The following is a 57671-nucleotide window of genomic DNA, read 5'->3' as shown; positions in this document are numbered from 1 at the left end:
CGATCAGGTTCATGCTGGCCAAAAAACAATCTATCGTAACGCCATTGCTGAGTTTTAACCTGGGCCTGGAAGCAGGTCAGATCCTGGTAGTGACGATCATTTTGCTGATAAATTATCTTCTTGTAACAAAAGGAGGTATGTCGAGAAGGTGGTGGGTGATCATATTGTCCGGCATAGCATTCTGCATAGCTATGGATATGTGCTGGAAAAGATGGCCTTTGTAGAAAACAACGATTATTTGATATCTTTAAGCAATAAACAGTTCAAGCATGAAAATAAGATTGTCACTCCTGGCATTGGTATTGCCTTTATGCGCCATCCAGGCACAGGATATCAGGAATAATCCAACGAGCAATCACGGCAACAAATTCGAGCAGCTCGGCACCATTCTTCCTACCCCCAACGAATACCGTACTGCAAGCGGGGCGCCGGGCCCAAAGTATTGGCAACAGCGCTGCGATTATGATATCACAGCGGAGCTGGATGAACCCAACCGCAAACTGACGGGAAAGGAAACCATCACTTATTACAACAATTCTCCCGACAACCTCAGTTACCTGTGGCTGCAGCTCGACGAAAACCAGCACAGTCTTAAGAATAATTCCGGTTATCAATCCGGCAGCACACTCAACCTCAACTTGACGGTGCAGGATATTGATAATGGTAAAAAAGATATTTACGGAGATAACATCACCAAAGTGACCAACGCTACCGGCGCTGATTTGAAATATACCATCAACAAAACGATGATGCGTGTGGAACTTCCGCAAATACTGAAGCCCGGGCAGCAATTTATTTTTAAGATAGAATGGAATTACAATATTATCGAACGTACAAAGTACGGCGGCCGTGGCGGCTTCGAGTATTTTGCCGAAGACGGAAATGATCTGTTTACGATGACCCAATGGTATCCCCGTCTTTGCGTATACAGTGATTACCAGGGATGGCAGAATCATCAGTTTGCCGGTACGGGAGAATTCGCTCTCACTTTCGGGAATTTCAAAGTAGCCATGACAGTGCCTGCGGATCATGTGGTAATGTCTACCGGTCAGGCACAGAATTACCAGCAGGTGCTTACCCCGGCGCAGTTTGCCCGTTGGCAGAAAGCGCAGAATGCAAAAGATGTAACAGAGATCGTGACACTGGAAGAAGCGAAAGCAAGAGAAAAACAGAAATCTACCCAGAAGAAAACATGGATATTCAAAGCCGATATGGTGCGTGATTTTGCATGGGGCAGCAGCCGTAAGTTTGTATGGGATGCCATGCCGGTTTACATTGAAGGGAAAAAAGTGATGTGCATGAGCGCTTATGGAAAAGAAGCGTACAACCTTTACCGTAAGTACAGTACAAAAGCGGTAGCACATACTATAAAGACCTATTCTAAATTTACCATTCCTTATCCATACCCTGTGGCGCAAAGCCTGGAAGCGGCTAACGGTATGGAGTACCCGATGATCTGTTTCAATTATGGCCGTACCGAAAAAGACGGTACCTACAGTGAAGCTACCAAGAACGGAATGCTGGGTGTGGTGATCCATGAAGTGGGGCATAACTTTTTCCCGATGATCATCAACAGCGATGAAAGGCAATGGTCGTGGATGGATGAAGGATTGAATACGTTCGTGGAATATCTCTCGGAAGAATTATGGGATAATAAATTTCCTGTGGGCCGTGGGCCGGCTTACAAGATCACCGATTACATGAAGATGCCGAAAGACCAGCTGGAGCCTATCATGACCAACAGCGAGAACATCATACAGTTTGGCCCGAATGCTTACAGCAAACCCGCTACCGGCCTCAACATCATGCGTGAAACGATCATGGGCAGGGAATTGTTCGATTATTCATTTAAGGAATACGCACGCCGCTGGGCATTCAAACACCCTACACCTGCCGATTTTTTCCGCACCATGGGTGATGCCAGCGCAGAAAATCTCGATTGGTTTTTCCGTGGCTGGTTTTACAGCACCGATGCCTGCGACATTTCACTTGATTCTGTAAAATGGGCCACATTGGATGCCGAAGGCAATAGAGTGGCAGTTCCAAGAAATTCGCCATTTCCGGTTGCCAAACCTATTCAGAATACATTTGAAGACATTTCAAAGATTCGCAACAGGGAAGATAAAAACATAGTATTTGCAACAGATGCGGATACCAGCCTGCGTGATTTTTACTGGAGATACGATCGCGGACTTGCGAAAGTGGATACCACTCCATTTGTAAGGACTACAGCAGGTGCAGACAATTTAACCGCCCAGGAAAAAATAAACATCGCGGGCAATAAGAATATCTATGAACTCACTTTCAGCAACCTTGGCGGGCTTGTGATGCCGATCATCATTGAGTGGACATACAAAGATGGCAGCAGGGAAGTAGAACGTATTGCAGCGCAGATCTGGAGAAAAAATGAAAATAAGGTGGTAAAAACATTCATAAAGGATAAGGAAGTAGCAGCCATCAGGCTCGATCCTATGAGGGAAACTGCCGACATCAATGAAAATAATAACGGCTGGAACGTTGCAGGAACACCCTCAAAATTCCAGTTATTCAAAGCAAGAACCGCTGCATCAAGGGGAGCCAGTACCGGCGGAAACCCGATGCAGAAAGAAATCAGGTGATCGCAGATTTAAAAAGGATAAGAGGATTTCACAGATTTTTTGCTGACGCAAAATAAAAATGCAGTTTATAAAAAAAATTCAAGTTTTATAAACTGCATTTTCGTTTTTACGAAGTAAAAACAATCAGGGGAATCCTCTTATCCTTTTGAAATCTGAGATCCTTTCTTGTCTAATTTATCTAAATTTGGATAAACATATAATTCATGCGCATACTATCCACCTTTCTTTTCTCCCTCCTCTTCTATTCCGCTTCAGCGCAGGTAGATACGATAAGTATTTTCAGCAACAGCATGCACCGGTCTTTGAAATGTGTGGTGATACAACCCTCATTGCCGCAGGAGAAACCAACCCGCTACCCGGTAGTTTACCTTTTACATGGATACAGCGGCGCTTACGACAACTGGATAAAAAAAATGCCTTCGTTGATCAGCGAGGCGACAGAAAACAAATGCATCATCGTTTGTCCGGATGGCGGCTTCAGCAGCTGGTATGTAGATAGCCCCGTAGACAGCGCCACCCGTTTTGAAACATTCATTTCAAAAGAGCTGGTGGAGTACATCGATAAAAATTATTTCACCCTGCAGGATAAAAACCGTCGCGCCATTACCGGGCTCAGCATGGGCGGCCATGGAGCTTTGATGCTGGCCATGCGGCACCAGGATGTATTTGGCGCAGCAGCCAGTATGAGCGGAGCTGTTGACCTGAATGAAACACACAACAAATTTGAGACAGGCAAAAGATTGGGGGATACGATCGCGTATTCAAATTTCTGGCACCGGTTTTCGGTGATCGATATCGCGGATACTTTTTCAAATAAAAAAATGCCGCTGCTGATCGATTGCGGAACCGGCGATATTTTCATCAAAGGAAACCGGGCATTACATGCAAAACTGGAAAGATTGAAAATTCCACACGATTATGTAGAACGTACCGGGGAGCACAACTGGCAATACTGGACGAACGCCTTGCCTTATCATTTGTTGTTCTTCAGGAAGTTTTTTGAAACCCATTAACCGCAGAGAAAGAAGGGAGTTGAGTTTTCGCAGAGTTCATGGATTTTATAAATCTCTGATCTCTGCGAAAACTCTATTAACTCATGTTCTCGGCGGTGAAAATTAAAGGCCCGTTCGCCCATCCCTTATCGCCCCTTTTTTCCCTTTATTTTTCCGTTCCCATTCCAGCATTTCCGCGGTCTTTTCAGGTTTCTTTTTTTCAGTAGGTGCTGTAGCTACCGGCTTATTCGTATTCGGAAGCACGAGCACATTACGTTCCCATTTTTCTGTACGCAGCAACTGGCCGCTTTCAGGATCGTAGTATCTCCAATCGCCGCTTTTCACACTGTATGTTTCAGCTTTTACAATTTTATAATCAATGATCTCATTGCTGCCCGTACCATAGATAGCGATCGTATCGTAAGGCGCATCGGGATTGTAAGCCCTCCAGCTTTCTTCCCTTTCGAGATTGCCCACAAATGTGTAATACTGCTGCAATCCATCCTTTCCATCATGCAAATAATTTTCCACTGCCAGCAGATCGCCTTCGGCCGTATACTTACGCCATAACCCTTCTTTTTCGCCCTTTTTATTGTACATGCCTTCTTCATCATACCCTGGATTTCCCCTGAGTTCTGGCATGGAGATCACCCACTTACCCTGTTTGATGCCGTCTTTATTGACCACATTGATGGTATCGCCCTTTACGCTGATTTTGAAAGATTTATATTGAGCATCGGCAGATAAAAATGCACCGGCCTGGAGAATGGCAGCCAATACGAATAGCTTTGTTTTGAAATTTTTCATGGTGAGATTGTTGAGCCAAAAATAATGCTTAATTGAGGACAAAAATGTTAAATGTATGATCTACTGATGTATGATCTATGATCTTTTTTTTCTAGTGCAAGTTTTCATTTATTTGAACGAACTTGCTACTGCAAAAACACATCATAGATCATACATCTTACATCATAGATATAATGAAGGATTACAAAAACTATTACATCCTTTCGGCCCCGCCCGAAGAAGTATACATCGCCCTCACCAATCCCGCTACCATACAGCTGTGGACGGGCGAACCCGCTATCATGAGCACAGAGCCGGGCAGTGAATTTTCTCTTTGGGAAGGAAGTATCGAAGGAAAGAACCTGGAATTTGAGCCCGGTAAAAAAATTGTGCAGCAATGGTATTTCGGCGACCAGGAAGAAACTTCCATCGTGACGATCAAACTGCATGAGCACAAACAAGGCACTTCAGTAGAGCTAAGACAAACCAATATTCCCGATGAAGATTATGATGATATTGTGGAAGGATGGAATGAAGTTTATTTTTATAGCCTGATAGATTTTTATGAGAATTAGCGATAGGAACGATCTAAGCAAAGAAGGGATCACGGATTAAAAAGGAGGAAGGGGATTGCACAGATTATTTTTACTTCGTAAAAACCGAAATGCAGTGTATAAAAAATTACGACTTTTTATACACTGCATTTTCATTTTGCGCCAGCAAAATAATCTGTGTAATCCTTTTATCCCTTTGAAATCTGTGATTACTAATTTGCTTCGATCATCAATTCGTAATTAATTGATGTCTTTTCCTTCTCCCAGCATGATGATGTAATTATTGATCGCATCCACATTCTGTTTGTCAGGCGCCTGCGGCAACGCCAGCTTTGCATACTTCAATGCATTTTTATAATCGCCGGTAGCGGAATATCCTCTCGCCAATCCCATGTTGGTGGTGAAGACTCCCGGATTTTTTTGTGCATTCAGTTTGAAAGCAATCAATGCTTCGGCAGCTCTTTTTTCGCGGATCAGCTGTTTCCCGTAATTGTGCAATTCCTGCATATTTGCCAACGGCATCGCTTCTTTCATCAGTGCTTCCGATTCGGCAGTCCTGTTGAGCTTGCGCAATACGCCCGCTTTTGCATTAAGTGTCCTGAAATTTCTTTGCCCCACAAATACCGCATTGATCGCGTAATCGCTCCAATGCAATGCCTCTTCCAGGTTGACATTATGCACCAGGCAGAAGTTAACAGCTTCCACCCAGGCGTCCCACCTGAAACCAATATCCGTGCGTAATTCTTTGCGGATGGATTCCAGTTGCGTTTTGATATAATCCACAGAAACCGTAAAAGGGATCTCCAGCTTTTCCCATTGCATCGACACCACTACACCGTTTTCTTTTTGCTGAACAAAACTATAGGTAAGCCATTCCACAGAAGCATTCAGCTTCTTCGGTTTTACATTCACCCGCAACACGTCTTCTTTTTCATCATAAAAAAATGAGCCCCAGGAAGTAAAATTTTTGCTGAATATGATGGTAGCATCATTTTCAGATACTGCGATGAACAAGCCATAAGTTCCTGCGACGATCGGTTTGCCTTCTACCAGTACATCGGTACCAAAAGTGATGGTGGTATTTTCGTTGGCACCCGCACGCCATGGGGCCAATTTGCTGGTACCGAACTGCTGATCCGTAAACCCATAAGGTACAAGATCGCCCCAGATCCGGCCTTCACGGCCTTTCACCCCCGGCCGATTGTAATGTATGGTGATATCGGTGATGCCGATGCTCTCCCCCACAACAGCCTTTTTATTTCCCCCATCAGCCGGCATGGTAAGGCCCTGGGCAAAAGAAAGCGTGACTGAAATGGCCAATAATAAAACAAGGGACAGTTTTTTCATAATAGTAAGTTTAGTGGGATAAATGTAGAGGTTGGGAAAAGGAAATGCAATGGGAAAATGACAAGCGGCGGGGAAGTCAATAGTGAATAGTGAATAGTCAAATCTTCGAAGTTTATAATCCAGGGCAATTTCATTCAATCAGGATCCTATGATTGTAGCTACAAAGTAAGCATAGAACCTTCAAAGATTTGACTATTCACTATTCACTATTCACTATTGACACAAAAAATCCCTCTTCAGGCTGAAAAGGGACTACTATATTTTATCGGGTTACGTTATTTCACCTCCACACTCAGCAAACTCTGGCTTTCCATCAATGCTTCCAGTTCATCGCCTACCACGCACTCGCCCACACCTGCAGGGGTACCTGTAAAGATGAGATCGCCGATATTGAGCGAGAAATAATTGGAAATATTGGAGATGATCTTGTCGAAATTAAAGATCATATCGCCGGAATTGCCTTTTTGAACGACTTCCTTGTTTTTCAACAGGGAGAAATTGATATTTCCTTTTTGCAGGTCAGGGGTGATATCGATGAATTTGCCTACCGCGGCTGAATTATCAAATGCTTTCGCTTTTTCCCATGGCAGGCCGTTCTTTTTGCATTCTTCCTGTATATCGCGTGCTGTAAAATCTATCCCTACTGTAATACCATTTACATAGTTGGAAGCATGTTTTTCCTGCACATATTTGCCATTCTTGCTCACCCTCAGTACTAATTCCACCTCGTAATGAAGCTCATTGGTAAATTCCGGGTAATAAAAAGGGGTGTGTACCTGTAAAAGCGCACTTTTAGGCTTCATAAAAATAACGGGCTCCTCGGGAATATTATTACCTAGTTCCTTCGCATGCTCAACATAATTTCTTCCAATACATATAATCTTCATGGTAATTCTGGTTTATTATTCCGGGGTTACGGACAGCGAAAATACAAAAACACATTATAAAAACAAGTACATTATATTATTAATTGACATTAAAATTCAGGCTGTTGACAAATGACATCGTTTTATCGATACCAATCGTAGCAAAACTTTCAATTACCTCTACACATTTCTCGATTTTCAGCTGCACCAGCGGGATTTCATCATTTTTCCACTTACCCAATACAAAATCTGCCTGCATGCCTTTCGGGTACACGTTACCGATACCAAAGCGTAATTTAGGATAGGCATCGGTGCCCATCACCGCCTGGATATCCTTCAGGCCATTGTGCCCCGCCGGACTTCCCGCAGCCCGTAAACGCAGTTTATCCAATGGAAGAGCAAGATCGTCTACGATGGTGAGTGAATTTTCGAGGGCTATTTTTTCTTTATCCAGCCAATAGCGGAATGCTTTACCACTCAGGTTCATGAATGTGGTAGGGCAAATACAGACAAACTGCCGGCCTTTCCATTTAACGTCGGCCACATACGCCAGCCGGTCTACCCTGAACTCACCGCCGTGTTTGGACACAAATGCATGCACCACATCAAAACCTATATTATGACGGGTACCGCCGTATTCATTACCAATGTTGCCAAGACCGACAATGAGAAATTTCATAGAGGTTTAGAAGTTTAGCGACCTGAGGCCTGTTTAGAAAGTTTAGATGGTTGTTAGTTTTGATAGTTCGTTAGCCTGGAGTAAATTCTATTGTTGAAGCAAAATCGGTTTATTATTTTATCAAGTAAATCTACAAGAGTTTTATTAGATAATAGTTTAAGTGCTAAACCTTCTAAACAGGCCTCAGGCCGCTAAATTCCTAAACTTCTAAACCCCTAAATTTAAATTAGTTCGCTCAGCAACTGCTGAAGGTCCATATCCGTTTTGATGAGTACATCCCTCGGTTTGCTGCCCTGCCCTGCCCCTACAATACCTGCTGCTTCCAGCTGATCCATGATGCGGCCTGCCCGGTTGTACCCCAGTTTCATACGGCGTTGTATCAATGAAGTACTACCACTCTGGCTGCTTACGATCAACCTGGCGGCTTCCTCGAATAAAGAATCTTTATCATTTACATCGAAATCCCTGCCTTCCATTTCTTTTTCATCCACATATTCCGGCAACAGGAATGCCTGCGGGTAACCACGCTGTTCGCCAATGAAATCAACGATCTTATCCACTTCAGGGGTATCCACAAAAGCACATTGCAGACGTACCAGCTCACCATTATAACTGATCAGCATATCCCCTTTACCGATCAACTGCTCTGCGCCCCCCGTATCCAGAATAGTGCGGCTATCGATCTTGCTGCTCACTTTAAAAGCGATACGTGCCGGGAAGTTCGCTTTAATGGTACCGGTAATGATATTCACCGAAGGCCTTTGCGTAGCAATGATCAGGTGAATACCGATCGCCCTTGCCAGCTGCGCAAGACGTGCTATCGGCATTTCCACTTCTTTGCCGGCCGTCATGATCAGATCGGCAAACTCATCCACCACCAGGACGATGAACGGCAGGAACTGGTGCCCTTTTTCGGGATTAAGCTTGCGTGCCGCAAATTTTTCATTGTATTCTTTGATGTTTCGGCAACCCGCTTCTTTCAGCAGGTCGTAACGGTTATCCATCTCGATACACAAGGCATTCAGGGTATGCACCACTTTTTTGGTATCGGTAATGATCGCGTCATCCGTATCGTCGCCCGGCAGCTTGGCCAGGAAATGTTTCTCAATTGTTTTGTAAATGCTTAATTCCACCTTCTTAGGATCCACCAGTACAAACTTAAGCTGCGACGGATGTTTGCTGTACAGCAATGACACCAGTATCGCATTCAATCCAACAGATTTACCCTGCCCCGTAGCACCCGCCATCAGCAGATGCGGCATGCTTGCCAGGTCCACGATGAAGTTTTCGTTATTGATCTTTTTACCGATCGCTATAGGTAATGAGAAACTATTTGTCTTGAATTTTTCAGACTCCAGCAAGGTCTTCATGCTTACGATCGTCTTCTTCGTATTAGGCACTTCAATACCGATGGTCCCTTTTCCGGGAATCGGCGCAATGATACGGATACCAAGCGCAGCAAGGCTCAACGCGATATCATCTTCCAGGTTTTTGATACGGGAAATGCGTACACCCGCCGCCGGAATGATCTCGTACAGGGTAACCGTAGGGCCCACCGTAGCCGAAATTTTCTGTATCTCAATATCGTAGTTCTTCAGCGTGCTGATGATCCTGTTCTTGTTTTCTTCCAGCTCAGCGGGATCCTGTACGATCTTTTCACTGCCATGATTTTCGAGCAACGCGGTGGTAGGATATTTATAATCCTTCAGATCGAGGATGGGGTCGTAAGGCTTGCTTTGCAACACTTTTTCCGCCGCCGTAAGCACTACCGGCTCATCTTCGGCTTTTACATCTTCCACCGTTTTTATTTCCAGCTCAAGCAATGTATCCGCAACCGGCACTTTAGCAACCGGTTTTACAGGTAACACCACTGGTTCAGGTTCTGGCTCAACAATACTCTCTTTTATTGGTTCAGGCTGAGGAACAGGCTTGGCGACAGGCTTTTCCTTTGGCAATTCTTTCTCCACTATTTCCAGCTCGTGGTTGAATTTCGGCGATTGATCGGGAATGTTCAGTATGGCTGCATTGCCTTTGAGGGCATTCGCTTTGGCAGTTTCTTCGGCAACATCATCTTCCTCTCCTTTTGTTTCCTCTTCCGGCTCAGGCTCTGCTACCGGTATTTCTGCAGTAGTTACCGTTTCTTTTTTTGCAGGCAGGTTGAATGACGGGTTGAAGCGCCAGATCACATAGGCCAGGAACGCCACACTGATCACGCCAATGGTACCAATGGTACCGATAGTACGTGTAAGATAAAAATTGCACATATCGCCAACGGCGCCGCCCCAGGCAAACTCCTGCTGACTGAGGAAAACAGATGCGGTGATACTCACCAGCGGCAATCCGATGATGAGGTATTTGATATTTTTTGCGATGGAAAATATCTTTCTTCCGAAAAAAAGATTTACGCCGGTCACAAAGAAAAAGCTGCAGATCAGGTAGGATGCTACGCCAAATCCTTTATAAATGAAGAAATGGGAAATATAGGCGCCGAAAGTGCCCATAAGGTTGGCCACTTTGGTATCGGTACCCAGCAAAAGCTTGTACCCATCCTTGAAAACCTTATCCTGGTCTTCATCCCAGGTAAATAAATAAGAAGTGAATGCTATGAAAAAAAGCAGCGCCAGCAATATGCAGATGCTCCCGAATATCTTGTGGGTACGCTCGTCTTTCAGCAGCGCTTTTACTTCTACTGTCTCCTCTTTATCCTTCTGAAGGGTTTCGGCAGCTTTTGTATTAGCCTTGATCGATTTGATTTTAGTCGCCATTGGTAACAAAGATAATTAAAACTTCTCCCGCCGCAGTATTCAAAAGATTGTACGTTTTAAAAGTACTGTCAGGCTGAGCTTGTCGAAGCCTTGTCATTCAACAACGTAAATCCGCCTTCGACAAGCTCAGCCTGACAGACAAACGGCTGGAATTTATAATATGAGAATTCAACGAATTTATGTAGGTTTGGCAGCAAACTGGCTCTTTTGAAAAAAAATATTTTCCTGGCCCTGCTTATTTTACTTTCCTTTAACGCTGTCGCGCAAACCGTGCCCGACAGTGCTTACATCAACATCACACATATTGAGAATGTAAAATCGATTGAAGAATACACCGCTTTTTTCTTCGACAGCAGCCGCAACATACCCATCAGCCATTTGATGCAGGAACCTTTCCGCCCGTTCCCTAAAGGAAAAAGACGGCTCCCTGTGCCTTCGCGGCTTGTTACCCGGCCCGTATACCTTCGGTTCAGCGTAGTGAATAATTCCCGCCAGGAAACGTCTTTTTATTATTGCCCCGGCGGCCTTTACAGCAGACTCACTTTATATAAATACGAACCGGGTAAAGGCCTGCAGGAAGTGGCTTATCACCAGCGGCAAAACGGTTATGTGTATGTAACTACTGCCCCGGCTGAAAAAGCGACTTTTGTTGTAAAAGGGGAATTCTGCCGCAGCAGCGGCAACAATATAGAATCACGGGTCATCACACCTGATTTTTATCCATACTTTAAAGTGGAAACAGAGCGGGTGATGATCGATAAAAAAGTCGTCGGCATCATCCTCAGCGGTGCTTTGTGCATGATGATCCTTTTTACCCTGGTGAATTACCTGCTCAATAAGAAGATCGAATTCCTCTTCAATTGCCTGTATTCCATATGCATGTTCGTGCTCATCTTTTTTACCGCATACCTCTCCAGGGATTCGGGCTGGCTGAAAGTTTTTTTCATCGGTTACTTCGACCTATTCCTGCTTATCATCGGCACCATGTGTTATCTCGGGTTTACGCGAAAATTCCTGAACACAAGTACCGTTCACCCAAAGCTCGACAAATTCCTGGTGGCCGAAGAGTGGCTGCTGGCGTGCCTGATGGGACTTTACAGCATCCTTCACTTCTTTACCGACAACTTCGTGCTGCAAAGCATGCTCGAAAACCTGATGAAGATCATCATACTGGCGGCGGCGCTTATTTTTGTGGTGATCGCGTTGGTAAAAAGAAACGTGCTGATGAATTATCTTGCCATCGGTACGGCAGTGCAGATATTCTTTTACATCGTTTCATTGTTCCTCATACTTAAAAATTACATCGGCGACAGCATCTTCACTTCACCCATCTTCTATTTTGAACTGGGTGTGGTGATGGCGGTATTTTTCTTCCTGCTTGGTCTCACGTACAAAAACAAAAGTGAGCTCATCCTTAAGATCAAAGAGCAGGAGGCGATGAAACTGGAAGTGGAGAAAAAAGGATTTGAAACCCAGCTGGCGGTCTTGAATGCACAACAGGAAGAACGCAACCGCATCAGTGCCGACATGCACGACGATCTTGGCGCAGGTATGACTACCATCAGGCTTTACAGCGAGTTGGCAAAAACCAAACTCGGGGATAACGTGATCCCCGAAATTGAAAAGATATCCGACTCTGCCAGCGAGCTGGTAGATAAAATGAATGCCATCATCTGGAGTATGAGCAGCAGCAACGACAGTCTTGGCAATATGATCGCCTACATCCGCAGTTATGCACTGGAATATCTGGAAGACGCTAATATCATCGCCAATGTAATGATCCCGGCAGGTTTGCCGGAAATAGAAGTATTGGGAAAAATGAGAAGGAACCTGTTTCTCGTTGTAAAAGAAGCCTTGCATAACATCGTGAAGCATGCGCAAGCCACCAAAGTGGACATCATCATGCTGCAGCAGGAGAATGGTTTTTCACTTACCATTCATGATAATGGAAAAGGCATTGACCTTGATAATATCCGTTCCTTTGGCAACGGCCTGAAGAACATGAAAAAGCGTATGGACGATGTGAACATCCGCATGGAAATTGAGAACGACAATGGTACGGTGATCAGGCTGCACCGCGAAATAAAAGGATTATTTGCTGCGCCAAAAGGAAAGGAACAATAATACCCATCCTGTTATGAAAGCCACACCACCAATGGGAGTAACAGGCCCCAGCCATTTATATCCCGGTATCACCATACCCTGCACCACAGCCAATCCATACAAGGAGCCGCTGAATAAAACAATGCCGGCAATGAAAAGATATCCTGCCCATACCACCAGCCTTGAGCGGTTATCCCTGTAAACGATCGCAGCAATGAACAGCGCAAATGTGTGGTAAAACTGGTACCGTACGGCGGTTTCAAACGTAGCCACCGATCGTTCGCTCACCATGTCTTTTAATCCGTGTGCCGCAAATGCGCCCAATATTACCGAGAGTGCCCCGAGCAAAGCTGCCGTCTTCAAAAATCCTTTATGCATGATTAACTGGTTATTTGCTGAATGATCTTTTCAAAACTTTCTTCTGTCAATTCTTTTGCGGGAGCGGTTGTTTTTGCCTGCCTGTAAAACGGCATGCGTTCTTTCAGCTTTTGCTCAATAAAAAAAAGCAGTTCCGCCTCATTCATATGGTTGATGAGCGGCCTTGTGCCTGTTTCTTTTTTTATATTTTCAAAAAGATAAACCGGCGGCGCTTCCAGGAAAATGGTATGCCCGTTGGCATTCATCCATTCCATATTACCCGCAAAACACGGCGCTCCGCCGCCGCATGAAATGATGCAGTCATCATTCGCGGCAGTTGCCCGCAACATCCTGGCTTCCATATCGCGAAAAAAATCTTCGCCTTTTTTTTCAAAGATATCCGGGATGAGAAGTCCGCAGGCATGCTCGATCTCTTTGTCAAGATCGATGAATTCCAGCTGGTGCACCTTCGCCCAAATTTTTCCCCAATGAGATTTGCCCGAACCCATGAAACCGAGAAGATAAATACGCATTCAGCAAAAATAGTGAATAGTGAATAGTCAATGGTCAATAGTGAATGGTCAATGGTGAAACTTTCGAAGTTTTTAATTGAAGCGAAATGTTCAGCTCCTGCATCCAATTCGTGATCTAACCAACAAAAATTCCCGCCACCGGCGGGAAAATTCGTGTAATTCGTGTAATTCGCTAAAATTCGTGTAATCAAATCACTTCTTCTTAAAATCCCCCCTCTTCCACGCTTTAATAAATTCATTCCACGCAAAAGGATTAAAAATATTCATCGGTGCCACCTGTCCTGCATAAGATAATTTAGTGGCATTCTGTCGCAAATATTGATTGGAAGCCTCCCGGCCATCCGAAGGCAAAGTAGCCATCAGCATACGTCTTGTGGCGGCATTCGTATTATTTCTTGCAATCGTGATCTCGTCATCCGGAACTTTGGTATTTAAAAAATCCCGCTCAAATTGTGCCTTGGTAGGCCGCGGTTTGATGATCGTTGCGGGAAGAAAGACCGTATCGGTCGTCATCAGTTGTATCAGGCTATGCTGGTTGCCTTCGAGGTTTCCGGGGATGTTTACCTCTATCGGTTTGTAACCCACGCTCGAAAACTGCACCTTATCCCCTTTCAAAACCACGATGCTGAACACACCTTTATCGTTGGTGATCGTACCCCGGTTCTGGCCTTTCACCATCACACTCACCGAAGGAATGCCCACCAGACTGTCGGAAGTCATCACCACACCATATAGTTGTACAACGGAATCTTTGAAACTTTCAAATTGCGCCTTGGCTGCTACAGGGGTAAAAAAAGAAAGTATGATAATGTATCGTAAAAATTTCTTCATATCGGTTTATCAAAGCCGGCATCAGTTGGCAGCTTACTGTTTTGAGTTTAACGGGTTCAATACTTATGCACTAATTGGGATCAATATATGACGGTTTACGATACAAAATTGATGCCTGTCCCAAAAATAACAACATTTCGCAATTGATAAACAAAGTAAAGCCTTCAATGTTTAATTTTGCGGGCAGAACTGTTTTTTAACAAATAATTGAACGATGACCAACGAAGCAATACTGAAGGCGCTGAGCAATGTGCAGGAACCCGACCTGGGGAGCGATATCGTCACCCTGAACATGGTAAAAGACCTTGTTATAAATGATAATAAAGTTTCATTTACCATCGTGCTTACCACACCGGCCTGCCCGATGAAGGATATGATGAAGAATGCATCGATCAATGCGGTGAAGCTCCTGGTGAACAAGGATGCTGAAGTGACCGTGAATTTCACCAGCAATACGAGCAGCAACCGCCAGGATCCGAAAACATTACTGGCAGGCGTAAAAAATATCATCGCGGTGGTGAGTGGAAAAGGGGGTGTGGGTAAAAGTACCGTTTCCGCCAATCTTGCGCTGGCATTGGCCGAAGGCGGTGCAAAAGTGGGATTGATGGATGCCGATATCTATGGCCCGAGCCAGCACATCATGTTTGGCATCCGTGGCGAAAGGCCGTTGATGAAAGACAATGGCGGTAAAGGTTTGATAGTACCGATCGAAAAATTCGGGATAAAAGTGATGAGCATCGGCCTCCTGATCGACGAAAAGCAGGCGGTAGTATGGCGCGGGCCCATGGTGAGCAGCGCTATCCGTCAGTTTGTAGGAGATGTGGACTGGGGCGAACTCGACTACCTCATCATCGATATGCCGCCAGGCACCGGCGATATTCACCTTACCATGGTGCAGACCGTGCCCGTTACGGGAGTGATCGTGGTAACCACTCCACAACTGGTGGCCATCGCCGATGCAAAAAAAGGGGTGGCTATGTTCGGACAGGCACAGCTGAAAGTTCCGGTGATCGGACTGGTAGAAAATATGAGCTATTTCACCCCTGCGGAATTGCCCGATAACAAATATTACATTTTCGGAAAAGATGGCGGAAAAAATCTGGCGGAAGAATTTGACATTCCTTTCCTGGGGCAGATACCATTGGTACAATCCATCCGCGAAGGCGGCGATATGGGCATTCCCAGCATGATGACCGATGATGATATCACCCGCAAAGCATTCATGGAATTTGCCGGGGCTTCAGTAAGGAGCATCTCCATGCGCAATGCGAACATCGCTCCTACGGAGATACAGGAAGTTTTGGTATAATAAAAACGCCTGTCATCCTGAGCTTGATTTTTGCAAGCTGTCATCCTGAGCTTGATTTTTCCAAGCTGTCATCCTGAGCTTGATTTTTCCAAGCTGTCATCCTGAGCTTGTCGAAGGATAGTTTAGTGACCGAGATCCTCCTTCGACAAGCTCAGGATGACAATGGGGAATTAAGGATGACAGTATAGAAGCTGAGTGATAAAAAGATAATATCTCAATAGGTATCATTTTTGTATTTTACCAGGTATGAAAAATATTTCAATAGTTTTTTTCCTTTCCGTTCTCATCGGCATTTCATGTAATTCTACAAAAAAAATGACCAGCAATCTCCCCGATACATTTGATGCGGAAGGCCATCGCGGCTGCCGCGGACTGATGCCGGAAAACACGATCCCGGCCATGCTGAAAGCATTGAGCCTTGGCGTTACCACACTCGAAATGGATGCCAGCATCAGCAAGGATAAAAAAGTGTTCCTTTCGCACGAACCCTTTTTCAATCACGAGATCACTACATTACCCGGCGGCGGTTCTATCGCGGAAGCGAAAGAACATGAGTACAATATGTATACTATGCCGTATGATTCCATCGCGACATATGACGTAGGTATGAAACCTCACCCCCGTTTTCCAAAACAGGAAAAAACAAAGGCGACAAAACCCTTGCTGGCAGATGTTTTTGACGCAGTAGCGGAAGATATCAAAATAAATAAAAGGCCCCGGCCATATTTCAATATCGAAACGAAAACAATGCCTGAAACAGACGGCGTTTTTCATCCCGGCCCGGAAGAATTTGTAGACCTGCTGATGGAAGTTATCAAAAAGAAAAACATGGAAGATTGGGTGATCATACAATCATTCGATTTCAGGACACTTATTTATTTGCATAAAAAATACCCGCATATCAAGACCGCGATGCTGGTGGAAGCTACCGATAAAAGAAGTTTCAGGAAACAGCTCGATGACCTTGGCTTCACCCCTACCATCTATAGCCCCGCCTACGAAATAGTAACACAAAATCTCGTCAACGAAAGCCACGAAAAAAAGATCCGCATCATTCCATGGACGGTGAATACGAAGCAAAAGATTATGGAATTGAAAAGCTGGGGAGTGGATGGGATCATTTCGGATTATCCAAACCTTTTTAATGGATAATGGATAATTTACTTTCGGATTGTTACACGTTCAATTTGTAATAAGTATTTTCTTACTAAAACATTATCAATTATCCATTATTAAATTATCCATTACTTCAGCCACTCTTTCGCATTCTTATAGAGCAATTTCTCACTCAATGAAGCTTCCAACTTCATTTCCTCAATCATTTTCCCCGGATGATGCTCTCCTAGCGGAAACGGGTAATCGCTGCCGAGGCATATTTTATCTTCTCCCATAACGTCAACGATGAAACGAAAAGCTTTTTCGTCGTGTACCAGGCTGTCGATCCAGAATTGGCCGATATAATCTCTCGGGTTGATGGCATTATCGATGGCCACCAGGTCGGGGCGCACATCGAAACCATGTTCGATCCTGCCGATGGTCAAAGGGAAAGAGCCGCCGCCATGTGCAAAAGCGACTTTCAGTCGGGGAAATTTTTCAAACACCCCGCCGAAGATCATCGAACAGATCGCTCTCGAAGTTTCAGCCGGCATGCCTACCAGCCAGGGCAGCCAGTATTTTTGCATCAGCCCCTCACCCATCATTTCCCAGGGATGAACAAAAAGCGAGCAGCCAAGTTCTTCCGCTCTTTTGTAAAAAGGGAAAAAAGACGGATCGCTTAAATTCAACCCGTTGATGTTGCTGCCTATTTCCAGGCCGGGCATTTTCAATTCCTGCACACATCGTTCCATTTCCCTGATCGCCAGGTCGACATCCTGCAAAGGGACTGTACCGATGCCGATGAAACGTTGATCGTCCTTCGCCACCGTATCCGCGATGTGATCATTGAAAAAACGGGATGTTTCCGCCCCATCAGCAGGTTTCGCCCAATAATTGAACAACACGGGGATGGTTGACAGCACCTGCACATCCACCGATGTTTCCTCCATTTCTTTTTTGCGCAGCACGGCATCAAAACAATTTTCTTCTACCTCCCGAAATAGTTTATCGCCCTTCATCATGCAGGCTTTGCAATTGCGGTGCTCCAGGTGTATGAATTCCCCATACCCGAATTTCTGCACCCAATTGGGCATTTTGCCGGGCATGATGTGAGTATGTATGTCAATCTTCATTTGTTCAATGTTGAAAGTTGATGGTTGAAAGTTAACCTAAGAATATCGAAATCCTTTTTGCTCTGAAGCTCTTAAATATTTTATAAATGATGTTATTTTTTTACTCAAAAATTCACATTTGAGCAAAAACTCATCATAGGTATTTTTATCGATATGATTTCTATCATTCGCCCCTATGTAACTGCGAACGAACTTCTCCATTGAATCCTTTTGAAATCAATAAAAAATTGATGAATTCCTTGTTTCCTGATCGTTCAAACCCTTCGGCAATATTGTCCATCACCGATCCCGATGACCTGCTGATTTGATTTCGTAATTCATAATCTTTCGAAAAAGTACCCTCTGTGTAAGCAAGATACAATTCGTTCGCCTGCTCCCTCGCAAGTTGCCATATCTCCAATTCTTCAAATCTTGAAACTGTTGCCATTCTAAAAACATTTCTAATCTAACATTCTTTCAACCTTCAACTTTCAACCTTCAACTTTCAACCTTCAACCTTCAACCTTCAACCTTCAACCTTCAACCTTCAACCCTGCCTCACTGGCGGCGCCATCACAGCCCCACACTTCGAGCAGGTGCGTTTATTTTCATCATTATAAAACCCTTCCATCACCGGCGGCAATTGTTTTACAATATCCGATACATGCAGATGTTCTTCGTATAATTTATTGCCACAGTTTTCGCAGTACCAGAGAAAACCATCCTCTTCGCTTTCGCGGACTTTCTCTATCACCAGCCCTACCGTACCGGCTCCACGCTGCGGGCTATGCGGCGTTTTGGGCGGCAGCAAAAAAAGATCGCCTTCGTTGATGGCAATATCTTTGGGCACCCCCTCATCGATGATCTTCAAAACGATATCGCCCTCCACCTGGTAATACAACTCCTCACTTTCATTGTAATGATAATCCTTACGGGCATTTGGCCCTCCTACTACCATCACGATGAAGTTTTCCGCTTCTTTATAAATACATTGATTGCCCACCGGGGGTTTCAGCAGGTCACGATGTTCATCTATCCACTTTTTGAGGTTGAAAGGAGCGATAACTGGCATAACAATAGATTTTAGATACGTAAGATAATATTAAATGGATAATGGATAACGGGATAATGGATAATGTTTTCAACCCGCAGGTCTTTACTATTTTTGAAGGTACTATTATCCGAAAACATTATCCATTATCCATTAAACAATTATCCATTATAACTACCTTCGCCCCATGAATCTTGCTATTCCATTTCATCTAGAAAATCTCATCGGGGGCAATTTTATAGGCCCTTTAAGCGGGCAATTCATCAACAATATCAATCCTGCTACCGCGGAGGTGTACGGACAGATCCCCAATAGCAATGAACAAGATGTGCAGCTCGCAGTAAATGCCGCACAGAAGGCATTGGAAGAATGGAGCAATACCCCTGCAGAAAAAAAATTCATTGTACTGAACCGCATCGCCGAACTGATCGATGAGCATGCGGAAACTTTCGCCCTTGCGGAAACAAACGACCAGGGAAAACCGCTCTGGCTCAGCAAAAAAGTAGATATCTACCGGGCTGCAGCCAACTTCCGTTTTTTTGCCACAGGCGCCCTGCATTTTTCTTCCGAAAGCCACGCGATGGAAAATACCGCCATCAATTATACCTTACGCCAGCCAGTGGGGGTAGTCGGCTGCATTTCCCCCTGGAATCTCCCATTATACTTATTCACCTGGAAGATAGCACCGGCGCTGGCTGCAGGCAATTGTGTAATTGCGAAGCCTTCGGAAATAACACCGGTGACGGCTTTTCTTTTAGGAAAAATATGTGCCGAAGCAGGATTACCGGCGGGTGTATTAAACATCCTGCATGGCGATGGCCCATCCTGCGGGGAAGCTATTGTAAAACATCCGGGCATAAAAGCCATTTCATTTACAGGCAGCACCAGGGCGGGTGAACAGATAGCCCGCATTGCTGCGCCCATGTTTAAAAAATTATCACTTGAACTCGGGGGCAAAAACCCCAACATTATTTTCGCTGATTGCAACTGGGAAAAAATGATGGAAACAACCATGCGTTCGTCGTTCAGCAACCAGGGACAGATATGCCTTTGCGGCAGCAGGATATTGATCGAAGCATCGGTGTACGAAAAATTCAAAACGGAATTCATACAAAGAACAAGATCATTGACCATCGGCGATCCGCTGGAAGATAGCAGTCAGCAAGGTGCGATCGTAAGCAAAGTACATTTTGATAAGATCATGAATTGTATTGCTCTCGCAAAAGAAGAAGGCGGGACTATACTGGCTGGTGGAAATGCTGTACAACTACAGGGACGATGCGCCAATGGATATTTCATCGAGCCAACCATCATCGAAGGCCTTGGACCGGATTGCAAAACCAATACGGAAGAGATATTCGGCCCTGTTGTTACACTGCAACTATTCACTACCATTGAAGAAGCATTGCAATTGGCAAATGCCACTTCTTACGGACTTGCCTCCACCATTTGGACGCAGGATATCAGCAAGGCAAATATCGTTGCATCCAAAATAGAAGCAGGTATTGTGTGGGTCAACTGCTGGCTGCAACGCGACCTGCGCACGCCTTTCGGTGGAGTAAAAAATAGTGGTGTAGGAAGGGAAGGTGGCTGGGAAGCGATGAAGTTTTTTACGGAGGCGAAGAATATTTGTGTGGAATTTTAATCTCTACCGCAGAGAACGAGAGTGGGCAGAGTTTTCGCAGAGTGATCTTCTCGGGTAATCTCTGCGCAAACTCTATTTACTCTTGTTCTCTGCGGTAGAAAAAAAATAACGAATGAACGAAATCATCAAAACCGAAAATGCCGCAAAGCCACTGGGCGCCTACCCACACGCACGCCGTGCAGGAAATTTATTGTTCCTCTCAGGCATCGGCAGCCGCCAGGCAAGTGACAATAAAATCCCGGGATTGGAACAGGATGCAGAAGGAAATATTTTAAAATACGATATCGAAGCCGAATGCCATTCCGTATTCGCCAACGTGAAAGCCGTGCTGGAAGCCAGTGGAAGCAGTTGGGACAAGATCATCGATGTCACCGTTTTTCTCACCAATATGAAAAAAGATTTTCCTGTTTATAATAAAATTTATGGCGAATATTTTTCCGGTGTGGAAGCCTGCCGCACAACAGTGGAAGTGAAAAGTCTTCCTACTCCAATCTGTATCGAATTAAAAGTGATTGCCCTTATTGATTAAATCATAACAACCCATAACCATCATAATAATCTGCGTTCCAACAAATGAAATTTGAAAACAACTTAGACTTCGCAAAGCATCTCGATGACAAAGACGAACTGAAAAGCTTTCGCGATAAATTTTATATCCCGTTGGTAAATGGGAAGGAATCAATTTATTTTACCGGAAATTCTCTTGGCCTGCAGCCTAAGACCACGCAGGATCATATCCTCAACGAACTGGAAGATTGGGCGAATTATGGTGTGGAAGGCCATTTTCACGCACGCAATCCCTGGATGCCCTATCATGAAAAATTTTCCGGGCAGCTGGCGGATATTGTAGGGGCATTGCCGCATGAAGTGGTCGCCATGAACCAGCTCACGGTGAATTTACATTTGCTGATGGTGACTTTTTACCGACCTACCAAACAGAAATACAAGATCATTTGCGAGGCTAAAGCTTTTCCATCCGATCAGTACGCACTCGAAAGCCAGGTAACATTGCATGGATTTAATTATGAAGATGCAGTGATAGAGATCGCCCCCAGGCAAGGCGAATACAACATCCGCACGGAAGATATTTTATCGGCCATTGAAGCACATAAAGAGAGCCTTGCGCTGGTATTATTTGGCGGGGTAAATTATTATACCGGCCAATTTTTCGATCTTAAAACGATTACCGAAGCTGCCCATAAAGCCGGTGTAGCAGCTGGTTTCGACCTGGCGCATGCCGCAGGAAATGTTGAACTTCAACTGCATGAGTGGGAGGTCGATTTCGCGTGCTGGTGCAGCTACAAATACCTCAATTCAGGCCCCGGTGGTGTTTCAGGCGTTTATATCCACGAACGTCATGCTACCAATCCTTCGCTGCCGCGGTTTGCCGGCTGGTGGGGTTATAAAAAAGACAGTCGCTTTGAAATGCATAAAGGCTTTGAAGCCATCCCTACTGCGGAAGGTTGGCAACTCAGCAATGCACCGGTATTGAGCATGGCTGCCCACAAAGCATCACTCGATATTTTTGAAGAAGCGGGTATGGCAAGGCTGCGGGCAAAAGGAAAAGCATTGAGCAGTTACCTCATGTTCATCCTCAACGAGATCAACGAAGATTCGCCGGAGAAACTGATCGAGGTAATAACACCGGCTAATGAGAATGAACGCGGTTGCCAGGTAAGCATGCTGATGTTGAAAGATGGAAAAAGAATTTTTGAAGCATTGAAAAAACACGGCGTACTCGCCGACTGGCGTGAGCCCAATGTAATAAGAGTGGCGCCTGTTCCTCTTTACAATAGCTTTGAAGATGTGTCAACAGATTTGGCGAAACGATCCAATCATTTTTTGAAAATTAATCTCACCCTGTCAGCCTGAGCTTGTCGAAGGCGATGCAACATGCCTTCGACAAGCTCAGGCTGACAGTACTATCTAAAAGATATAGTATGCAAAAAGAAGTTGTTATCATCGGCGCAGGCCTTGTAGGCTCACTGTTATCCATCTATCTTTCCAAAAGAGGATACAAGATCACCATCTACGAACGCAGGGCAGATATGCGTATTGAAAAAGTGGCCGCGGGCCGCTCCATCAATCTCGCTTTGAGTGATCGTGGCATCAAGGCTTTGGAGGAAGTGGGCATCATGGATGAGATCAGGAAGATCTCGATCCCGATGCATGGAAGGCAACTGCATTTCGCCGATGGCAGCAGCGCTTACCAGGCTTATGGAAAAGACGGGCAATACATCAATGCGGTATCCCGCGGCGAACTCAATAGTTTGCTGATGGACCTCGCCGAAGAAAATGATGTAAAAATATTTTTCAATGAAAAATGTGAATTTATCGATTGGGAAAACAACGAAGCGCATTTTGTAAATGGCCTCGATGAAATTACCAGCACCGTAAAGGCCGATCTTATCTTCGGCAGCGATGGCGCCTACGCGGCCTCCAGGCTTACACACCAATTGCAGCACGACAGGTTTCAATACCAGCAACACTTCATCGATTTTGGTTATAAAGAACTCACCATACCAGCCAATGAGAATGGAAGTTTCAGCATAGAAAAAAATGCGCTGCACATCTGGCCCCGCGGCAATTATATGCTGATAGCCTTACCGAATATGAATGGCAGCTTCACCTGCACGTTATTCTTTCCTTTTGAAGGTGAGCCTTCATTCGCCTCACTGACCACAAAAGAAAAGATCAACGATTTTTTTGAAAACACGTTTCCTGATGCAAAAAAACTGATGCCTACATTGGTAGATGATTTTTTCAACAATCCAACTTCATCGCTCATTACGGTAAAATGTTTTCCCTGGATCCGCAATGATCAGTTTGCGCTCATCGGCGACGCGGCGCACGCCATCGTTCCTTTCTTCGGACAAGGCATGAATTGTGGATTTGAAGACTGTTCGGTATTGAATGAACTCATCGACAAACACAAAGAAGACTGGCAGAAAATTTTAAACGAATACCAGGAATTGCGCAAGCCCGATGCGGATGCAATTGCTGATCTCGCACTGGCCAACTTCGTAGAAATGCGGGACAAAGTAGGCGACGCAACATTTTTATTGCAGAAAAAAATAGAGGCGAATTTCAGCAGCAAATATCCCGACAAATGGACACCGGCTTATAGCCTTGTTACATTCAGCCCGCAGATCCGCTACAGCGAAGCTTTACGCAAAGGCAATGCGCAGCAACAGATCATGGATAAAGTAATGCAGACAGACAACATCGCGGAGAAATGGAACAGTACCGAAGTGGAAAATCTTATGCTTCATTTATTAAAAGAAAATAGTCGTGTATAAATTACCTTACTACACAGAAAATGACCAGGAAAAGGTTTTATCGTTCATCAAAGAAAACTCGTTTGCGTTGGTAACCGGCTCGGATGGCGAATATCCTGTGAGTTCCCATCTTCCGCTTGATATTATTGAAGAGGCCGGTAAACTTTTTTTCACCGGCCATTTGATGAAAAAGACAAGCCATCATTTCGCTTTTGAAAAAAACGAAAATGTATTGGTGGTTTTCCATAGCCCACACGCCTACATTGATGCAAACTGGTATGGCAGTAAGGCCGTTGCCAGCACTGTGAATTATATTGCAGTACATGCCAAAGGAAAAATAAAATTCACGGATGATGCCGGTACTTATGAAGCGATCAAAAGTATCACTGACAAACATATCGGCACCGACAGTGCGGCATCTTTCAACAATATTCCGAAGGAATATACCGATGCGATGCTCAAAGCTATCATAGGATTCAGGATAGAAGTGGTATCGATGGAAAATGTTTTCAAGCTTAGCCAGAACAGGAATGAGGAAGACAGAGCCAAGATCATTTCTCATCTGGAAGAAAGAAATATCGGCGGCGATGCTTATATTGCCGGAGAGATGAAAAAACTATTCACTAAATAACATTTCAAAATTTAATATCCCTATAGTCTAAATTCTTACTTCTGTCAGCCTGAGCTTAGTTTACCCTGAGGAAGTGAAGGGTCGAAGGCAAACCAGAACACCTGAGCCCGCCTTCGACAAGCTCAGGCTGACCGTACATAAAAACTATTACTTTTGCAGCAGCAAAAAAACACAAATGCACCGCAATACACTCATACAGCATATCAAAGAAAAAAAATCCTACCTCTGTGTTGGCCTCGATACCGATATCACCAAACTCCCCAAACATTTGCAGGGCAGACCAGGTGCCGTGGTGGAATTCAATAAAGCCATCATTGATGCCACCAAAGACCTTTGTGTTTCCTATAAAATAAATACCGCTTTTTATGAAGCCCTTGGCAGCAAAGGCTGGCAGGCAATGGAAGAAACTGTGGCCTACATTCCGGAAACACATTTCACCATCGCTGATGCCAAGCGTGCAGACATCGGCAACACTTCTTCGCAGTATGCCAAAGCCTTTTTTGAAACGATGGATTTTGATGCGGTAACGGTAGCGCCATATATGGGGGAAGACAGCATCCGGCCGTTCCTCGAATATGACAACAAATGGGCGATTGTGCTGGGATTGACCAGCAACAAGGGCGCTGCAGATTTTGAAATGCTGAAACTGGTATCGGATAACGGTAATGAACACCTGCGTTCTGAATTTCTGTATGAACATGTACTCAAAACCATTTCTTCCTGGGGAACACCCAACAACCTGATGTTTGTGGTAGGCGCTACGCAGGCCACTGAATTTGAAAATATCCGCCATATCATTCCCGAGCATTTCCTGCTGGTACCGGGCGTTGGTTTCCAGGGCGGCAGCCTGGAAGACATCAGCAAACATGCGCTGAACAAGGATGCCGGGCTGTTGGTAAATGCCAGCCGTGCGATCATTTTCGCCGGGGGCGGAGAAAATTTTGCAGAAGAAGCGAGAGAGATCGCGTTGCAGTATAAAACTGAAATGGAAAGCTATTTAATGGATAATGTTATAATGGATAATGGATAATGTTCATTCGAAGAGAGTGTATTATTCATTATCCATTATAACATTATCCATTACTGCCCTGTTTAGTTTTTCTGCCCATTTAAAATACTCCTTTTTGCCCGGATGCAACCCATCTCCGGCTACCATTCCTTCTTCGTTTGAATCTGCCCTTTGCGCTGTGGTGATATCAATGAACGTTACATGATAGTTTGCTGAAACAGCTTTACACACTGCGTTGTATTGGTCGATCTCTTCCGCGATCTTTTGTTGATCCCTGTCTTTGGCAAATGGCGTGACTCCCCAATCAGGAATGCTCAATACAAAAACATGGGCTGCATCATTTCCCGCGAAGCCGATCGCCTGCTGAAGCAAACCGGTAAATTCTTTTTCAAATTCTTCCACGCTTCTGCCACGGTATTGATTGTTTACACCAATGAGCAACGAAACGACATCATATTTTTCGAGGAACGTATGCTGCGTAATTGCTGCAGAAAGTTCATCGGTAGTCCAGCCTGTTTTGGCGATGATCTCCGGCGCCGAAAAGGCATATCCCTGCTGCCGTAGCATTTGCACGGTTTGATAAGAAAAATTTTCTGCCGGCAAAACAGCTTCACCGATCGTGTAACTATCGCCGAGGGCGAGATAGGAATAAGTATAATTCATTAATGGATAATGTTATAATGGATAATGTTTTCGATTGGAATATCGTCCGCAATGGAAAGTTATGACAAAGGGAAAACATTATCCATTATCCATTTTACAATTATCCATTATCAATAGTTCATCGCCAGCTTCAACTTCCCCCACAGCTCCGTATCAAAACTCGAAGGCCCCGCTACTGAACTCCCGGCATCATCGCCGAGCCGCACTACCACTACATTCAGGCTGGGAACTATGTATATCTTCTTGTCATCTTTTCCCAATGCCATAAACATATCTGCCGGTGCGCTGGTATTGAGGGCGGTTGGAAATACCACCTGCGATTGCGGCAGCATGAAAGATGCTTTGCCATTGAGCCACCAGAGATAACCGTACGATTTATTGTAATCCTGCGAAGTATTCACCATGGCGTTGTAGTAGTCCGTATCGCTCAATAATGTTGTTCCGTTCCACTTTCCTTTTTCGAGTATCAGCGAGCCAAAGCGGGCGGCTTCACGGGTAGTGCAGTACATGATATAATTCAGCCAAAAGGCGCCCGGCATGCCGATCTTGTCAAACAGTTTTGCCTTGCAATAGGCATTAAACGTCTGACCTGCCGCAATGCCTATCAGCTTTTGCACCAGGTGATAGGGCGCATTATGGTAAGCCCATCGGGTACCGGCGTCGGCTTTATACACCAGGCAGGCCGGATCGGTGCAATCCACATCCGCTACCCCATCGTCCAGCCCGGTGGTCATGCTGAGCTGATTTTTTACCGTAATAAGATTCTCTTTCGCCAACGGCAAAGAAGTCCAGCCGGTACCCAGGTAAGCGGAGGTTTTGCTGTTGATATTGATGAGCCCTTCCTGCTGGGCAATGCCTGCCACGAAGCCAACCACGCTCTTCCCGGCGCTGGCAATATAGTAGCGGGTATCTTTTGTCCAGCCGTTCCAATATTGTTCCTTTACGATCCGTCCGTTTTGTAATACGATCAGCCCGTAAGTAGCTTTGGTAGCGGCATAATCAAATGCTTCCTGTAGCTTCGTTTCATTCCAGTTAAGTGAAGCGGCGGTTTTGGTCGTCCACTCATCGCTGCTGAGCGGGGGATAATAATACGCTTCGGGGGTTACAGGTGGTGTTACCGGCGGGGTAACGGGAGGTGTTACCGGTGGCACCGGGTCAGGTGTTTCGCTTTTGCTGCAGGAAACGGCCACCAGCAGTAGCAATAAGTAGAATAGGTTCTTCATACTTCAATTAGTTTGCCTATAGACTGAATAAATCATAAAAGTTTAAACTGGCAAGTATTTTTCTAATCACCAGACTCAAAGCTCACTACAGCCCACAACAATTGATCTTAATAAAATTCCAATAACCGTAGGTCGTTACGCCGTACTTCCCTTCGCACAAACTATCAATGTTTGCAGAGCGGCCTCAGCCGGTGGGGTTCCACCGCAGGTGGAATTGCCCTGAATCGCGAAGCGGTATTCTGGGCAAACCAGCGGGTGCAGTCGCGGCGCAAACAATCGGCCCTACGGCCGTGGAGTATAACAGATCGCCACCTAAAGATAGCAATGAATTATGTTGAGTATTGGCTTTTGTAAAAACTTCTTAATAGTCTGAAGTTCATTTAATATCAAAGCAAATTTTTGTTTAAAATCTTTAACACTCCACGTCCGCTGGAATCCCGCAGTACAGTGCGGATTGTACCGAGGCTGCACCTGACAGCTTTATGCAATATCTGTAAAACGAACAATGATCAATTATAATCATCATCCTAAATATCTGCGTTCCGTTCTTTTCCCGCTTTGCGGGAACCCATCCAGTTGCCCGATCCATTTGCGGCAAATAAATAAAGGGATCAATCCGATAATCCCGAATGAGCAGTCGATCAAAATATGGAATATGGGTATCTGACGTATAGGGCCGGCGATGAATGCCAGCGGGATCACGGCAAAACAGGCGATGATTGCCCAATCGATCACCCATTTATTCCGCACAGGGTCCTTATACGGGCCAATAAAGGCGCTGGCGATCACCAGGTGGGCAAATGCCAGCCAGTCGTACCCATAGGCCAGCATGGGGTATTGGCTGTTGGTGGCTTTCAGCGCTTCGTAACAGCTTTGTAGCCATGGTTCTAAACCATCGGGCACCAGCCCGGGATGAGCGGTCAGCCAGGCCAGTTCCGACTCTGCCGGAAAAGCAGTGATCCCGCTCAGGGCAAGGGAAATCATGAAAAAAACAAGCAGTATCCTTATCTTTTTGAGTAATGGCATACAAATGACTGTTGAAAATTTAGCCAGCCGGAAAATAGGGAGTATATTTGCCCCGCTTTGCCGGATAAAGATATACCTTCTACCGCTGATAACGAGAGGGAGCAGAGTTTACGCAGAGAGTACGCTCAGCGTAAACTCTATTAACTCATGTTCTCTGCGGTTGCAGAAAACCTGCACTGCTAATGACCGGGATCGCCGTTCATTATTAATTATTAATTATTAATTATCAATTTGTTCTTATGGCCGCTAAAACCGACAATTTCCAGAGCCCGGATTATTTCAACGTAGATGAGTTACTCACCGAAGAGCACAAGCTCATCAGGGAGAGTGTGCGCAATTATGTAAAGAAAGAAATTTCGCCCATCATTGAAGAATATGCACAGAAGGCAGAATTTCCGCAGCAGATCGTAAAACAACTGGGTGATCTCGGCTGTTTCGGCCCTACTGTTCCGGAACAATATGGCGGTGGCGGACTGGATTACATCGCTTACGGATTGATGATGCAGGAGCTGGAACGTGGCGATAGCGGCGTACGTAGTACAGCCAGTGTACAAGGTTCGCTCGTGATGTTCCCGATCTACCAATATGGCAATGAAGAGCAGCGTAATAAATATCTTCCAAAACTGGCCAGCGGCGAATGGCTGGGTTGTTTTGGACTTACCGAACCCAACCATGGCAGCGACCCGAGCAGCATGCTTACCAATATTAAAGATGCCGGTGATCATGTAATATTGAATGGCGCCAAAATGTGGATCAGCAATGCGCCGTTTGCACAGGTAGCTGTTGTATGGGCAAGAAATGAAAATGATGAGATCCAGGGTGTGATCGTAGAACGTGGTATGGAAGGTTTTACCACCCCCACTACGCACGGCAAATGGAGCCTGAGGGCGAGCGCTACCGGCGAACTGGTATTCGACAATGTGAAAGTTCCGAAAGAAAATATCTTACCGAATGTAAAAGGATTGAAAGGGCCGTTGGGTTGCCTTACCAAAGCCCGTTATGGTATAGCCTGGGGCGCAATAGGCGCTGCGATGGATTGTTACCATATCGCTTTGGAATACAGCAAAGAAAGGATCCAGTTTGGCAGGCCGATCGGCGGTTTCCAGCTACAGCAAAAAAAGCTGGCTGAAATGGTCACCGAAATTACCAAAGCACAGCTCCTCAACTGGCGCCTGGGTGTATTGATGAACGAAGGAAAAGTAACGCCTCAGCAAGTGAGCATGGCCAAAAGAAATGCCTGCGAAGTAGCTACGAATATTTGTCGCGATGCACGACAGATGCTCGGCGGAATGGGCATTACCGGCGAATACCCGGTGATGCGCCACATGATGAATTTGGAAAGTGTGATCACTTATGAAGGGACGCATGATATACATCTGTTGATAACGGGGATGGATGTGACGGGGTTGAATGCGTTTAAATAAAACCCCCTCCGCCCCCTAAAGGGGGAACTGATGATGGAGGAGATGGCCTCACCAACCCCTCCAGGGAGGGGCTATGGATGGAGAAGAGGCCTCCCCAACCCCTCCAAAGGAGGGGCTATGGATGGAGAAGAGGCCTCCCCAACCCCTCCAAAGGAGGGGCTATGGATGGAGAAGATTATGTTATTAGATTATGATTTAATTAAAAACTTCAAAAATGGATTTGACTTCAAATAATAATGACGTTCCAACTCCCCCCTTGGGGGGCGGGGGGGCTATCGCCGTCATAGGCGCAGGCACCATGGGAAACGGCATTGCGCATGTATTTGCACAAAGTGGATTTTCAGTAACCCTCATTGATCTGAATGCTGATCAACTGCAAAAAGCGCTGTCAACCATCGGCAAAAATCTAGACAGGCAGGTAGCAAAAGGAACATTGACTGAAGAGCAAAAAACTGCTACGCTCAATAATATCAGCACAGCTTCTGATATTGCCGAAGGAGTTAAAAATGCCCGGCTGGTGGTGGAAGCTGCTACAGAAAATACCGATCTTAAACTGAAGATATTCAAACAGCTGGATGAAGTGGCGCCCGAAGGATGCATCCTCGCTACCAATACCTCTTCCATTTCCATCACCAAAATAGCGGCGGCTACCAAACGCCCCGAACTGGTGATCGGCATGCACTTCATGAACCCCGTGCCGGTGATGAAGCTGGTGGAGATCATTAATGGGTATGCTACCAAAAAAGAAGTGACGGATACCATCGTTGAGTTGAGCAAACAATTGGGTAAAGTTCCCTGTGCGGTAAATGATTATCCGGGTTTCATCGCCAACCGCATCCTGATGCCGATGATCAACGAAGCCATCTACAGCCTCTACGAAGGTGTGGCCGGTGTGGAAGAAATAGATACCGTCATGAAACTCGGCATGGCGCACCCGATGGGACCTCTGCAATTGGCAGATTTCATTGGGCTGGATGTTTGCCATAGCATTTTAAAAGTATTACACGATGGATTCGGCAATCCGAAATATGCTCCTTGTCCGTTGCTGGTGAATATGGTGATGGCCGGGAAATTAGGGGTTAAATCGGGGGAAGGATTTTACAAACACACCCCGGGCAGTAAAGACCTGGTGGTGAGTGAAAGCTTTAGGAAATAAGGAATAAGAAATATAAAATAAGAAAGTAGAAATGCAGTTCGTAAAAGATGTTACCGTCTTTACAAACTGCATTTCAGTTTTGAGCCAACTCCTCACTCATCACTCATCACTCATAACTCATCACTCCTCCCTCACAGCTCCGCCTTTCTTGCCTGTACCAGTGCCACAAACTCATCAATTCCGGTAAGCGCTGTACCCAGGCTCATGTGGTCGCGCTGTTGATCGAGCATGCTTTGCTGGCCATAGTTGCCCTGTTTGTTGAGCAGGTTGGTAAGTTTCAGTTCGTACTTCTTCAGTTCGTTCTGAAGGCTGGTCTTAGCCCGCCCATCGGGCATGTTACCAATAGTCAAGGTAAGCCCATCCACTTTATCCTGCGTATCCTGCAGGGTGTTCTCATAACTAGGGCCGTCGATCGAAGCCTTTTTATTATCCTGGTTAAGCTCGAAGCGTTCAAACTCTATCTGAAGGCGTTTGTCTTCTGCTCTTGCAATGGCTGTATCGCAGTCTGCGATTGTTAACAGCGTTGAAATTGAATTAATCATGTCTGCAAATTTTAAATTGTTAAATAATAAAAACCTGTTTTCATAGTGATGAAGTTCTTTGATACTGCCCGTGGCACCGGGCGGATGCTGACCTGGGTTGTGTGCCGCAACCTGGTTAAGAACTCCTTCGTGATACGTGGATCTTAAAAACTGTGCTCTTCCAGAAACTGGCGAAGCACTTCTACCCCTGCGCTGAGTATTTTTATCTGCAATTGATTGGTGAGTTGTACCAATTCATCGCAGCTTATCAATTTTTGGTGAACCCGTTCTGTCATTTCACCCGCGGAAATTTGCATGCCCGCATGCTCTATCACCGGCTTTATTCTCTGCCATTTTTCCAATGCCCCTTGTGCTATCAATGCTTCTTCTTTCAGTTCGGGCAGTTGCAGTTCCAGTTTCCGCTTTTGATGGAGCATGGTGATCAATCTGCCCCGGCAGTCTTCGCCGAATTCGAGCCAACGGCTTTCAGGTATTTTTGTCCCTGTTATATAATTTGTCTTATTGCTTTCCGTATTTTCTTCTGCCTGCTCCAGCAGATCCTTCAGCTGAAGGAACAATGTTTCGGCCTCCTCACTTAATGGCCGCTCCAGCCGTTCGGCCATATTGATCTGGCTTCGGGTAGTTTTAAAATACCGGGCAAGTTCCATCTGCGTAAAACCGTACTTTATTCTGAAATTTTTCAATAAAAGAATGTTGAGATGATCTGCCATGTTATTTTGATTCATAATCCTGATTTTATTTTCAATTGTGCCAACCTCCATTTTTTTTCGCCTCTGGCACGTTTGATTTTCAAATCAATTGTGCCATTGCCTGTTTTTTTCCGATGATGGCACAATCGATTTTATTTTTTGTTTTTTTAATATTCCCGTTTTTCAAAATCCTTTTCCCGCCGCCTTTTCTACGCACAAAGGAACGGTGGATTTTGGCCCTTTTTTGTTGTAATTGTTGTTACAACAAGCCTTAAACTCAATACCAGTGCGGAAATAAATTTTGAAAAAAAGTTTTGAGGTGGCAGTATTTTCATGATTTTGGAATAAATTGATCACCAAAACAGTTGCGGCCCGTCTGTTTTCAGTAGCCCAAACCCTTAAATCCGCAAATAATTACCTCATGGACTATCAATTAGACAGCATTGTACAAATGCTCCGTACATCACTTTCCCCTTCGGAAATATCCAAAACCGATGACCCCGAAAAATATGTAACTACTAACGCACAGGAGATACAAACCCTTCTCGACAATCAATTGGATGAGTTGAAAAAGCAGATCACATCGCCGCCGATCGATGAGTGTTACAAGGGGCCTGTTGTGTATGCTGATAAAGCAATGCTCTTAGAATTTATTCCGCGGCTACAGCGGGATACTATTGCTGCGCTTAATGAACTATATGCCATAACGCATTCAGCAGAATACGAAAACCTGCCGACGCCGCTAATTGATTTTTATAAAGGCATTACAGAAAAGCTGAGTGCTTTTCTTGACAGGTTGCTGACAGATTTTGCCCGGTTCAAAAACATGCAGTATAATATACCCCACTTTCACAGGGAAGAACTGAAGATAAAACTGAGGCCGGATTATGATGCCTTTGTAAGTATTATGAATGAAGAACCGATGGCGCTGATGTTGAAGCTTAAATTGCTTAGCAATTTTTATATTTTCATAAACCCCGGGGATGAGTTGTCTTATGAAAAACTTAAGATGATGGAACTCTTCATCAGCAAAGCGGTTCCGGCGTATGAGTTGCTGCACAGAACAAAAGAAGGTATCACTTCTATTTTGCCTGAGATTGGAAAAGATATTTATTCCGAATGGCTGGATCTATATTATATCGAAAGCCTGGCGCTCGAAGCTGAAAGGCTGGATACTACCGCCGCCCAGATAATTTATTACCATCGCCGGCTGACCACACTCAAGCAGCTACTGGCCGATGATACAAAATATCAATCCGAAGAATGGCAACAGTCGATGAACAGGATCATCCGCTGGATAGAACTGGAAATACCGCTTGCCGAAAAAAAGCATTTATATACCCCGGTGCAGCCGCCTCTGCAAACTGCAGCTGTTGCAGCTCCTCCGTTGTCGCAAACCGGCATGGATGGGCTGCCCACCAGTATGAACACTACCCTAACCGTACACGAATGGTCGATGCTGCTGGATGCTGCGGTAAATACCGGGCTGGTGAAAGACAGCTTCTGGGCCGGGGCAGTGAAACTGAAAGAGTGGGCAAAATCGCAATCGGGGAAAGAGCTGGACCCAAAAAGCCTGCAGGCCAAGAAGAATATGTACGATCAGGGGGTAAGGCGGAGGTTGATTGATAAGGTGAAGAAGGTGTTGGAGGAGTTGCAGGAGGGGTTGTGAATGGTGAAAAAGATAGAAGAAAAAACTTGCCGGATAATTTTATTGATGAATACTTGCCAATAATTTCATAAACCTATCTGCCTTCTCTTTGGTATTGATGATTTGGTGCAAAGAAGAACGAACGGCACGCCTTGATGCACCTTTCTTTTCGGATGGAGACGGAATAATTGTTGCTTTTCGCGTAAGGAAATCAAGCTGCCGTTTTAATTCTTTTGTCATGATACTAAGTTAGAAAATATTAACGCAAATCAAATTATAAATGCGTAATTTAATTACGTAAATTTGAGTAGTATGTTTGCAACTAAATTAAAGAAATCCATTGCCAAAGGCGATTTTGTTACGCTGGAAGAAGCAGTCTTCGACCGGGAAGCTGATCTTGTGAGCAGATGTGAAACTGCAGTAAACATGGTTATTAAAAAAGTACTTACACTGCAGGAAGCGTTGGAGGCGTATGAACTCTCCTTTGAGCAATATTCAGACTACATTATGTTGAACAGCAAAGGAGCCGGAAAGCGTAACCCTTATATTAAAGAAAAATAACTTTACAATATGCCAAATAAAATGCAAGAACGGATAAATGAAATAAAATACCTGGCGAGTGTTGCAGACAAAACTATGCAACCGGCTGAACCAAAAGCTGCTCCCAGTAGTTTGTCAAAGGTTATCAGAAATTCGAAAGAAGCTGAAAGATTTATGAATGATTTGAATAATTCATTCAGGCTCGCAGCAAAAAAATAATTTCACAAAATAATTTGTAAGGCCTGATATAAATCAGGCCTTTTTTATTGCCCTCACTTTTTTTGTCTACCACCTGGCCTGCAGGCCTGCAGTCTTTCTATGAGTATATCCAATTTAAAGTCAGGGAAAAACCTCCTTGATTTTAGGGAATTTTCTCCCTTTAAATATCCCGCTCTTTCAAGTACACTTGTATCCATAACCATTACAATTACTACTCGTGGAAAAACCATCCACCACGGCCGCAATATCAAACGCTTCCGCGAAATGCTCGGCATCAAGCAGGAAACCCTTGCCCTCTCGCTCAATGAAGCCTGCCCTGAGCCTGCCGAAGGGACGTGAAACCAGAAAAAAGTATCGCTGCTGGAAGCCAAGGAAGTGGTGGAAGAGCTGCTGCTGCAGGAAGTGGCGAAGGAGTTGAAGGTACCGGTGGAAGCGATAAAGAATTTTGATGAGGAAACCGCAATAATCAATATTCAAAATAACTACGAAGGATCAAATCCTGGCGCTACTGCTGTGAATGGAGGAAATCATAACTACAATTGTACTTTCAATCCATTGGATAAGTTGATTGAGTTGGTGGAGAAGAATGAGAAATTGTATGAGGAAGTGTTGAAGGTGGAGAGGGAGAAAAATGCGTTGCTGGAGAGGATGCTTGCGAATAAATAAGAACTTATTGATTGCAGAAATAGTTGAATGCCCCAGTGAGGGGCATTTTTATTTTACGGTTTTTAGATTTGCAATTTTGAAAGGGAATTGGTAGTATTGAGGTGCCGTAACCTTATGTTCTTCACGGGGGATTAATTTATTCAATAAGATATAGTTGTATTTGCGAAGCTTGAGCGAGGTTCGTATATTTATGAGTTGGTGGCAAGCTTATTCGACAACCACTAGCACAAACAAAGGATAATGGAGAAATTTTTAGAGAAATTATTTGACATAAAGAAGATCCCAACAAAATTACTTTTTGTAATATGGTTAAGTTCTGGACTAATTCTGTTTGTGCCGCAAAAGTTCTTGACAAAGCTCAATTTGGCAGACTTTCTAAAAGACTACGGTAAATATATAGGGATTGCATTTTTGGTAAGCTCTGCTTTTCTATTAGTAAACCCTTATTAATTATTTGGGCAGACTTATTTCAAGAAAAAGGCTGACAAAGAGAATCCGAAACTCTATTCTAAAGGATATCAAATATTTAGACGTCCACGAAAAAGCATTGCTACGGGAATTCTATATAAACAATAAGCAAACCTTGCAAATGCCATTAGACAATGAAACAGTTGTCGGACTTATAAATAAACACATCATTTATCAAGCGCCGAGTACAGGGTTTACTTATCTACATGGAGTTTATTTTCCTTATTCAATGACAGAAATAGCTTTAGACAATCTGACTCTTGACCAAATTGATTTACCACAAAATCCAACGGAAGAAGACAAACATCGAATAATATCACTGAGACCTAATTGGGCAAAAGAAAAAAGTAGAATAGAAGACTTGTTCAATTCAAGATGGTAGAGCCTGCCACTAACATTGCATCTTTTACACTTTGGCAATAAGTGTGGATAGTGTAAAGTGAAATACAAATGGTATTACTTACTAGACGAGTGGATAGGCCTATAAAAGTGGGCAAATATGTTAGAAGAATTAAACAATCAGCCATGACACAACTGGTGGACTAAAACCTCCAACAACATGGGGTTTGCTGCAAGGCCGGCTGGACATTGGAGCAATTGGTCATTTTATCGCTGTTGTGCTTCATCTGGGCTGGACAAACATCGCCGGACTTTTGTTTATTACCCTGTACTTTTATATCTTTAATCAACAGCTGGGCTGGACGAGCTATGAATTCCGGCCCTGCAGCACCCCCTGCCCGTTATGCGTCATGCTATTGAGCATTCTGATGTTAAAACATGACCTCACATTTTACACCTTAACACACCAATAAATTACAATGGACATTTATAAACAAATTGAGATAGAAATAGCCCACAAGCATGGGGCAGTTGCAGAAGGGACTAAAAAAGCAATTGGCGACTTTTTACTTAATAATAATATTCACCAACCCGTCAATGTAAAAAGTAACAATTTGGCAAAGAAAAACTATTCGCCCAATATTATTTCTGCGATGAAACTTATCAAGTGGTTACAAGAAGAAGGTAATGAACTGTATTTCATCTTCGTGGATTACAATATAAATGAAGACGGACTTAAAATGGTCAAAGATTCTGGCTTAATAGCCATTCAAAATATAAGTTGGAATTGTCTTACTATTGAAGCTCAAGGCTGGGGAGTCATCCAAATGTGCAGACCATTAGAAGTAGATATGAAACAGGATTTGAAAGGATTTTTTGCAGGGATGAAGAACGCATATGAAATTTATATGGCTAAAGAAGCCAAAAAAGTAGAAATCATAAAAGAAATGATAAAGGATTTCTAAAAAGATAGTAGACATCTCGAAAATCGTTATTTTTACAACCACAACAATCATGAAGATTTTTGAAGCATATATATCCCCCATTTCTCGAAAATTTATTGAGCAAAAACTGACAGCTAATCTTTCTTTGTCAGATGCCAACATTTTATTTCATTCAGTTTCAGGAATTGCTTCTTTTTTTGAAACTGCAACTGATCTTGAAGAATTGAAAGAGAAACTATTGTCAACATCCAACATTTTGAAGGAGCCTGATAGAACCGAATATGGAGATTTTCAGACTAATTCTCATTTAGCAATTACTGTTGCGAAATACTTATCAAAAAAGGGTAATGAACCAGATGTAGTGATTGAACCAACATGTGGTAAGGGAAATTTTATAGTTGCTGCTCTTAAAACATTTAAGACTCTTAAAAAAGTTTATGGAATAGAAATTTACAGACCATACGTTTGGGAAACAAAATTTTCAATTCTAGATTTTTATATAGAAAATCCAAGCACCAATAAACCAATTATCCTTATTAGCCATTACAATGTTTTTGATTTCGACTTTAAAGCAATAGCTTCCGAAGTTTCAGGACAAAATATTTTAGTAATTGGTAATCCTCCCTGGGTTACAAATTCAATGCTTGGAGGTTTAAACTCTTCTAATCTTCCTGCCAAATCAAACTTTAAGAAGCATAATGGTTTAGACTCTATTACAGGCAAAGGCAATTTTGATATAGCTGAATATATAACCATGATAATGCTTGAAACCTTTCAGAATCAAAATGGGAATATTGCATTACTTGTTAAAAACTCAGTTATCAAAAATATCATCTTCGACCAAAAGAAGAATAAGTATAAAATTGGTAACATAGAAAAGCATTGTATAGATAGTAAAAAAGAGTTCAACGTATCTGTAGATGCAGCATTATTTTTAGGTCAACTTAATGCATCCCCGTCTTTTAAATGCAATGAGTTTGATTTCTATAAAAATTCAAAACCTCTTTTAAGTTTTGGATGGGTCGAAGAAAAATTTGTTTCCAATATCAAGACTTATGTACATTCAAAGGATATTGACGGAGACTGCCCTTTTGAGTGGCGGCAAGGATTGAAACATGATTGTTCTACTATTATGGAATTTGACAAAGTGAATGGCCATTACTTGAATTCGCTAAATGAAGAAACCGAACTAGAAAGCGACTTGGTCTATGGTATTCTTAAAAGTTCAGACTTGAAAAATAGTATTGTAAAAAAGTCAAGAAAATACACAATTGTTACGCAGAGAAAAGTTGGTCAAGAGACTTCATATATTAGAAGTGCTTATCCAAAAACATATCAGTATCTGCTTAATCACCAAAGTTCTTTCGACGCAAGAAAATCAAGCATCTACAAAGGCAAGCCTTCTTTTTCAATATTTGGTATTGGTGACTATTCCTTCAAACCTTTCAAAGTAGTTATTTCAGGTTTATACAAAACATATCACTTTACTTTAGTCTTGCCGGATAAAAAGAAACCGTTGATGCTTGACGACACTTGCTATATGCTTGGCTTTGACAAACTTGACTATGCCGTTTATACACTAATTTTATTAAACTCTCAACAGACAAAAGAACTCCTTCAATCAGTAACATTTCCAGACGCAAAAAGAACATTTACAAAGGATGTACTTATGCGTATTGACCTTAGCAAATTGAGTAACCAATTATCGCTTGACAAACTACAATACGAAATTGAAAAACTTAATACGCAGTATTCTTTGAATGCTTCAATTGACAATTGGAATTCTTTCATTGACCAATTAAGACCGGCAGTGAGTGGACAAACAACCATGTTTGTTTAGCCTTCAAATAAGCTCTAACACACAACATGGGGTTTGCCAAAATGGGCGGACCGAAGCAGTGTTTCAAGTTTTTTTTCACTTTGGCTTCATATCCAGCAGGAAGTTATTAATTTGGCGATGTGCAAATCATCAACTTTTATTTACAAATTTAGCTTCAGTTAGCTAGGCAGAAGGAATTCTATTTCTGTCACAACGCCAATGCCTCAACGTCAGCAGTAATTTTTAAACCAAATCAATTGCCATCAGAAACGTAGCATCTTTTATCCATGGTAAAATCATCACCATCATAAAAAACCGCGTTCCGTTCTCCTGCCCGCAACGCGGCGCAGCCCCGAAGCCAACGCGTCAGGGTACATCATTGTAGCGTAGCTTTCCCCCAAAACACCAACTCCACCTTCAACCCCATCGGCTTATAATACTTCTCCAATATCACCCGTATATGATCTTTTGCCAGTTTGATGGCGTTGGGATTGTTCACCAGGGTTTTATTGGCTTCTTCGTATAGCTGCTTTTGGGCTTTAATGTATTCGTCTACGGTAATGGTATTGAGCACACCGGTTTTGGTGATGGCATCTACTTTGTCGAGTTTGAGTTGGAGGCTTAGTAGTTTACATTCGGGCAGGTAGATGATGGCGGTGCCGGCTTTGGTATTGATCTCCACTTTTTGGTTGGTCATGTCTACGCCGTATTTGGCTTCGTAGGGGATGGCCAGGCGGAGGGTGCTTTCGGCGAAGTAGTTTTTAAATTTGCTCCACATGCCGGGGTTGTCGCCGCGGTTGGTCATGGTGAGCTGGGTGGTACCGTACACATCGAGGGCGCTCAGTTCGGCTATCTCTTTGATCATTTCCACGTTGTGCACTACATCGGTTTTGGTGATGTTGCTGCCGTTCTTTTTTCCGAGGAAATAAAAGGCGAATGCTACCAGCAGGATTAATACTATGATGACCAGGTTATTTCTCATATTTTCTTTTTTCTAAAATAGCCTTCGACCCTTCGCTTCCTCAGGGTAAACTCAGCTCAGGCTGACAGACTTAGATTATTCAGGCTGACAGACGAGATGATTATCCAGGCTGACAGACGAGATGATTATTTTTTCTTCTTATTGACCAATCGATAGCTTTCGTCTACCATTTCTTTTATCAGCCTGTCTTTGATGGAACCATCGGCGATGACGGTGTTCCAGTGTTTTTTGTTCATATGAAAGCCGGGCAAAATATTCTCCGGGTATTCTTCGCGGAGCTCGATCGCTTTGTCGGGGTCGCACTTGAGGTTGAACCGCAGCGGTGAGGCATCCAGCGAAGTGAGCAGGAACACTTTTCCTTTCACTTTAAATACCAGCGTGGTTTCGCCGAAGGGGAAGCCTTCGGTTACTTCTTCTTTTTGCAGGGCGTATTCTCTTAGTGACTCAATATTCATACCTTAAAATTAACTGATAAATAATTGTCTCGTTCCTTACTTAAGAATAAAGCAATTTGAAGTTATTTTTTTTATTCATTAGTCCTCGCTCTTAAAAGTTTTTAATACTCCACGCCCGTTGGGGCGATTGTTTGCGCCACCGCTGTATCCGCTGGTTTTGTCCCGGATAATGCTGCGCATCCGGTACAAATTTCGCCTTCGGCGAAACCCCACCGGATAAGGCGGCTCTGCAAACATTGATAGTTTTAAAAAGGGAAGTACGGCGGAAGGACTAACTAAAAATGAAAATAACGATAACAGGAAGACATTGTAGACGTATTTCCCTACGCACAAGCTATCAATGTTTGCAGAGCGGCCTCAGCTGGCAGGCTTTTGCCGCAGGCAAAATTTGATTTTGATCGCGAAGCGGTATCAAAATCAAAACTGCCAGGTGCAGTCCCCACAGTACTGTGGGGACAAACGCTCGCCCCAACGGGCGTGGAGTGTTGAAACCTTCACACTTCACGAAGGCCATGATAAACAACACAACCTCATGTGAAGGAATTAAAGCGTTTGGATACAAACAAAAACGCCTCCCCGAAGGAAGGCGTTTTATAAAAATATTCGATAAATATTATCGCAGTATCGTCACATCCGATTTAATGGTCACTAATTTACCATTGATCAGCGTGAAATCGATCACCGCATAATATGTAGCATCCGGCAATGATTTGCCCTTGTAACGGCCATCCCAGTTGTTGCGGTAATCGCGTGATTCGTATACCTTGTTACCATAACGGTTGAAGATGTGCACGGTCACGTTTTTCAGGCAACCATAATCGTCGTAGATCTGCCAGAGGTCGTTGTTGCCATCGCCGTTAGGCGTGAAGGCATTCTTCACCTTGATACAATATGGCACTACCGTTACCAAAGCCTGGTCGGAGGAAGTACAGCCCAGCGCATTGCGGACGGTAATGGTATACGGGAATGTACCTGCTGTGGTCAAAGGCCCTATTTCAGGAGCGAGAATATTGGATGCGCTCAAACCTGTAGTTGGCGACCAGAGTATGGTACTGACCGGGCCATCCACGCTGGCCTGCAGCTGTCCCTTATCCCCGGAAACAAGCACCAGGTCTGGCCCGGCATTTACATTGATACCGGCATTTACAGTTACCAATACATCATCGGTGCGGGTACAGCTACCAAGTGTAGCGGTAAGGGTGTACAGCGTTGTACGCGTTGGATTGGCCACAGGGCTCAATACGGTCGCGCTGCTTAATCCTGCCGAAGGTGACCAGCTGTAAGTAGCACTGCTGCTGGTGCTCGTACTGGTAAGCGTTACCGACTGGCCATTACAGATCACCACATCCTGCGGAGCAGCAATACTCAGGTCGTTGGTAAATGCCACCGTAACCGGTTTGGATGTAGTACAACCCTGCGCATCTTTTGTAATGATGGTATAACTTCCCTGCGGTGCGCTGAAGGTAGTACCAGCCTGGAACACACCAGGATTGGTATTGATATTATAAGTGAACGGACCGATGCCGCCTGGAGCAGATACTGTGATGGTTCCGTTGCCGCTGCAATTAGCGTTTACAGATGCTACCACAAAATTTACTGTATCGATCACAACAGTTACCAAAGCGGTATCCTTACAGCCGCCTGCGTTTGTACCGATCAATTGATAGATGCCGGAAACATTTACTGCTGCAGGATTTGCTATCGCAACTCCGTTTAATGTCCACGCGGTGGTAAGATTGGTAGTGGTGAACTGCGTAGTAAGATTTACTGTAGTACCGGCACAGGCAGTTACCGATTTATCAGCACCCAATGCAGGGGAAGCGGTTACCGTTACCGTAGTGGTAGCAGAGCAGGATGTACCTGAAGGAGTGGTTGCTGTAACAGTGTAGACATACGTGCCCGGAGCTGTTGGTACCGGAACGTTGGTCGGGTTTTGCGCAGTGGAACTCCAGCAGTTTGGCCCCGTCCACAGGTAAGTCGCGTTCGCAACGGTAGATGCGGTCAGGTTGATCGTTCCGCCACCGCATACCGGGCCGCTGTTGGCAGCGGTAAGTGTACAGATGATATCGCAGTTGCTGGTACCCGTTCCACCTGTCTGCTGGAAGGTGATGAACCCGGGTTCATTTTCGTAGTTCGTCAATAGCATGACATAGAACTCTCCTATTTGTGCGTTGTTGATCTGTGCGGTTTCTTCGGCATCGGGAGAGAAGCTGCAACTGATGTTATTAGCAGCTGACAATCCTCCGCAGGAGGCATTTAATGTTGGGAAAGGCCCCCACAGTGCAAAATCGACATCGATCAGGTTTCCATTGAGATCCACCTGGCTGATGCCTATGGTGATATCTCCAGGTGATTGCACCTGCATGTAATACCACACCGGGTTGGGTGTTTCATCCAGACAACCATATATGCCGTTGCTGCCTATGGAAGGCTGATTGGTTGTATTCGGGAATGTATAAACGTTGCTGGTACAGAAAGGCAATGCGGTAGAGCAGGTTCCTGCCGGGCCTGGCGGCGGCGGAATGGATACGCACAATCCGAAGGTTCCGTTATTGTCATTATTATATTCCCAAACCCTTATCCAGATAGTGCTTCCGGCGGTGAGGTTACTGGCTGTGATATAAGGCATCAGGAAACCGCCGTTCGGGCTGTCATCATCGCTGCATTCGATCAATGTAAGTGCACCGCAGGTACCACTGTAAATGGCCATACCACCATCGGTAAGGTCGCCTTCCTGTGTATCGAAGATCAATCTTCCGCCACATGGAACCGTTACTTTAAACCATACATCGCCGCCTGAATAACCGGCACAACCCGGGGCAGGGGCGCCAGGAAAACCCGGGGCATTGAGATTGGTATACGTAGTATAGCTGCAGGTATTGCCGGGGATCACTTCTGTTGCAGTACAAGGCGAAATATTCGTAGGTGGTGGAGGGGGCAATGTAACACAAATGCTGAACGTACCTTCATCATCGCCGCCGTATGCCCAAAGGCGCACCCAGATGGTATTGCCCGGTGTAAGGCCGGTGAGCACCAACTTGGGCATCAGCCCCGGGCCGTCATCGTCATCACATTCAATAGGAACGAGAGCATTGCAGGTGCCGCTATAAGCTTCCATACCTGCATCGGTAAGTGTACCGGCAGTAGTGTTGATAGTTACAGAGCCTCCGGCTGGTACTACAAAAGAGAACCATACATCGGCGCCGTTGTAATCCGCACAATCGGGATCAGGAACCCCGGTGGTACCCGTTGCATTTACATTGGTAGAAGCTGTATTCACACACGCGGTGGATACAGGAAGCACTGCAGCGCTGCACGGGTTATCATTGGCCGGCTGCGCAAGAGCGGCGAAACCGGTAAGCAAGGTAATAAACATCAACAGTAACTGCTTGCCACCCGCTTTCAAAGTGAACGTTAAGGAGCTTTTTTTGGTAATTCCTGAATGCATATTTTGTTGTTTAAGAATTAGTATTGTGCTATTTTATTGGGTAACTGTTTTTTTCGCGTCTTCCAGGCGCCGGCCTACCTGGCCGGTGAGCGTATGCCAGAACATCACAAAATCTGAAGCAAGGCTGTACAAAGGATAAGTGAATGTTGCCGGTTTGTTTTTTTCTATAAAAAAATGACCGACCCATGCAAACCCATATCCCACTACCGGTATGGCAGCAAACCACCACCATTTTCCCGTAACGATCCCGGTGATCAGGCACCCTATCAGCAAAGCTGTTCCGATGAAGTGCAACCGGCGGTTGCTGCTATCGGCATGCTCGGTAAGGTAATAGGGATAAAAGCTCCGGAATGTCTTATACTTTTTTTCAGTACCCATGTTGCTTGTTGTGATAACGTGACTGTAAAAACAACTGCTCAAAATACCTGGCTATATAGCCGGACTATTTTTTAAAATCGAACCTCATCCCGATCTCATGGGCACCCGAACCTGCTGTAAACACATTGATCGGTGTATTGTAATAATCGTAACTGTAAGTAAGTGCAACCTTATCAAGGATACGGAAGCCGGCCTGTAGTGTCCAGAACTGGTCGATTCTCCAACCAAGGCCCCACCATAGTTTGTCCTGGTAATTGGCCAGCATTCCAAATTCATATTCGCTGGGTGCATGTTCTATCAACCTCACCATCGCATTGGGGATCAGGTAAATATCATCGCCTGTCTGCCATTTGTAATTGGCGGTGAAATTATAATGACGGTATAGTTTGCCACTTTCTTTGGCATTGGGGATATTCGACAGTTCCAGTTTGGATTGTATCAGCTGGCTTACTGCGGCACCCACGCTTAATTTTCCATTGGTAAAATAAGCACCGGCGCCTGCATCGATCCCTAATTTGTTGGAAGAACCTGCCAGCAAAGGATCATTGCCAAGTGAAGCATTCAATTTGCTTTTGTCGATGGCATATTGCAACCCCCTCAATTCGAGCCCGAGGCCGAATTTATTCTTTTCGTTTCGGGATTTGATATGATAAGAATATGCCAGCTGTATACCGGTGCGGCTGGTAGGGCCGGTTTCATCGCGGTAAGCGTAAGCCCCGACCCCTGCATTTAGTTTTTCCAATGCAAAATCACTGTAGATCATGAAAGTTTTCGGATTGCCGGGAAAAGATGACCATTGGCTCCGATAAGAAATACCAACCATGTTTTTGTTAGCGATACCTGCTGCTGCGGGATTGTACATGGCATTGTGCTGCAGATATTGACTGGTAAAGTGCAATTGCTGCGATTCAGCACCATAAAAACCAAGAAATGTAACAAGGAGGAGTGTAAGTTTTCTCATAACGATTCTGATAAGTGAGCATAAACTTACTAAAGAATTGTTAAAAAACTTTGATAAATGTTAAAAAAATATTAACATCTATACTATATTCAATATTTCTACGTTGAGCAGCGCATCTATTTTATATTTCACTTCTTCAAGTCGGCTTAAGGGTATTCCCACTTCCATTTCGCAGAAAAGCTGGCTTTCCTGGCGGAAGATCACACACTGATATTGTTTCAGGATCATCATCACTTCATTCATCCTGGTGTAGTCGAAATGAAGGCGGTAATGTTTCAACACCGGCTTCTGTACTGTGGGCACCACCTGCAACACCAGCGCTGCTGTTGTTTTATAAGCATTGATCAATCCCGGCACCCCCAGCAATGTACCACCGAAATACCTTACTACTATAATGGCAGTATCTGTCACCCCTTTGCTATCGATCTGCCCGAGTATGGGTTTGCCCGCTGTTCCGGAAGGTTCGCCATCGTCGCTGCTCCTGAAAGTATTGCCGTCGATACCAATACGGTAGGCAAAACAATGATGCACCGCTTTGGCATGTTCTTTTTTCAACTGCTGCAAATGTTTTTTGAATTCATCCGCTGAAACTACCGGGTATGCATACCCGATAAAACGGCTGCCGCGTTCCTTAAATTCCGCGTTGGCAGATTGTTCGATCGTATTGTAAAACTCCATTATCATGTTTGCTTGGTCACTTTCGCGAAGATAGGCTCCTATTCCTGTAAATGCGGATATAATCGGAAGAGATATGTTGGCTGTTTATGAGGAGGGGGTTGGCTACCGCGGGTTGACTACCCAATTCCGGTGCAGGCAATCCTTCCCCCATTTCCATCAACCCGTTGGTGATGATCCTTGCCTCATCCCACAAACCGGCATCGATGAATGTTTGTACTGTTTTTGCACCTCCTTCCACGATCAGGGAATTGAGGCGCCGTTGGTAAAGGATGCGGCAGATGGCCTGCGGGATGGCCTCATCGTCTTCCATCATCGCGTAACTGGCAGCACCATCGTTTTTTTCCTTTATCCTGTTGATCACTATGAGTGGTGCAGTGCCGTCAAAAAGTCGCAAAGTAACAGGCAACTGAAGTTGCTCATCTATCACTATCCTTACAGGATTTTTTCCCTTGTACAATCTGGTGGTGAGCGAAGGGTCGTCATGGACCGCCGTATTGAACCCTACCAGGATAGCCGATTCTTCGCTGCGCCATTTGTGCGCCAGGATATCCGTTTGGGGATTGCTGATCTTTACGGGCGAAAGATCGCTACGGGCAATTATATGATCGTTGGTTTGCGCCCATTTCAAAATGATGTAAGGCCGTTTTTTTTCATGAAAAGTAAAAAATCGTTTGTTCAGTTCCAGCGCTTCGTTTTCCAGCACGCCAACTATCACGTTGATGCCAGCTTCTCTCATCCTTCGGATGCCCTCGCCATTTACTTTTTCAAAATTATCGCGGCAGCCGATGACTACTTTGGGTATCTGGTTGCGGATGATCAGGTCGCAGCAGGGCGGTGTAATGCCAAAATGCGCACACGGTTCCAGCGATACATATATAACAGAAGCCGGGATAAACTGTTTGTCTGCTTCAGCAACGCTGTTGATACAATTCACTTCCGCATGCACCTGGCCATATTCGCGATGATAGCCTTCGCCGATGATCCTGCCATTGTGCACCAGCACGGCGCCAACCATAGGATTGGGCGCAACGCTGCCGGCGCCCAGGCGGGCAAGTTCAAAACAGCGGGTCATATATAACTGATCGTTATCCACGGATGCAAAAGTACGCAAGTAAAAAATAAAGTAAGTTTGTGCATATTCTTTTGGGTTGACTACCGCGGGTTGACTACCGCGGGTTGACTACCGGGAGTAGACTACCGCGGGTTGACTACCGGGAGTTGACTACCGTGGGTTGACTACCGGGAGTTGACTACCCAAGAGAACACTACCAAACCGATATGACACTAAAAACCGCACATACCAATTTTATATCCGCCTTACAATCAGTTTATGATAAGGACGAAGCTATTGTCATCAGGAACCTTGTCTTTGAATGGGCAACCGGGACAGGAAGACATGATATCACACTGGCTGCAGATAAAGAACTCACTTCAGCTGAATCAGAAAAGATATCCGCTGCACTTGAGCGGCTCCTGAAAAATGAGCCGGTACAATATGTAACCGGGGAAGCATGGTTTTATGGGGCAAAATTTAAAGTAGATGCTTCGGTGCTGATCCCCCGTCCCGAAACGGAAGAGCTGGTACAGGAAGCTATTGGGTTTTTAACCACCCGCTCATCTCCTGAAGTACTGGATATCGGCACTGGCAGTGGATGTATTCCGGTAAGCGTTAAAAAGAAGTTACCTGCAGCCAATATTACGGCGATCGATATCAGTGAGGATGCCTTGAACATAGCAAGGGAGAACAGCAGGCTGATAAATTCCCCGGTTAATTTTTTACTGGCGGACATCCTGAAAGAAGATTCCTGGAATAATTTCGGATGGTACGATGCCATCATCAGCAACCCTCCATACATTCCTTCAAACGAAAGTAAACGGATGCATACGAATGTAACCGCATACGAACCACATCTGGCTTTATTTGTTCCGGATGATGATCCGTTATTATTTTACAAAAAGATCGCGGCTTTCGCCAACTATCATTTAAAAGGTAATGGAAAAATATTCCTGGAAACACACGAAGCCTATGCAAAAGAAGTTGCGGCGGTGCTGGAAGACAATAATTTTACCGCACAAATAAAAAAAGATATTCCAGGAAAAGAAAGGATGGTGATCGCTAGTCGGTACCACTAACCGTAGCAGAAGTGCTGGCGCCGAGCTTGCGGGCAGCTTTCATCACACGGATCACTTCGCCCCATTGCGCCACAGAATCGGCATTGATCACCACGGCCGGTTTGATGCTGTCGCCTTCGCTGATGTATTTGCGCAATTCGGATTCCAATGAATCGGTAATGATCTTCCTTGAGCCGATATAGAGGTTCCTGTTCTTATCTACGCTTACCACTACACTCTGTTTTTGCTTGGTATCGCTCTTCGCTTTCGGCACGCTCACTTTAAAAACATTGGGATTGGAAAGTGTGGAGATCATCAAAAAGAACATCAGTAATATGAACAGGATATCATTCAGCGGACCAGTATCCACTGCTTCTGAATGTTCGCCCCTTAACCTGTTTTTGCGTAAGCTCATCTTGAAAGTTATAAGTTATGAGTGATGAGTTAAAAGTGAAGCCCATCATTCTTAATTTTTAATTCGTAATTCTTAATTCGCGTCAGCGTGTTGGTTCCTGCAATATATCTATGAATTCGCTGCTGGCCGCTTCCATCCTGTTGGCTGTACGGTTGATCTGCGTATCAAGATAACTATGCCCGAGAAATGCCAGCATACCGATGATAAGCCCGCTTGCCGATGTGATCAATTTTATATACATAGCATCTGCGATCTGGCTGATGGACGGGCTGCTGATGGTAGCGAAATCTTTCAGTAATATCACCAGCCCCACAATTGTTCCCACAAACCCGAACAATGGGGCAATGCGGGCGATCACGGAAAGAATGATGAGATTTTTTTCCATCTTGTACATTTCCAGCTTGCCCACATTATCCATACTTTTTTCGATGGCCTCGATCGGTTTGCCGATACGCTGTATCCCTTTATCGATCATACGTGCTACCGGGTTGTTGGTATTTTTAGAAAGGCTTCTTGCCGCGGATAAATTTCCATTGGTGATATGATCCCGGATGATGCTCATGAAATTATCATCCACCTGCCCGGCTTTTTTGATCACCAGCAACCGTTCGAAAAATACGTATACCGCAGCCACAAAAAGCAACCCAAGCGGAATCATGATCGGCCCACCCTTGGTGAGCATGCTGAAAACAGATTCACTCTTTGTTACTTCTGCCGCCGCTGCCGCAGCTGCTGCTGTACTATCTACCTGGAGAAAAATATCGAACATATCGGATGGATTATGACTGGTTTGATTATTTGTAAAGAACGCTATATTATCTCAAAAATATCAATTGCATTGCAATAAAACGAAACATTGTAAGAATGCTGCACAAGGAATTGTTAATCTTGATAACACGAATTTGGCTAATTACAAGGATTACACGAATGGCAGACCCCGGAGGTTTTAAAAACCTCCGGGGGTCTTTACAAAAAATGCCGCAACATTTAAGTCACGGCATTTATAATAAAGTTGAACAATTACAGAAGCTTTTTCTTATCCCCCATTTCCTGCATCGCCATGATCTGGCGCATGGTCTTTTCCATTCCTTCACTGCTTCCATCGAGGAAGATGACATTGCCCTTACCATATTCAGCAAAGTTTTTGATGGCTTCCGTCCACATACTGAACAGGATCACATTGGTATCGAGGTTGGCCTGTTTCATTTCGGCCGCAGCCTGGCTCATACCTTTAGCTACTTCTTCACGAAACAACGCCACACCTTGTCCACGTAACTGGGCAGCCTGCCTTTCCGCTTCAGCAGCTATCTTGATGGAATTACCTTCCGCTTCCGCGGCTTTTGTCTTGGTGATCAACAATGCCTGGCCTTCATTTTCTGCAGCAGCTTTGAGGTTGTTACTCGCTACCACTTTGCTCATACTGTCTATGATTGCCTGGTCGAACGTGATATCGTTGATCTGAAGATCCTGCAGATGGTATCCCCACTCTTCCAGAGAAAGATCCACATGTTCTTTTACAAATTCCACGATATCCCTTCTCAGTCCCAATATTTCCGATTGCTTGCGGGTAGCAACAAATGCACGGATATTACCTTCAATGGTACGCACGAGCGCCTGCATGAGATCCTTATCACTGATAAATTTGAACGCTACTTTTTGGATCGTTTCATGGTCTGCATTCTGTACAGAATACAACAGCATCGATTTGAAATAAACGTTTGCCTGGTCGATCGTTACGGCCTGGAATTCCAATTCAACCGAACGGTTCTGGATACTTACTCTTTTGAATATCTGTTCCAGGAAAGGTATCTTAAAATTCAATCCCGGGCGCATGATACGCTGGTATTTACCGAACATGGTCACCACACCGATAAACCCCTGGTTGATGGTAACGAAACACCCTAAAAAAGCCGTAGCTATCAAGAGGAGCCACCAATAATCTTTTAGAAATTCCATAGCAAGTTAATTTTGATTGAAGATAAGATATAATTAATTACGAATTGACAATTACGAATTACGAATGCACCTTTGGCTGACAATTCGTAATTCGTAATTTGTAATTATTAATTTGTTTTCTCCTCCCATATCTGCGACAGATGCACCAGCGTTTCCACCGCTTTCGCCATATCGTTCACGCCTATCCATTCCAGCTTGCTGTGGATATTCTGCATACCGGTAAAAATATTCGGACAAGGCATGCCCATATAACTCAGCCTGCTGCCATCTGTACCGCCGCGGATACTTTCCTGCTTCACTTTCAATCCGGCCCGGGTAATGGCTTCAGCCGCGTATTCCGCCACCTGCGGGTGCTGCACCAGGATATCCTTCATGTTGCGGTATTGTTCTGACGGGGTATATTCCATCGATGCACCTTTATGTTTTGCCACGATCGCTTCCGCAATTTTCTTCAGGCGATCATGGTGCTCCGCCAGTTTTTCTGTGCGGAAATCACGGACAATAAAACCGATGGTAGTTTTTTCAGCAATGCCATTCAGCGAAACAGGATGCACAAATCCCTGCATACCATCCGTCGTTTCAGGGCTCCATTCATTTTTTGGCAAAGCATCCAGGATTTCTCCGGCAATCTTCATCGCATTCACCAATGTATCTTTTGCATAACCCGGATGGGCGATCACGCCATGCACGGTGATCGTTGCGCCATCGGCGCTGAAAGTCTCATCCTCCAGGCTGCCTGCTTCTCCACCATCCAATGTATAACCATACACGGCACCCGCTTTTTTCATATCGATCTTTGCCGTTCCTTTTCCCACTTCTTCATCAGGTGTAAATACGATCCTGATCTCCCCATGAATGACCGCAGGGTTTTTCACCATGTAATCCGCCAGCTGCATGATGATAGCAATGCCTGATTTATCATCGGCGCCCAGCAATGTATGGCCGCTCGCGGTGATGATATCGGCGCCGATATGATTTTTCAGATAAGGTGAAACTTTTGCCGACAATACCTGCGTGTTGTCATCCGGCAAAACGATATCATTGCCATCGTAATTCTTATGAAGGATGGGCTTCACATTGGTACCGCTGCAATCCGGTGCCGTATCCACGTGCGAACAAAAACAGATCGGGGGAATATTATTTTTAGAACTGTTGGAAGGAATGGAAGAATATACATACCCGAATTCATCCGTTTCTGCCTGTAGCCCCAGTTCCTTCAGTTCTTTCAGCAATATCTTACTGAGGTCTTTTTGTTTTTCTGTTGTAGGAAATGATGTCCCGTTGGGATCGCTCTGTGTGTCTACCTGCACGTATTTCATGAAGCGTTCGGCAAGCTGATCCTTGTTTATTTCAATCATCGGTTAATAGTTTATGCAAACTTAGTAAGTAATGAGCAATCGGGCTACAACAGACCAAAGACGACAGACCACGGACCAACGACGATAGACGACAGACCACGGGCTATCGATCCGGGCAAACAATAAGGGCAGCCATTCTTTATGTACTGCCCTTAGTTTATCGTTATTGCCGATCTTCCGTGGTCGGTCGTCTGTGGTCCGTTGTCATTAAGCTATTTCCACCAGCTCGATGTCAAACACCAGATCTTTTCCTGCCAGAAAATGATTGGCATCCAGAATGATCATGTCATCCTTTATCTCTTTCACCACTACAGGAAAAGGTTGTCCTTCCTGGTTGCTGAGGGTAAGGCTCATGCCCGGCTCCAGTTTCATATCTGCAGGTACGTTTTCTTTTGGAAATTCGATGATCGCCTGTTCGTTCACTTCGCCATATCCGTCTGCCGCAGGGATGGTAACGGTTTTTTTATCACCAACGATCATGCCTGGCAATGCAGCATCAAACCCCGGGATCATTTGTCCTGCGCCCACTGTAAACTCCAGTGGCTCACGACCTGCAGATGAATCAAATTGGTCGCCAGTGGTCAATTTACCGGTGTAATGCACTTTTACTGTATCACCATTTTTAACTTGTGTCATATAGATTTATTTTTTTTCGAACGGTAAAATTAAAAATTAATGCTAATATGACCGAATTAAAAAACTTTCTAGACCTTTGTTTTATGAAAACATTGGGAAACATATTGATGGCAGCCATGCTGTTATGGGGAAATACGTCCTGCGCCCAGTCGGTAACGCCCGCCAACGGCAATAAGGACGTGATCACGGGCGCTGATCGTATGGAAGTATACCTTCCTTTGCTGAAAGGTAAAGCCGTAGCTGTTTTTGCCAACCAGACCAGTATGGTCAAAAATACGCACCTGGTGGACACCCTGATAAAAAGAGGGGTGAATGTGGTGAAGATATTCGGGCCCGAACATGGCTTCCGCGGCGTGGCCGACGCGGGCGAACATGTAGATGATGGTGTTGATAAAAAGACCGGCATCCCGATCATCGCTCTTTATGGCAATCATAAAAAGCCTACTGCGGACGATTTCAAAGGCGTAGATGTATTGATATTCGACATCCAGGATGTGGGCGCAAGATTTTATACCTACATCAGCTCACTGGAATATTATATTGAAGCTGCGCTGGAAAACCACAAACCATTGCTGATCCTCGACCGGCCAAATCCCAATGGATTTTATGTAGACGGCCCCATCCTTGATATGAAATACCAGAGTTTCATCGGTATGAAACCTGTGCCGATCGTATATGGAATGACCATCGGCGAATATGGACTGATGCTCGCCGGCGAAAACTGGTTGTCCGAAAAAGCCAATGCGATCAATGCATATAATATCACCACCCAGCCAACTGCTGATACGCCTTTTCATATCCAGGTGATCAAATGCAAAAATTACGACCACAATACCAAATATGTGTTGCCGGTGATGCCGTCTCCTAATCTGAAATCGATGCAGGCGATCTACCTTTACCCTTCCACCTGTTTCTTTGAAGGAACCGTTTTCAGCGAAGGAAGAGGAACCGATATGCCTTTTGAGGTTTTTGGCCACCCTGCGATGCCTAAGAACCTGTATTCATTCACCCCAAAACCTAACCTTGGGGCGAAAAGCAGTAAATGTTTTTACCAGGTTTGTTATGGCTGGAACCTGCATGGCACCAATGAAGAAGTGCTGAAAAAGATCGATGGTAAAATCCAGTTGAAATATTTTATTGAAGCCTATAAATTATTTCCCGGAAAAGACAGTTTCTTTTTGAAAAATAATTTTATCAGCAAACTCGCTGGTAACGATGATTTTTCAAAACAGATAAAAGCCGGCAAAACAGAAGCAGAAATAAAAAAGACCTGGGAGCCTGGATTGACGGCCTTTAAAGCGATCAGGAAAAAGTATTTGCTGTACGATGATTTCAAATAGTCTTTAATTACACGGATTATGCGAATTACACGAATTACGTTTATTTAATTCCAGATCGCATTACTGTAGAAGTTTAAAACAGGCAGACTTTTATAAACTTTATTGTTAAAATAAAACCTCGGAGGTTTTAAAAACCTCCGGGGTTTCACCACTATATATGATCGAACAAAGAAAAAAAGATATAAACCTGCCTGCAAATACAGCTCCTCTTTTTCCAACAAAAAAGGAAATTAAAAAGCTGGAAGAACTGCGCATCGTCTTCATGGGAACGCCGGAATTTGCCGTAGCATCTTTACAAAAGCTGGTGGAAAATGGCTGCAATATTGTTGGTGTGATCACTGCTCCCGATAAACCCGGCGGCCGCGGAATGGAGCTACAACAAAGCGCTGTAAAAAAATATGCCCTCGAACATGGGCTGAATATTTTACAACCGGAAAAATTAAAGAACCCTGATTTTTTAAAAGAATTAACCTCGCTCAACGCCGACCTGCAGATAGTAGTGGCATTCCGCATGCTGCCCGAACTGGTGTGGAATATGCCGCCGATGGGAACGATCAACCTGCATGGTTCGCTGCTACCGCAATACCGGGGCGCCGCTCCCATCAACTGGGCAGTGATCAACGGGGAAAAAGAAACCGGCGTAACAACATTTAAATTACAACACGAGATAGACACGGGGGATATTTTATTGCAGGAAAGTTTTGCGATCGGTGAGAAAGATAATGCCGGAATGGTTCATGACAGGATGAAAGAAACAGGCGCAGAAGTCTTATTAAGAACTGTCAAAGGATTAGCGGAAAACTCGTTGAAAGAAGTTCCTCAACCTTCCACCTTTCACCATCAACCGTTGAAGCATGCGCCAAAGATATTTACCGAAACATGCCTGATCGATTTTTCTAAACCTACCAAAGAAGTGTACGATCTTATCCGTGGACTATCTCCATTCCCGACGGCGTTTACACAACTGGACAATAAAAAGCTGAAAATATTTTCTGCGGAAAAGATCGATCAACAACCTTCGATAAAAGCCGGCGAACATGCCACGGATGGAAAAACATTTCTCCATTTTGCCTGCGACGATGGATATATTTCCATCAAAGAATTACAGCTCGAAGGCAAGAAAAAAATGCTGGTGAAAGATTTTCTCCGTGGGTACCGCTTTCAATAATATTATTGCTTATCAAGAAAAAATTTATACCCTACAAAATCCTGCCCATCGATCCGTCTGAATGCATTACTGATCTTAGCCCCGTTCAATACTACATTTAAAGACCCGCCAATAGAATATGCTACGGAAATGGTGCTATCTGTATTGGTGTAGGTACCCTCGTATTTGCTGGCTACTGAAGTATCCGGTCCCACATATACCCGAACCGTATTATTGGCCCGTATTACCCAACTCCAATCTGTATTCGGGTTTCCTAAATATTTACCTTTCCAGTAACCCACAACAGTTTGCTCAACCTTATCTTTTTTACAGGAAGAAACACAACATAAAATAGTCATGGCAACAGAGAGAAGAATCAACGTGTTTTTCATAATCCGATGTTTTACATCGCAAACCTACCATTGATAGGAACATAAAAAACCTTCTACTCGACGAACGACATTTTAAATAGACAAAAACAGGAACGCGCCTGCCGGCGCGTTCATCTGAAAAATATTCTGAACATGCCAAAGGCATGATCCACATTAGTAGGTTACCGTACACTGAAAATTTCCCGAACCTGCGCCCAGCGCATCCGCAGCGGCATTGCTTACCAGGATGGTCAGGTTGTCGTTTTGTTTCAGATCAGGCATGATATCCAGCACACGTGCATATACTGATTTATTGGTTGCCGGGTTGGTGATCTTCACGATGGAGCCTGCCGTAGCCGAATTGTGCATGCAATAATATTTTCCGTCTTCCCAACCGCTGGTGCTTTTGAAAATCCCCGCAGTTCCGGTCTCTTCCGATTTACCCGGCGCTTTCGTATACATCGCTTTAAAAGAACCTCCTTCAAAATCTTTCCCGGTAACAGATGTGGCGACCGGTTTTGTTTCTGTAGTTTTTACAACCGGGGTATTGGTTTCAACAGCCTTCACCGGCTCAGTCTTTACTACATCCGGAACCTTTGTTGGTTCAGGAACTTTCACTACCGGCGCAGGTGTATTTGTTTCGTTGGGGCCATCCGTGTACCCTACGATCAGCCTCGCCCCTTCATTCAATCCATCGCCGCTGAGGTTGTTCCATTTTTTGATATTAGCGATCGGCACTTTGTTGTATAAAGTACTGATGTGGTATAATGTTTCTTTTTTCGCTACAGTATGATAGATCGGTGTAGAACCTTTGGCAGATGCCACGGGATTTTTTACAGAAGCTTTCGTTTCAGCCACCGGTGTTTTTATTTCTGCCACAGGATTATTGCCTTTAGCATTCACTTTGGTATTAGCTGTTACAGGTACTTTCAACACCTGTCCCAATGCCAATCCTTTTTCATAATCTATCTTATTATATTTAGCCAGTTCGCGTGGATTGATATTATATAAACGCCCGATACTCGACAGGCTCTCTTTTGCTGCAACCGTGTGAGTGATATATTTGCCCTGCGCCAGTGAAAACAACGGCGCAAAAAACAACAGGATCAATATTTTTTTCATCTGATGATTGTTATGTCTGCAAATATGCAAAAATAAGTTGGTTTATCTGCCCATTTACTTGTTAATAATACGCCACTCACGGGGGTAATAATTATTGACCCTGTTGGGCAGGATCTTCGCCAATCCTATATTCAGTCCGTGATAAGTGATGATGGCCCAGCCCTTTTTCTCCGCTTCAATATGCACATCTTTCCGGCGCAGATAATCAAGTACAGTTTCTTTATCCACCTCCACCCGCCGAATAGTACCCGACATGATCGTACTCATCACCAGTTCGTGATCGGGTACCAATTCATCGCGTATCACAGTGCCCGCCTTTATCCCGGCTTTTTTAAGGTATAACAAAGATTGCAGCAGCAACATGTTTTCAAATTGTACGGAAGGAAATACGATGACTTCGTCTTTCAATTTCAACAGCGAAAACATCTCATCATCCGATACATATTTTTGTACAACAGCCACTTCCTGTTTTGTTGGCAATAAAGGTTTTGATTTGCCGGCTGATTGTTTTTGTGTAACGGCCGCCCCCAGCTTGCGGAACACCGCGATAAAAAAACCTTCGCCCTTTACTTTATCAGGATAAAAACGATAGCCGTATGCCGTTTTATTTTTGGATGAGGACTCTACAATATTCCAGTCAGGTTTTATCTGCAACCGGATATTCTCCATTTGTAATCCTTCTTCCGATAACAACCAGTCTGCAATTTCTTCATCTTCCTTTTCAGAATAGGAACAGGTAGAATAGATGAGCACACCGCCATCTTTCAACGAGGGCAATACATCCGCCAATATCCTTTGCTGGCGTTGGCTGCAGAGTTCCACATTATTCAGGCTCCACTCTTCCATTGCCGAAGGGTCTTTGCGAAACAAACCACTTCCGCTGCAAGGCGCATCCACCACTATGAGATCAAAAAAACCAGGTAACCGCTGAAAATCTTTCGGATCATTATTCGTCACCACCACATTTGGCGCCCCCCACTTGGTGATATTTTCTGCCAGTATCGCTGCTCTTGTCTTGATCACTTCGTTACTTACCAGCAAACTTTCAGCTGACAACACCGATTGCAGCAAGGTAGATTTTCCGCCGGGGGCGGCGCAAAGATCCAATGCCTTCAAGGGTTCCGAAACTGCACAGCATTGCCTTACCGCTTCTTCTATAAACATGCTGCTCGCTTCCTGCACATAATATGCGCCTGCATGAAACATGGGATCAAGCGTAAAAGAAGGACGAGCGGGAAGATAATATCCGTTGCTGCTCCAGGGAACTTTATCACCCACCGCTAACTCCAATTGAGCAGGCTCACACTTTGCAGGATTGAGCCTGATGGATACGATCTGCTCTCCCGATGCATGTGTGCGCACAAAAGCCGCTTCATCAAAGCCTT

The 57671-nt window shown here is 44.5% G+C and carries 60 protein-coding genes (2 of these 60 cut by a window edge); 28 read left to right on the top strand and 32 right to left on the bottom strand.

The features are described 5' to 3' along the window. The 3 genes from EGI32_RS19830 to EGI32_RS19820 all read left to right on the top strand — a co-directional run. On the top strand, nt 1-224 hold the 3' end of the coding sequence (locus tag EGI32_RS19830; RefSeq protein WP_255157405.1) for a HupE/UreJ family protein. The gene continues 409 nt to the left of window position 1, outside the view; the window shows 224 of its 633 coding nt (coding positions 410-633); its start codon lies off the left edge, out of view; it ends in the stop codon at nt 222-224. Nucleotides 225-269: 45 nt separating this feature from the next. Next, on the top strand, nt 270-2618 hold the full coding sequence (locus EGI32_RS19825; RefSeq protein ID WP_255157404.1) for a M1 family metallopeptidase: 2349 nt from the start codon (nt 270-272) through the stop codon (nt 2616-2618). A gap of 203 nt (nt 2619-2821) precedes the next feature. Beyond that, nucleotides 2822-3631, top strand: a complete 810-nt coding sequence (locus tag EGI32_RS19820; RefSeq protein WP_255157403.1) for an alpha/beta hydrolase family protein — start codon at nt 2822-2824, stop codon at nt 3629-3631. A gap of 102 nt (nt 3632-3733) precedes the next feature. On the opposite strand, the gene EGI32_RS19815 is transcribed toward EGI32_RS19820, so the two are convergent. After that, complete coding sequence (locus EGI32_RS19815) at nt 3734-4417, bottom strand: hypothetical protein (protein ID WP_255157402.1); 684 nt, start codon at nt 4415-4417, stop codon at nt 3734-3736. 173 nt (nt 4418-4590) lie between these two features. On the opposite strand from EGI32_RS19815, the gene EGI32_RS19810 reads away from it, so the two are divergent. Further along, a complete protein-coding gene (locus EGI32_RS19810; RefSeq protein ID WP_255157401.1) occupies nt 4591-4971 on the top strand; it encodes an SRPBCC domain-containing protein in 381 nt (126 codons plus the stop codon). Between the two features lie 219 nt (nt 4972-5190). Here EGI32_RS19810 and EGI32_RS19805 read toward each other — a convergent pair whose 3' ends face one another. The 4 genes from EGI32_RS19805 to EGI32_RS19790 form a co-directional block, all read right to left on the bottom strand. Next, the gene (locus EGI32_RS19805) at nt 5191-6297 is read right to left on the bottom strand and encodes a DUF2911 domain-containing protein (RefSeq protein WP_255157400.1); all 1107 of its coding nucleotides are present in this window, start codon (nt 6295-6297) and stop codon (nt 5191-5193) included. A gap of 275 nt (nt 6298-6572) precedes the next feature. Further along, nucleotides 6573-7184 (bottom strand): fumarylacetoacetate hydrolase family protein, encoded by a 612-nt coding sequence (locus tag EGI32_RS19800; protein WP_255157399.1) that lies wholly within the window; start codon nt 7182-7184, stop codon nt 6573-6575. Between the two features lie 79 nt (nt 7185-7263). Continuing rightward, on the bottom strand, nt 7264-7842 hold the full coding sequence (gene pth, locus EGI32_RS19795) for an aminoacyl-tRNA hydrolase (RefSeq protein ID WP_255157398.1): 579 nt from the start codon (nt 7840-7842) through the stop codon (nt 7264-7266). 221 nt (nt 7843-8063) lie between these two features. Further along, nucleotides 8064-10607, bottom strand: a complete 2544-nt coding sequence (locus tag EGI32_RS19790; RefSeq protein WP_255157397.1) for a DNA translocase FtsK — start codon at nt 10605-10607, stop codon at nt 8064-8066. A gap of 207 nt (nt 10608-10814) precedes the next feature. Here EGI32_RS19790 and EGI32_RS19785 point away from each other — a divergent pair, with 207 nt between their 5' ends. Continuing rightward, the gene (locus tag EGI32_RS19785; protein ID WP_255157396.1) at nt 10815-12731 is read left to right on the top strand and encodes a 7TM diverse intracellular signaling domain-containing protein; all 1917 of its coding nucleotides are present in this window, start codon (nt 10815-10817) and stop codon (nt 12729-12731) included. Here EGI32_RS19785 and EGI32_RS19780 read toward each other — a convergent pair. The 3 genes from EGI32_RS19780 to EGI32_RS19770 all read right to left on the bottom strand — a co-directional run bounded on the left by EGI32_RS19780 (nt 12699) and on the right by EGI32_RS19770 (nt 14431). Continuing rightward, on the bottom strand, nt 12699-13088 hold the full coding sequence (locus tag EGI32_RS19780; RefSeq protein ID WP_255157395.1) for a DUF423 domain-containing protein: 390 nt from the start codon (nt 13086-13088) through the stop codon (nt 12699-12701). The genes EGI32_RS19785 and EGI32_RS19780 overlap by 33 nt on opposite strands. A gap of 2 nt (nt 13089-13090) precedes the next feature. Then, nucleotides 13091-13600 (bottom strand): shikimate kinase, encoded by a 510-nt coding sequence (locus EGI32_RS19775; RefSeq protein WP_255157394.1) that lies wholly within the window; start codon nt 13598-13600, stop codon nt 13091-13093. A gap of 192 nt (nt 13601-13792) precedes the next feature. Next, nucleotides 13793-14431, bottom strand: a complete 639-nt coding sequence (locus EGI32_RS19770) for a carboxypeptidase-like regulatory domain-containing protein (RefSeq protein ID WP_255157393.1) — start codon at nt 14429-14431, stop codon at nt 13793-13795. A gap of 214 nt (nt 14432-14645) precedes the next feature. Between EGI32_RS19770 and EGI32_RS19765 the strand changes: the two genes are divergently transcribed. Beyond that, on the top strand, nt 14646-15740 hold the full coding sequence (locus EGI32_RS19765) for an Mrp/NBP35 family ATP-binding protein (RefSeq protein ID WP_255157392.1): 1095 nt from the start codon (nt 14646-14648) through the stop codon (nt 15738-15740). A gap of 315 nt (nt 15741-16055) precedes the next feature. Continuing rightward, a complete protein-coding gene (locus EGI32_RS19760; RefSeq protein WP_255157391.1) occupies nt 16056-16892 on the top strand; it encodes a glycerophosphodiester phosphodiesterase family protein in 837 nt (278 codons plus the stop codon). A 92-nt stretch (nt 16893-16984) separates the two neighbouring features. Here the strand turns inward: EGI32_RS19760 and EGI32_RS19755 are convergent, their stop codons facing one another. The 3 genes from EGI32_RS19755 to EGI32_RS19745 form a co-directional block, all read right to left on the bottom strand. Then, nucleotides 16985-17968 (bottom strand): amidohydrolase family protein, encoded by a 984-nt coding sequence (locus EGI32_RS19755; RefSeq protein WP_255157390.1) that lies wholly within the window; start codon nt 17966-17968, stop codon nt 16985-16987. Between the two features lie 163 nt (nt 17969-18131). Beyond that, on the bottom strand, nt 18132-18395 hold the full coding sequence (locus EGI32_RS19750) for a four helix bundle protein (protein ID WP_255157389.1): 264 nt from the start codon (nt 18393-18395) through the stop codon (nt 18132-18134). 99 nt (nt 18396-18494) lie between these two features. Further along, nucleotides 18495-19019: a 3-hydroxyanthranilate 3,4-dioxygenase gene (locus EGI32_RS19745; RefSeq protein WP_255157388.1), complete on the bottom strand. Its 525-nt coding sequence runs from the start codon at nt 19017-19019 to the stop codon at nt 18495-18497. Between the two features lie 166 nt (nt 19020-19185). On the opposite strand from EGI32_RS19745, the gene EGI32_RS19740 reads away from it, so the two are divergent. From EGI32_RS19740 to pyrF, 6 genes are all read left to right on the top strand, one after another. Continuing rightward, on the top strand, nt 19186-20643 hold the full coding sequence (locus tag EGI32_RS19740; protein ID WP_255157387.1) for an aldehyde dehydrogenase: 1458 nt from the start codon (nt 19186-19188) through the stop codon (nt 20641-20643). A gap of 112 nt (nt 20644-20755) precedes the next feature. Beyond that, nucleotides 20756-21172, top strand: coding sequence for a RidA family protein (locus EGI32_RS19735; RefSeq protein ID WP_255156687.1), 417 nt, complete (start codon nt 20756-20758; stop codon nt 21170-21172). Nucleotides 21173-21216: 44 nt separating this feature from the next. Continuing rightward, nucleotides 21217-22515, top strand: a complete 1299-nt coding sequence (kynU, locus tag EGI32_RS19730) for a kynureninase (RefSeq protein ID WP_255157386.1) — start codon at nt 21217-21219, stop codon at nt 22513-22515. A gap of 68 nt (nt 22516-22583) precedes the next feature. Beyond that, entirely contained in the window at nt 22584-23942 is a 1359-nt protein-coding gene (locus EGI32_RS19725; RefSeq protein ID WP_255157385.1) for an NAD(P)/FAD-dependent oxidoreductase, read from the top strand. Continuing rightward, a complete protein-coding gene (locus EGI32_RS19720) occupies nt 23935-24552 on the top strand; it encodes an FMN-binding negative transcriptional regulator (RefSeq protein ID WP_255157384.1) in 618 nt (205 codons plus the stop codon). The genes EGI32_RS19725 and EGI32_RS19720 overlap by 8 nt, the downstream gene beginning before the upstream one ends. Nucleotides 24553-24727: 175 nt before the next feature. Beyond that, the gene (pyrF, locus tag EGI32_RS19715; protein ID WP_255157383.1) at nt 24728-25582 is read left to right on the top strand and encodes an orotidine-5'-phosphate decarboxylase; all 855 of its coding nucleotides are present in this window, start codon (nt 24728-24730) and stop codon (nt 25580-25582) included. Between the two features lie 21 nt (nt 25583-25603). Here the strand turns inward: pyrF and EGI32_RS19710 are convergent, their stop codons facing one another. The 3 genes from EGI32_RS19710 to EGI32_RS19700 all read right to left on the bottom strand — a co-directional run bounded on the left by EGI32_RS19710 (nt 25604) and on the right by EGI32_RS19700 (nt 28473). Next, nucleotides 25604-26224, bottom strand: a complete 621-nt coding sequence (locus EGI32_RS19710) for an SGNH/GDSL hydrolase family protein (protein ID WP_255157382.1) — start codon at nt 26222-26224, stop codon at nt 25604-25606. Between the two features lie 110 nt (nt 26225-26334). After that, nucleotides 26335-27447, bottom strand: a complete 1113-nt coding sequence (locus EGI32_RS19705; protein ID WP_255157381.1) for a serine hydrolase — start codon at nt 27445-27447, stop codon at nt 26335-26337. 522 nt (nt 27448-27969) lie between these two features. After that, entirely contained in the window at nt 27970-28473 is a 504-nt protein-coding gene (locus EGI32_RS19700; RefSeq protein WP_255157380.1) for a hypothetical protein, read from the bottom strand. 239 nt (nt 28474-28712) lie between these two features. Here EGI32_RS19700 and EGI32_RS19695 point away from each other — a divergent pair, with 239 nt between their 5' ends. From EGI32_RS19695 to EGI32_RS19685, 3 genes are read left to right on the top strand one after another with little or no spacing between them, the layout of a single operon-like run. Then, nucleotides 28713-29897 (top strand): acyl-CoA dehydrogenase family protein, encoded by a 1185-nt coding sequence (locus EGI32_RS19695; protein WP_255157379.1) that lies wholly within the window; start codon nt 28713-28715, stop codon nt 29895-29897. A 30-nt stretch (nt 29898-29927) separates the two neighbouring features. Continuing rightward, the gene (locus EGI32_RS19690) at nt 29928-30131 is read left to right on the top strand and encodes a hypothetical protein (RefSeq protein ID WP_255157378.1); all 204 of its coding nucleotides are present in this window, start codon (nt 29928-29930) and stop codon (nt 30129-30131) included. After that, nucleotides 30112-31053 (top strand): 3-hydroxyacyl-CoA dehydrogenase family protein, encoded by a 942-nt coding sequence (locus EGI32_RS19685; protein ID WP_255157377.1) that lies wholly within the window; start codon nt 30112-30114, stop codon nt 31051-31053. Before EGI32_RS19690 ends, EGI32_RS19685 begins: the two co-directional genes overlap by 20 nt. A 131-nt stretch (nt 31054-31184) precedes the next feature. Here the strand turns inward: EGI32_RS19685 and EGI32_RS19680 are convergent, their stop codons facing one another. Both EGI32_RS19680 and EGI32_RS19675 read right to left on the bottom strand, forming a co-directional pair. Continuing rightward, complete coding sequence (locus EGI32_RS19680) at nt 31185-31595, bottom strand: hypothetical protein (protein ID WP_255157376.1); 411 nt, start codon at nt 31593-31595, stop codon at nt 31185-31187. 143 nt (nt 31596-31738) lie between these two features. Beyond that, nucleotides 31739-32320 carry a hypothetical protein gene (locus tag EGI32_RS19675; RefSeq protein ID WP_255157375.1) on the bottom strand — a complete coding sequence of 194 codons (582 nt, stop codon included), beginning with the start codon at nt 32318-32320 and terminating at the stop codon, nt 31739-31741. Nucleotides 32321-32705: 385 nt separating this feature from the next. Between EGI32_RS19675 and EGI32_RS19670 the strand changes: the two genes are divergently transcribed. After that, complete coding sequence (locus EGI32_RS19670) at nt 32706-33953, top strand: hypothetical protein (protein ID WP_255157374.1); 1248 nt, start codon at nt 32706-32708, stop codon at nt 33951-33953. 39 nt (nt 33954-33992) lie between these two features. Here EGI32_RS19670 and EGI32_RS19665 read toward each other — a convergent pair whose 3' ends face one another. Beyond that, nucleotides 33993-34172 carry a hypothetical protein gene (locus EGI32_RS19665; RefSeq protein WP_255157373.1) on the bottom strand — a complete coding sequence of 60 codons (180 nt, stop codon included), beginning with the start codon at nt 34170-34172 and terminating at the stop codon, nt 33993-33995. 72 nt (nt 34173-34244) lie between these two features. On the opposite strand from EGI32_RS19665, the gene EGI32_RS19660 reads away from it, so the two are divergent. The 8 genes from EGI32_RS19660 to EGI32_RS19630 all read left to right on the top strand — a co-directional run bounded on the left by EGI32_RS19660 (nt 34245) and on the right by EGI32_RS19630 (nt 38948). Beyond that, nucleotides 34245-34493 carry a hypothetical protein gene (locus EGI32_RS19660; protein WP_255157372.1) on the top strand — a complete coding sequence of 83 codons (249 nt, stop codon included), beginning with the start codon at nt 34245-34247 and terminating at the stop codon, nt 34491-34493. A 9-nt stretch (nt 34494-34502) separates the two neighbouring features. After that, a complete protein-coding gene (locus EGI32_RS19655) occupies nt 34503-34691 on the top strand; it encodes a hypothetical protein (protein WP_255157371.1) in 189 nt (62 codons plus the stop codon). A gap of 99 nt (nt 34692-34790) precedes the next feature. Continuing rightward, nucleotides 34791-35030, top strand: coding sequence for a hypothetical protein (locus tag EGI32_RS19650; protein WP_255157370.1), 240 nt, complete (start codon nt 34791-34793; stop codon nt 35028-35030). A 36-nt stretch (nt 35031-35066) separates the two neighbouring features. After that, nucleotides 35067-35357, top strand: a complete 291-nt coding sequence (locus EGI32_RS19645) for a hypothetical protein (RefSeq protein WP_255157369.1) — start codon at nt 35067-35069, stop codon at nt 35355-35357. 240 nt (nt 35358-35597) lie between these two features. Beyond that, the gene (locus tag EGI32_RS21445; RefSeq protein ID WP_369681690.1) at nt 35598-35807 is read left to right on the top strand and encodes a super-infection exclusion protein B; all 210 of its coding nucleotides are present in this window, start codon (nt 35598-35600) and stop codon (nt 35805-35807) included. A gap of 4 nt (nt 35808-35811) precedes the next feature. Beyond that, nucleotides 35812-36207, top strand: coding sequence for a super-infection exclusion protein B (locus EGI32_RS19640; protein ID WP_255157368.1), 396 nt, complete (start codon nt 35812-35814; stop codon nt 36205-36207). 436 nt (nt 36208-36643) lie between these two features. Then, on the top strand, nt 36644-37129 hold the full coding sequence (locus tag EGI32_RS19635; protein WP_255157367.1) for a hypothetical protein: 486 nt from the start codon (nt 36644-36646) through the stop codon (nt 37127-37129). Between the two features lie 49 nt (nt 37130-37178). Beyond that, nucleotides 37179-38948: a hypothetical protein gene (locus tag EGI32_RS19630; RefSeq protein ID WP_255157366.1), complete on the top strand. Its 1770-nt coding sequence runs from the start codon at nt 37179-37181 to the stop codon at nt 38946-38948. A 355-nt stretch (nt 38949-39303) separates the two neighbouring features. Here EGI32_RS19630 and EGI32_RS19625 read toward each other — a convergent pair whose 3' ends face one another. The 7 genes from EGI32_RS19625 to ribD all read right to left on the bottom strand — a co-directional run bounded on the left by EGI32_RS19625 (nt 39304) and on the right by ribD (nt 46922). Beyond that, nucleotides 39304-39909: a DUF4230 domain-containing protein gene (locus tag EGI32_RS19625; protein WP_255157365.1), complete on the bottom strand. Its 606-nt coding sequence runs from the start codon at nt 39907-39909 to the stop codon at nt 39304-39306. Between the two features lie 125 nt (nt 39910-40034). Beyond that, on the bottom strand, nt 40035-40364 hold the full coding sequence (locus EGI32_RS19620) for an MmcQ/YjbR family DNA-binding protein (RefSeq protein ID WP_255157364.1): 330 nt from the start codon (nt 40362-40364) through the stop codon (nt 40035-40037). Between the two features lie 613 nt (nt 40365-40977). Next, nucleotides 40978-43812, bottom strand: a complete 2835-nt coding sequence (locus tag EGI32_RS19615; RefSeq protein WP_255157363.1) for a gliding motility-associated C-terminal domain-containing protein — start codon at nt 43810-43812, stop codon at nt 40978-40980. A gap of 33 nt (nt 43813-43845) precedes the next feature. Further along, nucleotides 43846-44190 (bottom strand): DUF962 domain-containing protein, encoded by a 345-nt coding sequence (locus EGI32_RS19610; protein ID WP_255157362.1) that lies wholly within the window; start codon nt 44188-44190, stop codon nt 43846-43848. A gap of 64 nt (nt 44191-44254) precedes the next feature. Continuing rightward, nucleotides 44255-45151 carry a type IX secretion system membrane protein PorP/SprF gene (locus EGI32_RS19605; protein ID WP_255157361.1) on the bottom strand — a complete coding sequence of 299 codons (897 nt, stop codon included), beginning with the start codon at nt 45149-45151 and terminating at the stop codon, nt 44255-44257. A gap of 78 nt (nt 45152-45229) precedes the next feature. Next, nucleotides 45230-45829, bottom strand: a complete 600-nt coding sequence (locus tag EGI32_RS19600; protein ID WP_255157360.1) for a YigZ family protein — start codon at nt 45827-45829, stop codon at nt 45230-45232. Nucleotides 45830-45845: 16 nt separating this feature from the next. Beyond that, nucleotides 45846-46922: a bifunctional diaminohydroxyphosphoribosylaminopyrimidine deaminase/5-amino-6-(5-phosphoribosylamino)uracil reductase RibD gene (ribD, locus tag EGI32_RS19595; RefSeq protein ID WP_255157459.1), complete on the bottom strand. Its 1077-nt coding sequence runs from the start codon at nt 46920-46922 to the stop codon at nt 45846-45848. A gap of 185 nt (nt 46923-47107) precedes the next feature. On the opposite strand from ribD, the gene prmC reads away from it, so the two are divergent. Next, a complete protein-coding gene (gene prmC, locus EGI32_RS19590) occupies nt 47108-47962 on the top strand; it encodes a peptide chain release factor N(5)-glutamine methyltransferase (protein WP_255157359.1) in 855 nt (284 codons plus the stop codon). On the opposite strand, the gene EGI32_RS19585 is transcribed toward prmC, so the two are convergent. The 5 genes from EGI32_RS19585 to EGI32_RS19565 all read right to left on the bottom strand — a co-directional run bounded on the left by EGI32_RS19585 (nt 47946) and on the right by EGI32_RS19565 (nt 52306). Next, nucleotides 47946-48356: a biopolymer transporter ExbD gene (locus EGI32_RS19585; protein WP_255157358.1), complete on the bottom strand. Its 411-nt coding sequence runs from the start codon at nt 48354-48356 to the stop codon at nt 47946-47948. The genes prmC and EGI32_RS19585 overlap by 17 nt on opposite strands. Nucleotides 48357-48438: 82 nt before the next feature. Then, nucleotides 48439-49125: a MotA/TolQ/ExbB proton channel family protein gene (locus EGI32_RS19580; protein ID WP_255157357.1), complete on the bottom strand. Its 687-nt coding sequence runs from the start codon at nt 49123-49125 to the stop codon at nt 48439-48441. 251 nt (nt 49126-49376) lie between these two features. Next, nucleotides 49377-50312, bottom strand: coding sequence for an SPFH domain-containing protein (locus tag EGI32_RS19575; RefSeq protein WP_255157356.1), 936 nt, complete (start codon nt 50310-50312; stop codon nt 49377-49379). 107 nt (nt 50313-50419) lie between these two features. Beyond that, complete coding sequence (gene pepT, locus EGI32_RS19570) at nt 50420-51670, bottom strand: peptidase T (RefSeq protein WP_255157355.1); 1251 nt, start codon at nt 51668-51670, stop codon at nt 50420-50422. A 207-nt stretch (nt 51671-51877) separates the two neighbouring features. Continuing rightward, nucleotides 51878-52306 (bottom strand): peptidylprolyl isomerase, encoded by a 429-nt coding sequence (locus tag EGI32_RS19565; RefSeq protein ID WP_255157354.1) that lies wholly within the window; start codon nt 52304-52306, stop codon nt 51878-51880. Nucleotides 52307-52389: 83 nt separating this feature from the next. On the opposite strand from EGI32_RS19565, the gene EGI32_RS19560 reads away from it, so the two are divergent. Together EGI32_RS19560 and fmt are read left to right on the top strand one after the other, a co-directional pair. Further along, nucleotides 52390-53646 carry an exo-beta-N-acetylmuramidase NamZ domain-containing protein gene (locus EGI32_RS19560; RefSeq protein WP_255157353.1) on the top strand — a complete coding sequence of 419 codons (1257 nt, stop codon included), beginning with the start codon at nt 52390-52392 and terminating at the stop codon, nt 53644-53646. A gap of 157 nt (nt 53647-53803) precedes the next feature. Next, nucleotides 53804-54814, top strand: a complete 1011-nt coding sequence (gene fmt / locus EGI32_RS19555; protein ID WP_255157352.1) for a methionyl-tRNA formyltransferase — start codon at nt 53804-53806, stop codon at nt 54812-54814. Nucleotides 54815-54816: 2 nt separating this feature from the next. Here the strand turns inward: fmt and EGI32_RS19550 are convergent, their stop codons facing one another. From EGI32_RS19550 to EGI32_RS19540, 3 genes are all read right to left on the bottom strand, one after another. Next, the gene (locus EGI32_RS19550) at nt 54817-55185 is read right to left on the bottom strand and encodes a hypothetical protein (RefSeq protein ID WP_255157351.1); all 369 of its coding nucleotides are present in this window, start codon (nt 55183-55185) and stop codon (nt 54817-54819) included. A gap of 153 nt (nt 55186-55338) precedes the next feature. After that, nucleotides 55339-56286 carry a LysM peptidoglycan-binding domain-containing protein gene (locus EGI32_RS19545; RefSeq protein ID WP_255157350.1) on the bottom strand — a complete coding sequence of 316 codons (948 nt, stop codon included), beginning with the start codon at nt 56284-56286 and terminating at the stop codon, nt 55339-55341. Between the two features lie 54 nt (nt 56287-56340). Then, nucleotides 56341-57671: the 3' portion of an RNA methyltransferase gene (locus EGI32_RS19540; protein ID WP_255157349.1), read on the bottom strand. It continues 49 nt past the right edge of the window; only the last 1331 of its 1380 coding nucleotides appear in the window; its start codon lies beyond the right edge, outside the window; the stop codon is at nt 56341-56343.

The sequence above is a fragment of the Ferruginibacter sp. HRS2-29 genome (genome assembly GCF_024343615.1).
GTDB lineage: Bacteria > Bacteroidota > Bacteroidia > Chitinophagales > Chitinophagaceae > Ferruginibacter.
The sequence above is the reverse complement of the archived record's forward strand: the minus strand, read 5'-3'. Positions and strand labels throughout refer to the sequence as shown.

Coding starts and splice junctions, on each gene's coding strand:
- EGI32_RS19665 (WP_255157373.1), bottom strand. CDS start 34,172: ATGACAAAAGAATTAAAACGGCAGCTTGATTTCCTTACGCGAAAAGCA.
- EGI32_RS19695 (WP_255157379.1), top strand. CDS start 28,713: ATGGCCGCTAAAACCGACAATTTCCAGAGCCCGGATTATTTCAACGTA.
- EGI32_RS19790 (WP_255157397.1), bottom strand. CDS start 10,607: ATGGCGACTAAAATCAAATCGATCAAGGCTAATACAAAAGCTGCCGAA.
- EGI32_RS19805 (WP_255157400.1), bottom strand. CDS start 6,297: ATGAAAAAACTGTCCCTTGTTTTATTATTGGCCATTTCAGTCACGCTT.
- EGI32_RS19660 (WP_255157372.1), top strand. CDS start 34,245: ATGTTTGCAACTAAATTAAAGAAATCCATTGCCAAAGGCGATTTTGTT.
- EGI32_RS19780 (WP_255157395.1), bottom strand. CDS start 13,088: ATGCATAAAGGATTTTTGAAGACGGCAGCTTTGCTCGGGGCACTCTCG.
- EGI32_RS19770 (WP_255157393.1), bottom strand. CDS start 14,431: ATGAAGAAATTTTTACGATACATTATCATACTTTCTTTTTTTACCCCT.
- EGI32_RS19815 (WP_255157402.1), bottom strand. CDS start 4,417: ATGAAAAATTTCAAAACAAAGCTATTCGTATTGGCTGCCATTCTCCAG.
- EGI32_RS19825 (WP_255157404.1), top strand. CDS start 270: ATGAAAATAAGATTGTCACTCCTGGCATTGGTATTGCCTTTATGCGCC.
- EGI32_RS19745 (WP_255157388.1), bottom strand. CDS start 19,019: ATGCCAGTTATCGCTCCTTTCAACCTCAAAAAGTGGATAGATGAACAT.
- EGI32_RS19750 (WP_255157389.1), bottom strand. CDS start 18,395: ATGGCAACAGTTTCAAGATTTGAAGAATTGGAGATATGGCAACTTGCG.
- EGI32_RS19810 (WP_255157401.1), top strand. CDS start 4,591: ATGAAGGATTACAAAAACTATTACATCCTTTCGGCCCCGCCCGAAGAA.
- EGI32_RS19635 (WP_255157367.1), top strand. CDS start 36,644: ATGGACATTTATAAACAAATTGAGATAGAAATAGCCCACAAGCATGGG.
- EGI32_RS19615 (WP_255157363.1), bottom strand. CDS start 43,812: ATGCATTCAGGAATTACCAAAAAAAGCTCCTTAACGTTCACTTTGAAA.
- EGI32_RS19670 (WP_255157374.1), top strand. CDS start 32,706: ATGGACTATCAATTAGACAGCATTGTACAAATGCTCCGTACATCACTT.
- pth (WP_255157398.1), bottom strand. CDS start 7,842: ATGAAATTTCTCATTGTCGGTCTTGGCAACATTGGTAATGAATACGGC.
- EGI32_RS19760 (WP_255157391.1), top strand. CDS start 16,056: ATGACCAGCAATCTCCCCGATACATTTGATGCGGAAGGCCATCGCGGC.
- EGI32_RS19650 (WP_255157370.1), top strand. CDS start 34,791: ATGAGTATATCCAATTTAAAGTCAGGGAAAAACCTCCTTGATTTTAGG.
- EGI32_RS19550 (WP_255157351.1), bottom strand. CDS start 55,185: ATGAAAAACACGTTGATTCTTCTCTCTGTTGCCATGACTATTTTATGT.
- EGI32_RS19775 (WP_255157394.1), bottom strand. CDS start 13,600: ATGCGTATTTATCTTCTCGGTTTCATGGGTTCGGGCAAATCTCATTGG.
- EGI32_RS19600 (WP_255157360.1), bottom strand. CDS start 45,829: ATGGAGTTTTACAATACGATCGAACAATCTGCCAACGCGGAATTTAAG.
- EGI32_RS19705 (WP_255157381.1), bottom strand. CDS start 27,447: ATGAAGAACCTATTCTACTTATTGCTACTGCTGGTGGCCGTTTCCTGC.
- EGI32_RS19630 (WP_255157366.1), top strand. CDS start 37,179: ATGAAGATTTTTGAAGCATATATATCCCCCATTTCTCGAAAATTTATT.
- EGI32_RS19675 (WP_255157375.1), bottom strand. CDS start 32,320: ATGAATCAAAATAACATGGCAGATCATCTCAACATTCTTTTATTGAAA.
- EGI32_RS19755 (WP_255157390.1), bottom strand. CDS start 17,968: ATGAAGATTGACATACATACTCACATCATGCCCGGCAAAATGCCCAAT.
- pepT (WP_255157355.1), bottom strand. CDS start 51,670: ATGATTGAAATAAACAAGGATCAGCTTGCCGAACGCTTCATGAAATAC.
- EGI32_RS19585 (WP_255157358.1), bottom strand. CDS start 48,356: ATGAGCTTACGCAAAAACAGGTTAAGGGGCGAACATTCAGAAGCAGTG.
- EGI32_RS19685 (WP_255157377.1), top strand. CDS start 30,112: ATGGATTTGACTTCAAATAATAATGACGTTCCAACTCCCCCCTTGGGG.
- EGI32_RS19655 (WP_255157371.1), top strand. CDS start 34,503: ATGCCAAATAAAATGCAAGAACGGATAAATGAAATAAAATACCTGGCG.
- EGI32_RS19735 (WP_255156687.1), top strand. CDS start 20,756: ATGAACGAAATCATCAAAACCGAAAATGCCGCAAAGCCACTGGGCGCC.
- EGI32_RS19545 (WP_255157350.1), bottom strand. CDS start 56,286: ATGAAAAAAATATTGATCCTGTTGTTTTTTGCGCCGTTGTTTTCACTG.
- EGI32_RS19740 (WP_255157387.1), top strand. CDS start 19,186: ATGAATCTTGCTATTCCATTTCATCTAGAAAATCTCATCGGGGGCAAT.
- fmt (WP_255157352.1), top strand. CDS start 53,804: ATGATCGAACAAAGAAAAAAAGATATAAACCTGCCTGCAAATACAGCT.
- EGI32_RS19580 (WP_255157357.1), bottom strand. CDS start 49,125: ATGTTCGATATTTTTCTCCAGGTAGATAGTACAGCAGCAGCTGCGGCA.
- EGI32_RS19820 (WP_255157403.1), top strand. CDS start 2,822: ATGCGCATACTATCCACCTTTCTTTTCTCCCTCCTCTTCTATTCCGCT.
- EGI32_RS19625 (WP_255157365.1), bottom strand. CDS start 39,909: ATGAGAAATAACCTGGTCATCATAGTATTAATCCTGCTGGTAGCATTC.
- EGI32_RS19765 (WP_255157392.1), top strand. CDS start 14,646: ATGACCAACGAAGCAATACTGAAGGCGCTGAGCAATGTGCAGGAACCC.
- EGI32_RS19620 (WP_255157364.1), bottom strand. CDS start 40,364: ATGAATATTGAGTCACTAAGAGAATACGCCCTGCAAAAAGAAGAAGTA.
- EGI32_RS19710 (WP_255157382.1), bottom strand. CDS start 26,224: ATGAATTATACTTATTCCTATCTCGCCCTCGGCGATAGTTACACGATC.
- EGI32_RS19800 (WP_255157399.1), bottom strand. CDS start 7,184: ATGAAGATTATATGTATTGGAAGAAATTATGTTGAGCATGCGAAGGAA.
- prmC (WP_255157359.1), top strand. CDS start 47,108: ATGACACTAAAAACCGCACATACCAATTTTATATCCGCCTTACAATCA.
- EGI32_RS19560 (WP_255157353.1), top strand. CDS start 52,390: ATGAAAACATTGGGAAACATATTGATGGCAGCCATGCTGTTATGGGGA.
- EGI32_RS19605 (WP_255157361.1), bottom strand. CDS start 45,151: ATGAGAAAACTTACACTCCTCCTTGTTACATTTCTTGGTTTTTATGGT.
- EGI32_RS19700 (WP_255157380.1), bottom strand. CDS start 28,473: ATGCCATTACTCAAAAAGATAAGGATACTGCTTGTTTTTTTCATGATT.
- pyrF (WP_255157383.1), top strand. CDS start 24,728: ATGCACCGCAATACACTCATACAGCATATCAAAGAAAAAAAATCCTAC.
- EGI32_RS19690 (WP_255157378.1), top strand. CDS start 29,928: ATGATGGAGGAGATGGCCTCACCAACCCCTCCAGGGAGGGGCTATGGA.
- EGI32_RS19565 (WP_255157354.1), bottom strand. CDS start 52,306: ATGACACAAGTTAAAAATGGTGATACAGTAAAAGTGCATTACACCGGT.
- kynU (WP_255157386.1), top strand. CDS start 21,217: ATGAAATTTGAAAACAACTTAGACTTCGCAAAGCATCTCGATGACAAA.
- EGI32_RS19725 (WP_255157385.1), top strand. CDS start 22,584: ATGCAAAAAGAAGTTGTTATCATCGGCGCAGGCCTTGTAGGCTCACTG.
- EGI32_RS19575 (WP_255157356.1), bottom strand. CDS start 50,312: ATGGAATTTCTAAAAGATTATTGGTGGCTCCTCTTGATAGCTACGGCT.
- EGI32_RS21445 (WP_369681690.1), top strand. CDS start 35,598: ATGGAGAAATTTTTAGAGAAATTATTTGACATAAAGAAGATCCCAACA.
- EGI32_RS19680 (WP_255157376.1), bottom strand. CDS start 31,595: ATGATTAATTCAATTTCAACGCTGTTAACAATCGCAGACTGCGATACA.
- EGI32_RS19610 (WP_255157362.1), bottom strand. CDS start 44,190: ATGGGTACTGAAAAAAAGTATAAGACATTCCGGAGCTTTTATCCCTAT.